The sequence below is a fragment of the Cryptosporangium sp. NPDC051539 genome (assembly GCF_044454545.1).
Lineage (GTDB): Bacteria > Actinomycetota > Actinomycetes > Mycobacteriales > Cryptosporangiaceae > Cryptosporangium.
Map to the genome: position 1 here is coordinate 113,111 of NZ_JBITDV010000011.1, position 44,382 is coordinate 157,492.

At 71.5% G+C, this 44,382-nt stretch carries 37 protein-coding genes; 11 read left to right on the forward strand and 26 right to left on the reverse strand.

Annotated features, from left to right (window positions below; genetic code table 11):
* Window positions 1-133: 133 nt before the first annotated feature.
* The gene (locus tag ACIBZJ_RS30865; protein WP_395935802.1) at window positions 134-1,192 is read left to right on the forward strand and encodes an FG-GAP repeat domain-containing protein; all 1,059 of its coding nucleotides are present in this window, start codon (window positions 134-136) and stop codon (window positions 1,190-1,192) included.
* 60 nt (window positions 1,193-1,252) lie between these two features.
* Here ACIBZJ_RS30865 and ACIBZJ_RS30870 read toward each other — a convergent pair whose 3' ends face one another.
* Both ACIBZJ_RS30870 and ACIBZJ_RS30875 read right to left on the reverse strand, forming a co-directional pair.
* A complete protein-coding gene (locus tag ACIBZJ_RS30870; protein ID WP_395935804.1) occupies window positions 1,253-1,537 on the reverse strand; it encodes a YggT family protein in 285 nt (94 codons plus the stop codon).
* Between the two features lie 142 nt (window positions 1,538-1,679).
* Window positions 1,680-1,985 carry a hypothetical protein gene (locus ACIBZJ_RS30875; protein ID WP_395935806.1) on the reverse strand — a complete coding sequence of 102 codons (306 nt, stop codon included), beginning with the start codon at window positions 1,983-1,985 and terminating at the stop codon, window positions 1,680-1,682.
* Between the two features lie 393 nt (window positions 1,986-2,378).
* On the opposite strand from ACIBZJ_RS30875, the gene ACIBZJ_RS30880 reads away from it, so the two are divergent.
* Window positions 2,379-2,759 (forward strand): response regulator, encoded by a 381-nt coding sequence (locus ACIBZJ_RS30880; RefSeq protein WP_395935808.1) that lies wholly within the window; start codon window positions 2,379-2,381, stop codon window positions 2,757-2,759.
* A gap of 113 nt (window positions 2,760-2,872) precedes the next feature.
* Here the strand turns inward: ACIBZJ_RS30880 and ACIBZJ_RS30885 are convergent, their stop codons facing one another.
* A complete protein-coding gene (locus tag ACIBZJ_RS30885; protein WP_395935810.1) occupies window positions 2,873-3,211 on the reverse strand; it encodes an Lsr2 family protein in 339 nt (112 codons plus the stop codon).
* Window positions 3,212-4,008: 797 nt separating this feature from the next.
* Here ACIBZJ_RS30885 and ACIBZJ_RS30890 point away from each other — a divergent pair.
* On the forward strand, window positions 4,009-4,749 hold the full coding sequence (locus ACIBZJ_RS30890; protein WP_395935812.1) for a hypothetical protein: 741 nt from the start codon (window positions 4,009-4,011) through the stop codon (window positions 4,747-4,749).
* Between the two features lie 94 nt (window positions 4,750-4,843).
* On the opposite strand, the gene ACIBZJ_RS30895 is transcribed toward ACIBZJ_RS30890, so the two are convergent.
* The 6 genes from ACIBZJ_RS30895 to ACIBZJ_RS30920 all read right to left on the reverse strand — a co-directional run bounded on the left by ACIBZJ_RS30895 (window position 4,844) and on the right by ACIBZJ_RS30920 (window position 11,565).
* A complete protein-coding gene (locus tag ACIBZJ_RS30895; protein WP_395935814.1) occupies window positions 4,844-5,842 on the reverse strand; it encodes a DUF389 domain-containing protein in 999 nt (332 codons plus the stop codon).
* A 17-nt stretch (window positions 5,843-5,859) separates the two neighbouring features.
* The gene (locus ACIBZJ_RS30900) at window positions 5,860-8,022 is read right to left on the reverse strand and encodes a HelD family protein (protein WP_395935816.1); all 2,163 of its coding nucleotides are present in this window, start codon (window positions 8,020-8,022) and stop codon (window positions 5,860-5,862) included.
* 124 nt (window positions 8,023-8,146) lie between these two features.
* Complete coding sequence (locus tag ACIBZJ_RS30905; RefSeq protein ID WP_395935818.1) at window positions 8,147-8,308, reverse strand: hypothetical protein; 162 nt, start codon at window positions 8,306-8,308, stop codon at window positions 8,147-8,149.
* A 76-nt stretch (window positions 8,309-8,384) separates the two neighbouring features.
* Window positions 8,385-9,320, reverse strand: a complete 936-nt coding sequence (locus ACIBZJ_RS30910; protein ID WP_395935819.1) for a universal stress protein — start codon at window positions 9,318-9,320, stop codon at window positions 8,385-8,387.
* Window positions 9,321-9,701: 381 nt separating this feature from the next.
* Window positions 9,702-10,850 (reverse strand): ATP-binding protein, encoded by a 1,149-nt coding sequence (locus tag ACIBZJ_RS30915; protein ID WP_395935821.1) that lies wholly within the window; start codon window positions 10,848-10,850, stop codon window positions 9,702-9,704.
* 211 nt (window positions 10,851-11,061) lie between these two features.
* On the reverse strand, window positions 11,062-11,565 hold the full coding sequence (locus ACIBZJ_RS30920; protein ID WP_395932838.1) for a hypothetical protein: 504 nt from the start codon (window positions 11,563-11,565) through the stop codon (window positions 11,062-11,064).
* A 386-nt stretch (window positions 11,566-11,951) separates the two neighbouring features.
* Between ACIBZJ_RS30920 and ACIBZJ_RS30925 the strand changes: the two genes are divergently transcribed.
* Both ACIBZJ_RS30925 and ACIBZJ_RS30930 read left to right on the forward strand, forming a co-directional pair.
* Window positions 11,952-14,048, forward strand: a complete 2,097-nt coding sequence (locus tag ACIBZJ_RS30925) for an FUSC family protein (RefSeq protein WP_395935823.1) — start codon at window positions 11,952-11,954, stop codon at window positions 14,046-14,048.
* A gap of 10 nt (window positions 14,049-14,058) precedes the next feature.
* A complete protein-coding gene (locus ACIBZJ_RS30930; protein WP_395935825.1) occupies window positions 14,059-15,369 on the forward strand; it encodes a PrsW family intramembrane metalloprotease in 1,311 nt (436 codons plus the stop codon).
* Between the two features lie 14 nt (window positions 15,370-15,383).
* Here the strand turns inward: ACIBZJ_RS30930 and ACIBZJ_RS30935 are convergent, their stop codons facing one another.
* On the reverse strand, window positions 15,384-15,722 hold the full coding sequence (locus tag ACIBZJ_RS30935) for a GroES family chaperonin (RefSeq protein WP_395935827.1): 339 nt from the start codon (window positions 15,720-15,722) through the stop codon (window positions 15,384-15,386).
* A gap of 95 nt (window positions 15,723-15,817) precedes the next feature.
* Here ACIBZJ_RS30935 and ACIBZJ_RS30940 point away from each other — a divergent pair, with 95 nt between their 5' ends.
* A complete protein-coding gene (locus ACIBZJ_RS30940) occupies window positions 15,818-17,155 on the forward strand; it encodes an AI-2E family transporter (protein ID WP_395935829.1) in 1,338 nt (445 codons plus the stop codon).
* Between the two features lie 5 nt (window positions 17,156-17,160).
* On the opposite strand, the gene ACIBZJ_RS30945 is transcribed toward ACIBZJ_RS30940, so the two are convergent.
* The 6 genes from ACIBZJ_RS30945 to ACIBZJ_RS30970 form a co-directional block, all read right to left on the reverse strand.
* Window positions 17,161-19,128: an ATP-dependent DNA helicase gene (locus ACIBZJ_RS30945; RefSeq protein WP_395936272.1), complete on the reverse strand. Its 1,968-nt coding sequence runs from the start codon at window positions 19,126-19,128 to the stop codon at window positions 17,161-17,163.
* 115 nt (window positions 19,129-19,243) lie between these two features.
* Window positions 19,244-20,179 (reverse strand): RNA polymerase sigma factor SigJ, encoded by a 936-nt coding sequence (gene sigJ / locus ACIBZJ_RS30950; protein ID WP_395935831.1) that lies wholly within the window; start codon window positions 20,177-20,179, stop codon window positions 19,244-19,246.
* Between the two features lie 68 nt (window positions 20,180-20,247).
* Entirely contained in the window at window positions 20,248-20,700 is a 453-nt protein-coding gene (locus ACIBZJ_RS30955; protein ID WP_395935833.1) for a hypothetical protein, read from the reverse strand.
* Window positions 20,701-20,791: 91 nt separating this feature from the next.
* The gene (locus tag ACIBZJ_RS30960; protein WP_395935834.1) at window positions 20,792-21,421 is read right to left on the reverse strand and encodes an aerial mycelium formation protein; all 630 of its coding nucleotides are present in this window, start codon (window positions 21,419-21,421) and stop codon (window positions 20,792-20,794) included.
* Between the two features lie 252 nt (window positions 21,422-21,673).
* Entirely contained in the window at window positions 21,674-22,678 is a 1,005-nt protein-coding gene (locus ACIBZJ_RS30965; RefSeq protein ID WP_395935836.1) for a YgfZ/GcvT domain-containing protein, read from the reverse strand.
* The gene (locus tag ACIBZJ_RS30970) at window positions 22,675-23,148 is read right to left on the reverse strand and encodes a Fur family transcriptional regulator (protein WP_395935838.1); all 474 of its coding nucleotides are present in this window, start codon (window positions 23,146-23,148) and stop codon (window positions 22,675-22,677) included. Before ACIBZJ_RS30970 ends, ACIBZJ_RS30965 begins: the two co-directional genes overlap by 4 nt.
* A gap of 111 nt (window positions 23,149-23,259) precedes the next feature.
* Between ACIBZJ_RS30970 and ACIBZJ_RS30975 the strand changes: the two genes are divergently transcribed.
* The gene (locus ACIBZJ_RS30975) at window positions 23,260-24,102 is read left to right on the forward strand and encodes an aminotransferase class IV (RefSeq protein ID WP_395935840.1); all 843 of its coding nucleotides are present in this window, start codon (window positions 23,260-23,262) and stop codon (window positions 24,100-24,102) included.
* Between the two features lie 413 nt (window positions 24,103-24,515).
* Here the strand turns inward: ACIBZJ_RS30975 and ACIBZJ_RS30980 are convergent, their stop codons facing one another.
* A complete protein-coding gene (locus tag ACIBZJ_RS30980) occupies window positions 24,516-25,052 on the reverse strand; it encodes an FABP family protein (protein ID WP_395935842.1) in 537 nt (178 codons plus the stop codon).
* A gap of 130 nt (window positions 25,053-25,182) precedes the next feature.
* On the opposite strand from ACIBZJ_RS30980, the gene ACIBZJ_RS30985 reads away from it, so the two are divergent.
* Window positions 25,183-25,545: a DsrE family protein gene (locus tag ACIBZJ_RS30985; protein ID WP_395935844.1), complete on the forward strand. Its 363-nt coding sequence runs from the start codon at window positions 25,183-25,185 to the stop codon at window positions 25,543-25,545.
* Between the two features lie 5 nt (window positions 25,546-25,550).
* On the opposite strand, the gene ACIBZJ_RS30990 is transcribed toward ACIBZJ_RS30985, so the two are convergent.
* The 9 genes from ACIBZJ_RS30990 to ACIBZJ_RS31030 form a co-directional block, all read right to left on the reverse strand.
* The gene (locus ACIBZJ_RS30990) at window positions 25,551-26,744 is read right to left on the reverse strand and encodes a hypothetical protein (protein ID WP_395935846.1); all 1,194 of its coding nucleotides are present in this window, start codon (window positions 26,742-26,744) and stop codon (window positions 25,551-25,553) included.
* 65 nt (window positions 26,745-26,809) lie between these two features.
* A complete protein-coding gene (locus tag ACIBZJ_RS30995; RefSeq protein ID WP_395935848.1) occupies window positions 26,810-27,112 on the reverse strand; it encodes a DUF1416 domain-containing protein in 303 nt (100 codons plus the stop codon).
* A 2-nt stretch (window positions 27,113-27,114) separates the two neighbouring features.
* On the reverse strand, window positions 27,115-27,948 hold the full coding sequence (locus ACIBZJ_RS31000) for a sulfurtransferase (RefSeq protein WP_395935850.1): 834 nt from the start codon (window positions 27,946-27,948) through the stop codon (window positions 27,115-27,117).
* 37 nt (window positions 27,949-27,985) lie between these two features.
* On the reverse strand, window positions 27,986-28,429 hold the full coding sequence (locus tag ACIBZJ_RS31005) for a DUF4395 domain-containing protein (protein WP_395935852.1): 444 nt from the start codon (window positions 28,427-28,429) through the stop codon (window positions 27,986-27,988).
* 91 nt (window positions 28,430-28,520) lie between these two features.
* Entirely contained in the window at window positions 28,521-28,595 is a 75-nt protein-coding gene (locus ACIBZJ_RS31010; protein WP_395936274.1) for an Ms5788A family Cys-rich leader peptide, read from the reverse strand.
* Window positions 28,596-28,690: 95 nt separating this feature from the next.
* The gene (locus tag ACIBZJ_RS31015) at window positions 28,691-29,119 is read right to left on the reverse strand and encodes a TlpA family protein disulfide reductase (RefSeq protein ID WP_395935854.1); all 429 of its coding nucleotides are present in this window, start codon (window positions 29,117-29,119) and stop codon (window positions 28,691-28,693) included.
* Window positions 29,120-29,147: 28 nt separating this feature from the next.
* A complete protein-coding gene (locus ACIBZJ_RS31020) occupies window positions 29,148-29,834 on the reverse strand; it encodes a DUF2993 domain-containing protein (RefSeq protein ID WP_395935856.1) in 687 nt (228 codons plus the stop codon).
* 112 nt (window positions 29,835-29,946) lie between these two features.
* Window positions 29,947-30,852 carry a hypothetical protein gene (locus ACIBZJ_RS31025; RefSeq protein ID WP_395935858.1) on the reverse strand — a complete coding sequence of 302 codons (906 nt, stop codon included), beginning with the start codon at window positions 30,850-30,852 and terminating at the stop codon, window positions 29,947-29,949.
* A 39-nt stretch (window positions 30,853-30,891) separates the two neighbouring features.
* Window positions 30,892-31,566 carry an alpha/beta hydrolase gene (locus tag ACIBZJ_RS31030; protein WP_395935860.1) on the reverse strand — a complete coding sequence of 225 codons (675 nt, stop codon included), beginning with the start codon at window positions 31,564-31,566 and terminating at the stop codon, window positions 30,892-30,894.
* A 196-nt stretch (window positions 31,567-31,762) separates the two neighbouring features.
* Here ACIBZJ_RS31030 and ACIBZJ_RS31035 point away from each other — a divergent pair, with 196 nt between their 5' ends.
* The 3 genes from ACIBZJ_RS31035 to ACIBZJ_RS31045 all read left to right on the forward strand — a co-directional run.
* Window positions 31,763-32,479, forward strand: a complete 717-nt coding sequence (locus ACIBZJ_RS31035) for a winged-helix domain-containing protein (protein ID WP_395935862.1) — start codon at window positions 31,763-31,765, stop codon at window positions 32,477-32,479.
* Window positions 32,480-32,538: 59 nt separating this feature from the next.
* The gene (gene mshD, locus ACIBZJ_RS31040) at window positions 32,539-33,426 is read left to right on the forward strand and encodes a mycothiol synthase (RefSeq protein WP_395935863.1); all 888 of its coding nucleotides are present in this window, start codon (window positions 32,539-32,541) and stop codon (window positions 33,424-33,426) included.
* A 73-nt stretch (window positions 33,427-33,499) separates the two neighbouring features.
* Window positions 33,500-44,382, forward strand: a 10,883-nt coding sequence (locus ACIBZJ_RS31045) for an IPT/TIG domain-containing protein (RefSeq protein ID WP_395935864.1), incomplete at its 3' end; no start/stop codon positions are given.

Below are 44,382 nucleotides of genomic sequence, written 5' to 3' on the forward strand. Positions count from 1 at the left end.
GCTCGACGCGGCGGCGGGAACTGCGAGGGCCACCGGCCGTCGGTCGGCGAGGTGCGCGGGCTCGGCGGGGAACCGGTGCTATTCAGGTGCGGTGAAGGACCGAAATGCGATGAAATGCCTGATCGTAGCTCTAGTGATCGCAACGGCCGCCCTGCCGGCCCGGCCCGGGGCCGCGGCTCGACCACACCTGCCGCCCGAGCCACCGCTGGTGCCGGCACCCGAGGGGTTCGTAGGCGCGGCCGGCGACTACGACGGCAACGGGCAGGACGACGTCGCCTCGTTCACGCGCGGGCGGGCCGGTGACGTCTACGTGGCCCGGTCGACGGGATCGCGGTTCGCCGGCATCGGCGACCTCTGGTCGTCCTCGTTCGCGTTCTGGAGCCAGATCCCGCTCGCCGGCGACTTCGACGGGGACGGAAAGAGCGACGTCGCCGCGTTCGCCCGGGGCGACAAGCCGTCCGTCACGGTCGCGTTGTCCACCGGCCGGTCGTTCGCCCCGGCGCAGGAGTGGCTGACCCCGTTCGCACCCGGCTCGGCGATTCCCGCGGTGGGAGACGTGAACGGCGACGGCCGGGACGACGTCCTCGCGTTCGCCCGGGGACCGGCGCCGACGGTCACGGTCGCGCTCTCCACCGGGGGCTCGTTCTCGCCCCCGACCGTCTGGCACACCTCGTTCGCGGGGGCGGACGCGGTTCCCGCCGTGGCGGACGTCGACGGCGACGGCAAGGACGACGTCGTGTCGTTCAGCCGGGGTCGCAGCGCCCGGGTGGAAGTCGCGCTCTCCACCGGCGCGTCGTTCGGCCCCGCGGCCCGGTGGAGCTGGTTCGCCCCCGGAACCGCGTTGCCGGGCCTGGGTGACGTCGACGGCGACGGGAAAGCGGATCTGGTGGCGTTCGCCCGCGGAACGGGTCACGCGGTCACGGTGGCGCTCTCGACCGGCCGGGCCTTCGGCCGCACGTCCGAGTGGTTGCGGTCGTGGGCCACCGAGGACGCGATCCCCGGGATCGGTGACTTCGACGGCGACGGCCGGGACGACGTCGCCGCGTTCACCCGGGGCGGCACCGCGGACATCTTCGTCGCGCTGTCGACGCGGGCGGCGTTCCGCCCGACGGCGTCGCGCTGGCACACGTACATGGTCGCGTCCACCGAGATACCGCAGCCGGGAATCCTCTGGGAGCGGCCTGAGACATGACGCCCCCCCGGAACGAGGAACGGCCCCGCCGAGGGCGAGGCCGTTCCGACGAACGACGTCTTACAGGTACGACACCAGGTTTCGCAGGATGATCACCGCGAAGAACACCAGGATGAACGCGAGGTCGATCGCGACCCCGCCGATGCGCAGCGGTGGCACGACCCGCCGCACCGGCGCGAGCACCGGCTCGGTGATCCGGGTGACGATGTTGATGGCCTTGGCGCGGAAACCACCCCAGGCAGGCGGACCGGCCAGCACGACCGACCAGTCCAGGATGATCCGGGCGATCAGCGCGAGCCAGAACAGGAAGAGGACGAGCCCGAGCAGGGCCCCGATGGCGCTCATCGGGTGGCCCGGCGGGCACTCGAGACACCAGAACTGATCAAGGTTCCTCCTCAGTGGCTTTCTTCTGCCTTCAACAGTGCGTCGGCGAGCTGAGGGGATGCTGAGGAAAGTATGGACACTCGCTGGGCAGAGGGGTAGCAGCTCAGCCGCGGTGTCTCGGCGGTTTTCGCTCGCGGTAGAACCGTGCGCCGACCGGGGGCGGCGGGGGTGCGGGCGCCGGCTCGACCCGGATCACCGGGAGCTCCTGGGTGATCGCCCGCATCCTCTGCAGCTGGATCGCGGCGGCGGCCTCGGCCGCGCGAGTGGCCTCCTCCGCGGCCCGGGCGGCCACCGTGGTCTCGGCCATGATCTCTTCGGCCCGCTGCGCGGCGATGCACGGGAGCGGGCGGCCGCACCGGCACACGCCGTTCTCGGCGCGGTGGGCTTCGGAGATCAGGTAGGCGTCCATCCACCGGTCGGGGTCGGTGCACCCCGGTGGGGGAGTGCCCGGACCCGGTGGTGCCGCGGGCCGGACGGAATTCGCAGCGGCGAGAAACGCCGGCACTGCCGTGGTGTCTGGGCCAGACCTGGCACCCGCGAGCATTCGGCGACCTCCTCACCGTCTGCTCCGGTTTGCAGGCCGAAGAGGCCGCCCGGAGCATTGAGGTGCGCGCGGTCGGCGCTGACCGGTGCGCTTTGGCGCAGTTTCCTTTCGGGCGGCATAGTCCCAGCTTGTAACGATGAGGGAAACGTTACTCAGCGGTAGTGGGCCGATTGGACGAGAGATTGGGGGCACGCCGCTGCAACCGAGCCGCACCCCGGCCGCACCCGTCTTCGCACCCGGAGGGCGAATCCTGGGGACATGGCCGCAATCGGAGATCTCCCGGTGCGGTCCGACGGGTCGCGACGGGTGCTCATCCTCGAAGACCAGCCGGATCTCGCAGCGCTTTTCACGCTCCAGCTCCAAGCGCTGGGCTGGAGCGTCGATCAGGTCTGTACCGAGGCCGAAGTGCTCGAGGCCGCGAGTAGCCGGCCCCCGGACGCGATCATCATCGACACGCTGGTACCGGCCACGACCGGCCAGCCGTTGGTCGAGCGGATCCGCACGGGTCTCGCCGGGCGTCCGTGTCGTCTGATCATCTCGACGATCTACGAACCGAGCGACTTCGCCGGCGTCGACGTCGACGCGGTGCTGGCTCTTCCGCACCACCGGGCGGCGCTGGAGTACGCACTACTCGCTTGACCCGGCTGTCGCGCTGAGGGTTTCCGGGCGACACGCCGGGCCGCAGGGCCCGTTCGGGGAAAACGGACCGAGCAAATCGGACGCCTTCCCAGTGGGGTTAACGGTGGTGACGCTCAGTGCTCGGAGTTGTACTGATCAATGACTTCCTGCGGGATACGACCGCGATCGCTTACCTGGAGACCCTTGTTCTTGGCCCATTCCCGGATGGCCTGGTTCTGCTCGCGACCGGATCGCTGAGTCGGGGCGGCCGGACGACGATTCGCGCGGGTTCCGCCACGTCCGGCCTTCCGTGCGGCCTGAACGTACTTGCTGATCGTTTCCCGCAGTGCGGCAGCATTGTCGCCCGACAGGTCGATCTCGTAAGAGGTTCCGTCGATCGCGAAGGCAACGGTCTCTTCGGCGTTGCCGCCATCGAGATCGTCCACCAACATGACCTGTACTTTCCGCGCCACAGATGTTCTCCTCGTCGTGCTATCGGTGGCCACACCCTACTAGTCGTGCGGAACGTTTCTTCCATCCACCCTGGTGTGTTCCGGGCGATTCCCGCAGACGGTGGATAACCCGTCCGACAACGAATCGGTGGGCGGCCGAGTTCCGCTGCGGAGCAAATGTGTAGATGTGGCCGGTCGGCCTGCTCGATCAGCTGTTGATTGCACGATATCGGTCTGGCGGTACCCGGTGGGGTCGATATCGAGTCACCTAGTCGAACAGGGTGATACTCGCCACCACTCCAATACTGGCCGTGATCGGACGATCATTCAAGAGTGGTGACGTCACGCTTCTCACCTAACGGCGAGCACATCTGTGAAATTGGAGAACTGACCCGGTCGCCCCGTTGAGGGGTTGCAAATAGTCCGTTCTGGCACCAAAGTTCCCCTCATCGAGCGGTGCTGCCGCAAGCGCTCGACGGTGCCGTGGCAGTAGTGGAGCTACGGGGTTGACACGTACGAGGGTGGGGTCTGCTTCGTGTACTGCCGGACCGGCGCGTTGTGCGCGCCGCGGGGTAGTAGCGAACCGCTCGCTCTGACGACGATCGCCGCGCACCGTTCCCGTGGTCTTTCGTCCGCTCGGCCACAGTCCATTGTGGGGTTGGAAGTCGCTGCCCGAGTTCGTCGGTAACTCACTCCGACGCTCGATTGGGTGTCGTTATCGGCGGTGTTTGGCCGAAGCCACCGCTTCCATCCGTTGCGGACCGGTCCGCTCGTGTCTAACTCAGTTCACACGTACCTCAGGAGAGGTCTCCAATTCGATGAACAAGTGGATTCGTCGTTCGCTGCAGGTCGGTACCGTCTCGGCGGGCATCGTCCTGGCCGGTGCCGCCGCCGCGCAGGCGTCGGAAGCGGGAATCGTCAACCAGGCCGGGCACCCGGCCGGCGTGGTGAAGGACGGCACCGACCCGGGAGTTCCGGTGGGATCGAAGCCGTCCGGCGGTAACGCGGGTGCCGCTCAGGTGCCGACTGCCGACGGAACTCCGGTCGGTTCGAAGAAGTACGGCGCTCAGGCGCCGGCGTCCGAGGAAGCGGCCGCTCCGGCGGCTCAGACGCCCGACGCGACGCCGACCGACACCACCGCCCCGGCCGCACAGCCGGCCCCCGCCGCACAGCCGGCCCCGGCCGCCGTGCCGGCGACGAACGCGGCCCCGGCCGCCGGCGCGCCGACGGGTAACGGTGCTCCGGTCGGTAACGGTGCTCCGATGGGCAACGGTGCTCCGATCGGCAACGGTGCTCCGATCGGAAACCTCGGCCCGAACGGCGCCGTGGTCGGCAGCCCGGGTGTCGGCCCGGTCGGCGGCGGGGCGCTCCTGCGCCCGATCGTCCGCCCGGTCATCGTCGTGGACGACGATGACGATGACGATTTCTTCTTCGGTGGCGGTCCGTTCCTCCGGGACGGCTTCTGGTGGGACGGCGGTCGCCGGTACCACCACCGCTGGGACTGCCCGTCGTTCAAGCACCGCTACCACCACAACAACTGCGACTGGCGCTGCGACTGACCTCTGAGGGTCCGGGCCCTCGGTAGCCCCGTTCCGCCTTTCAGGTACCGCGACGCCCGCCCCGGCCGAAACACCGGGGCGGGCGTCCGCGGGCTCAGCCCCGGTCGCGGTTGCGGGCTTCCCGGCGCGCGCGTGCCGCCACGAGCTGGGCCTGGCGGGTCCGCTTCGGCCGGAGCGCCCGCTGCCGCCAGAACGTGCGCTGGACGAGCAGGGTCAGCACCCCGCCGAGGAGGATCGCGACGAGGTTCACGACCAGCTGGACGGTGGAGCCCCAGGCTTCGTCGTAGACGCCGTAGGCCACCGCGACCGACACGTTCGCCGCCGCCGGAACCGTGGTGACCGAGATCAGCACGCCGACCAGCGCGCCCGACTTGGCCGACGTCAGCGACACGATGCCCGCGATCCCGGCGAGAAAGCCGATCACCCACGACAGCGCGTCCGGACGCCAGATGAAATCGGTCAGCGGACGCTCGGCGAGCAGCATCGACTTCTCGACGAGGCCGACGACGTCCAGCAGCCGCACCGCGCCGAGCGTCAGCAGCGCGGCGAGCGGGAACCCGACGACGAGCGCGACCGCCGCCCGCAGCGCCATCGCCCGCTTCCGCAGCACGACACCGACGCAGACCGCGGCGAGCGGCCCGAAATCCGGCCCGACGACCATCGCACCGACGATCAGGATCGGCTGGTCCAGCAGGACGCCGATCGCCGCGATGATCGTCGCGACGGTCAGGAAGACGAGGTAGGTGGCCGACAGCTCGACCTCGTCGCCGACCCGCTGCTCGATCTCCTCCCAGACCACCGCGTCGGTGCCGAGGCCGGGAGCGTCCCGTTCGGCCTTCTCGCCGGCCGCCGAGAGCACGATGTCCACGTTCTCGACGGCGATCGACCCGTCCTCGGGGATGCCCAGGTCGCGCAACGCGGAGAGCACCGCGCTGGCGCCTTCCCGGGCGACGTCGCAGAGCACGACGTCGCCGGCCGGCTCGCGGGCGGCGCCGCTCAGGACGACCAGGTGCGTCACCGACGCGTCGCCTTCGAGCAGTTCCAGCACCGGTCGGACCCGGTCGGTCGGGACGATCAGCCGCAGGTGTAGCACGCGCCCACCCTAGGCAGTCAGAACAGGGAGAGCGGCTCCCTCATGCGGGGACGGCCGGCCGGTGGCTCGGCCCAGTCGGGGTCGGTGGTGAGCACGACCAGGCGGTGGGTCGCCCGGCTGAGCGACACGTACAGCACCCGGTGCCCGGCGCTGGACTCGGCGATGATGCCGGCCGGCTCGACCACGACCACCCCGTCGTACTCCAGGCCCTTGGCCTCGATGCTGTCGACGACCTGGAGCCGTCCCTCGCCCACGCCGGCCAGCCAGCCGGCCACCTCGTCCTGGCCGCCGGCGGTGGTCACGACGCCTACGGTGCCCTCCACGTCGTCCAGGAGCTCGCGTACGGCGTCCCGGGTGGCGTCGGGCAGTGCGCCCGACGCCACTACCCGCTCGCTCGGCTCGGCACCGGTCCGGCGCACCGCGGTCGGCAGGTCCAGCCCCGGCTCCCAGCGGCGGAGCACCCGCGCGGCCAGCTCGAAGATCTCGGCCGAGTTCCGGTAGTTCGTCGTCAGCAGGTACCGGCGGCGCAGCCGGGTGCCGACCGCGGCGTCCATCGCGCTGGTCGCCTCGGCCGCGTCCTCCCAGGCGCTCTGCGCCGGGTCGCCGACCAGCGTCCAGGACGCGTACTTGCCCCGCCGGCCGAGCATCCGCCACTGCATCGGCGAGAGGTCCTGGGCCTCGTCGACGACGATCAGCGAGAACTCCTCGTCCTCGTCGACCGGCACCGGGGCGCGGGCGGGCTGGTCCGAGGAGAGCCGGATCTCCTGCATCTCCCAGTCTTCCGCCCGCCGACGCCGGGCCGGCGGACGCGGCGGCTTGCCGAGCAGCGCCTTGATCTCGTCCAGCAGCGCGATGTCGGCGACCGACCAGCCGTCCTTCCGGAACGAGGCGGCCAGCGACCTCACCTCGTCCTGGGTGAGGTCGGAGCCGGCGCTGCGGGCCAGCCGGGACCGGTCCGCGGCCCAGCCCAGCACCTGTTCGGCCTCGACGATCGGCCACCAGGCCGCGACGAAGTCCTGGAACTCGGTGCGGTCGCGCATCTCGGCGTCGAACTCCGCCCGCTCCCAGTGCTGGGGCGGCTCGGCCCAGTTACGCGAGACGTTCCACAGCGCGTCGAGCAGCGCCGTCCGGGCCTGGCCCTGGGAGCCGTTCGGCATGCTGCCCCGCCGCCGTGCCGCCTTGCGGGCGGCGGCCAGCCCAGCGGCGTCCAGAACGAGCACTTCACCGCCGTAGACGGCGCGGAACCGCTGCGGCGCCGTCGGCGCCTGCTGCCAGACCAGCCGGGTCAGGACGCGGCGGATCCGCAGCGCGCCCTTGACCGCGGAGAGCGCGGCGTCGTCGCGCCGGGCGGCCTGGACGCCGGTCAGCATCGTGCCCAGGGAGCGGAGGACGACGCCCTCCTCGCCGAGCGAGGGCAGCACCTGGTCGATGTAGCGGACGAACGTCGGGGACGGGCCGACGACCAGCACCCCGTCGCCGGCGTACCGGTTGCGGTCGGAGTAGAGCAGGTAGGCGACCCGGTGCAGAGCCACCGCGGTCTTTCCGGTGCCCGGGCCGCCCTCGATGATCGTGGTACCGGCAGCGGGCGCCCGGATCGCCTCGTCCTGCTCGCGTTGGATCGTCGCGACGATGTCGCGCATCGCCGTGCCGCGGGCGCGGGCCAGCGTCGCCATCAACGCGCCCTCGCCGACGACCGGCATGCCCTCGGGCGCGGACGCCGGGTCGAGCAGGTCGTCGGAGAGCCCGACGACCCGGGTGCCGCTGGAGTGGATGACCCGGCGCCGGACGACGTCGAGCGGGTCTTCGGCGGTGGCGCGGTAGAACGGGGCCGCCGCCGGGGCCCGCCAGTCGACGACCAGCGGTTCGTACCGCGCGTCGAGCACGCCGAGGCGCCCGACGTGCCGGGCCTCCAGATCGTCGGAGCCGGTGCGCAGATCGAGCCGGCCGAAGACCAGGCCGTCGTAGCCGCGGTCGAGTGCGGCCCGGCGCCGGGCCGCGTTGTGCACCAGCACGTCCCGCTCGTAGAGCGCGCCCTCGGTGCCGAGCTGGGCGCGGAGATGCCCTTCGGCTTCGACCGCACTGGTGCCGGAACGCACCTCCTCGAGCCGGGCGTACACCGCGTCGACGTGACGCTGCTCGGCGGCGATCTCGGTGGTCAGGACGGATGGACGGTCGGTCAACGCGGTGCTCCGGCTTCGGGGATGGTTCGGCGCAGAACCTGAAGCCTAAACAGCGGACGGTGTCACTGGGTCGTGCTGGGAGCCGATGTATCGCCGATCGACGCTAGCTAGAATGGAGGCGGGCTCAGCGGCGGTGCCGTTCGGCCCGCTTGAGCAGGGCCCGCAGCGGGGTCGAACGCTGCGTTTCGAGTTCGTGCTGGGTCACCAGATCGTCCACCAGGTCCTCTCGGCCGCTGGCGATCGCCCGGTTGATCTGACTGACGTAGTGCTCGGTGAGACTGTCCATGCTCAGAGCGTGCATGCTCTTCATTTCGGCCGCGTGGCCGCCAGGTTGATCGGTTCAGATAACTCTGAGACGCACGTCACGCGCGGACGGCGGCCACCGTCGTCGGCGGGTCGAGCAACACACCCCGGGCGGTCGAGCCCAGCCGCGAGCGTGCGCCCGCCGGACGTCCGTTGACTCCGACGACCAGCAGGTCGGCGCCGCGGGAGAGGCGGCTGAGCACGGCCAGCGGCCGGCCCCGATGCACCGCGGTGCCCGCGCGGACGCGGTATCGGTCGGCGAACGGGCCGACCTCGTCGTCGAGCAGGGCCGCCGCACCCGGATCGTCGGTGACGGCGGTGTCGAGCAGGCTGTCGTCGAGCCAGTAGTCGGCCGCCGAGCCGGTCGTGACGTGGACCGCGACCAGCGGGCGGCGGTGGCCGGCGGCGTGCGCGAACGCGTATTCGAGCGCGGCCTGCGACGCGGGCGAACCGTCGACGCCGACCACGACGTGCCCGGGGAACGGGCCTTGCAGCGCGGGTCCGACGCTGGCCGGCGGCCGGGCGACCACCGCGGCCGACCGGCCCTCGGTGGCGAGCCGGACCGCGATCGTGCCCACCAGCTGGGTGCCGGAGCCGGCACCGGCGGCGGTGCCGACCACGACCAGACCGGACTGGTCGGCCGCGCTCGCGAGCACCGACAGCGGACGACCGTCGCCCCGCACCGTGCGGACGTGGCCGGACGGAACCGTGCGGCGGGCCAGCGCACCGGCCTCGGCCAGCACCGCGTCGGCCCGTTCGTCGTTGCCGGCGTGGCAGACGACCAGCGGCGCGTGCAGAGCCCTGGCCTCGCGGGCGGCCCAGGTGAGCACGCCGGTCGGATCGTCGCCACGGGAGACGCCGACCACGATTCCGGCCGCCGCGGGTGCCCACCGCGGGCCACCGGTTGGCCGGCGCTGGACCTGCTCCCGGGGGCGCAGGGGCACCGGGCTCGGCGCGGTGGATGCCGTCGGTCTACCAGTGTCAAAAACCGTCACGGCTTCCCCTCCTGCGACGGCCGGCACTCCGTCGTAATACCTGTGGTCGATCGGTCGGGGCTCCCGCGACCCCGCACTCAGCGTGCCTAATCAAACGGCGGCTGGCCAGCGGATCTCTGTAATCGGGACGGATCGAGATCGTGTGCCACCCGGTGGTGTGGGCGGCCCACCTGCTGCGATGACAGGGCGTCGGGATACGTCTACTCGGAGTAGATGAGCGCGTGAGTACCACCAGATGGGATGTGACGGACGCACCACGATGCGGCCCCTCGTCGAGGGGCCGCATCGTGGGTGGGAACCCGCCGGCCATCCCTCCCCAGAGGGGCGGGCAGGCGGGAGTATTCACCCGGCTCCGGTGGGGGTCCGACCGGAACCGGGGAGCTAGAGCGGCAACACCAGCCGCACGGTCGTGCCGACCCCGGGCGTGCTGTCGAGCCGGACGAGGCCGTCGTGAGCGGCCGCGATCGCCTCGGTGACGGTCAGGCCCAGCCCGGCGCCCGGCGTCTCCGCCCGCTGCGCGTGCGCGCCGCGGTAGAACCGCTCGAACACCCGGGACAGCTCCTCGGCCGGGATGCCCACGCCGGTGTCGGTGATCGTCACGAGCGCCGCCTGCGGCGTCTCCGTGGTCACCCGGACGTTGATACGACCGCCCGGCGGCGTGAACAGCAGCGCGTTCGAGAGCAGGTTGTCGACGGCCGTGCGCAGCATCGTGGAGTCGCCGGGCACCGCGATCGGGTGGTCCACCTGCAGGTCGAGTGCGATGCCGGCCTGCTCGGCCTTCGTCCGGTTCGTCCGGACGGCCTCGGTGACCAGGCCGGACAGATCGATCGGCGACCGGGTCACGGTGGCGGCCAGCGCGTCGCCGGCGCGGGCGGTGACGAGCAGGTGGTCGATCAGCCGGACGAGACGGTCGGCGTTGCGACGGATCGCCGACACCATCCGCTCGCGGGAGACGTCCGGGATGTCGCCGAGCTCGTCGAGCAGCTCGAGGTTGCCGGTGATGACCGCGACCGGCGTCCGGACCTCGTGGGTGATCAGCGTGATGAACTCGCTGCCGAAGTTGCCGAGGGCGGCGGCTTCGGCGGCGGAACGCTCGGCGGTGGCTCCGAGCGAGAGGACGGCGGTGGCCTGGTCGGCCAGCAGGCCGAGCAGCCGGGTGCGCTCGGCGCCGAGCGCACCCGGCTTGCGGTCGAGCACGGCCAGGGCGCCCACGACGTTGCCGGTCGGGTCGAGCAGCGGGACCCCGGCGTACGAGCGTGCGCCGGGATCACCCGCGGTGAGCGGGCCGACCGCGAAGCGCGGGTCCTCGAGCAGGTCGGGGATCTCCAGCGGGGCGCGGTCGCCGACGACGCGGGCACAGGGTGCCGCGGCGCGCGGGAACTGGGTGAGGCTGACGTTGTAGCGCGAGACCGCGCGGACCCGCTCGGCCTCGACCAGCGTCAGCATCGCCATCGGCGCGCGTACCGCTTCGGCCGCGATCCGGACGATGTTCGTCAGCACCGGCTCGACCGAGGCGCTGAATCCGCGCATCAGTCGGACTGCGGCGAGCCGTGCAGGCTCGTCGGCCCAGCGGGCCGGAAGCTCGACATCCATGTCAGTCCCCGTGTTCGAAGGCGGCATCCGTGCCGCCTGCTGTGCGATGGCCCCGGAAGGCGTCCGTGCCTTCCGGTTACACCTGGGTCATCGTTGGGGACCGACGTTTCCGCAGCTAAACCAGAGTTGCAGTGCGGGTGCGGAGAGTTCAGCTGGTGCGGGTGGTGGCGGCGGTGTCGGGGACGCCGTCGTAGTTGGTGTCGGCGACGGCGGTGTCGGTGTAGCCGTCTCCGTCGGTGTCGGTGGAGGCGTAGTCGACTTGGCCGTCGTAGTTGGTGTCGGCGATGTAGGTGTCGGCTTTGCCGTCGTAGTTGGTGTCGACGACGGCGTGGTCGATGGTGCCGTCTTGGTTGGTGTCGGTGCCGGTCCAGTCGACGGTGTCGTCGTCGTTGGTGTCGCCGGCGGCGCGGTCGAGGATGCCGTCGCCGGTGGTGTCTTTCCAGTAGGTGTCGGCGTCGCCGTCGTAGTCGTCGTCGTAGGTGGCGTCGTCGACGATGCCGTCGTGGTTGTAGTCGTGGGCGACGAAGTCGATGACGCCGTCGTTGTTTTGGTCGGCGGTGATGGTGACGCTGCCGTCGGCGTTTTCCGAGTAGTTGACGTCGTCGTAGTGTCCGTCGCCGTCGACGTCGACGTTCGTCTCGTAGTCGCTCATCGGTTCGCGTCCTTCCGCTGCTGGTGTTCGCTGTCGAGATCCACGCTAGGGAGGCGGGACCTCGCCGGTATCCCCAGAATGTGCCAGCCGGGCCAGCTTTCGGACGGCGGAATGTCAGTTGCACGACGTGACCGGTGTTCGCGGGGCCATCGGATCGAAGGTCCGCCACCTAACCGGACGGTGAACCCAGGGTTACGCCACGCTTCTGTATTCGAAAGCATGAAAGTCTTGCCTTGGCCCCGGCGTGGGGGTACAAATTCCTGGCGGGCCCCGCCTCTCGACAACGTCGCAGCGCGGCGGAGAGAACAGGGCCCGTCCAAACTTCTCCGGGGACCCCGCGATTTCTCGCGGGGTCCCCGTCGTTCCACCGGCTAGGGTCGCAAGTCGTGGGAACGCTGCGCACCGCCCTCGGTGGGCTCGTCGAGGTCCCACGCTCCAAACTCAGCCCCCGGGTCGCCGCCCGCGGCACGCTCGCGGTGGCGTTTCCCCTGCTCGTCGGCGCCGCGACCGGCCAGGTGCTCCCGGCCGTCGCGGCCACGCTCGGCGCCTACTTCACCGGCTTCGCCGATCTCTCCGGCCCGTACCGCCGCCGGCTGCGCCTCGGATTCGCGCTGGCGGTCTGCGGTGCGGCGTCGGTGCTGCTCGGCGCGCTGGTCGAGCCGATCGCGGTGCTCGCGGTCGTGCTCGTGGCGATCTGGGGGTTCGTGGCCGGGCTGTTGACCGCGCTGGGCCCGAGCGGCACCCGGGTCGGCGTCACCGGCCTCATCGTCCTGATCGTGGTGGGAGAGCAACCGCAGTCGCTCGGCCAGGCACTGTTCTCGGCTGCCGCCGTCTTCCTCGGCGCGGCACTGCAGACGCTGCTGGCGATCGCGCCCTGGCCGGTACGCGGGTACGCGCCCGAGCGAGCCGCGGTCGCGGACGCCTACCGCCAGTTCGCCGACGTCGATCCGTCCGGCGGTGGTCCGGCCTACCCGGCCGTCCTCGAGGCCCACGCCGCGCTCCGCGGCCTCGACCCCCAACGCAACCGCACCGTCGCCGCGCTCCGCATTCTTCTGGACGAAGTGGAGCGCGCCCGCGGCGAGGCGGTAGCGCTGGCGGTGCTGCGTACCCGGCTCGAAGACAAGGGCGAGCAGGACGCGGCGACCGAGGTCGGAGCCGTGCTGGACGCCGCGGCCGCGGTCGGCGCCTCGATCGCCGAACGCCTCGGCCGTCGCCCGGACGAGCTGCACCCGCAGATCCCGACCGCGCTGGACGACGTGCTCGACCGTGCCGTCAAGACCCTGCGCGCCCGAGCCGACACGGAGGGAGCCGCGCCGCTCACCCGCCGAGGTGCCGCCACCAGGGCCGCCGCACTGGCCGGCCAGCTCCGGGCCGCCCGCCGGATCCTGGACTCCACCGACACTGCCAACTCTGCCGCCTACGACGACAGCAACCGGGTCTTCCTGATGCCCGCCGACGAACCGCTCACCGTTCTGCGAGCGAACCTCCGGCCCTCCTCGTCGGCGTTCCGGCACGCGCTGCGGCTGGCGTTCACGCTGGCCGCGGTCGCGACCGCGCTGCTCGTGCTCGGCCTGCCCCGCGGGTACTGGCTGCTGCTCACGGTCGCGGTGGCGATCCGGCCCGACTTCTCGGCGACGGTCAAGCAGGTCGTCGACCGGGTGGCCGGGACGCTGCTCGGCATGCTGGTCGTCTCCGCGCTGCTGCAGTGGGTGGTGTCGGAGACCTGGGAGAAGATGCTGCTGGTCCCGATCTTCTACTTCTTGCTGCGGACGGTGCTCGCCGCGAACTTCGCGCTCGGCGCCGCGGCGATGGCCGGGAACGCGGTACTGCTCGCCGACCTGCTCGGCGCGTCGGCCGGTTCGCTGATCCCGGAGCGTCTCGCGTACACCGTGGCGGCCGGCGTGATCGCGCTCGGCGCCTACCTGGCCTGGCCCACCTGGGAACGGTCGACGGCGCGGGACACGCTCGCCGACAGCATCGAGTCCGCCCGCGGCTACCTCCGCACGGCCGCCGATCCGGACGCCGCCGACACCGACGTGGACGCGGCCCGGACCGTCGCGCGAGTGGCGCTCAGCAACGCGCGGGACTCGGCCAAGCGGCTCGCGGACGAGCCCGGCACCCCGTCCGGGCTGATCGACCTGGCCAATGGTGTCACCGTGCACGCGAGCCGGCTGGTGCAGGGCGGGATGGCTCTGGAAGCGGCCCGGGATCTCCGTCCCGAGGGGCTGGTACGCCCGGAAGCACGTGCGTTCGCGGCCGACGTCGACACCGCGCTGGGGGCGGTGGCCGGTGCGCTGCGCACCGGCAGGCGTCCGAAGGCTCTGCCGGCGCTGCGCAAGGACGTCGATCAGCTGATGTCGGTCGCGCCGGAGGCTCGGCTGGCGACGTTCGCCACAGCGGCCGACCGGATCACGGACGGAATAGGAACTCTGAACCATTTGCTCCGTCAGGACGCCAAGGCGGCCGGGTCCCGTCCCGGTTAGGCTGCTCTCCATGGTCTACCCCCCCGGGCCGCAGCCGGGCGTTCCCCACCCGTCGGAGGGTATGGCGCAGCCGGCCCCGATGGTGCCCTGGCACCGCCGGCGCTGGGTCGGCATCGCGGTCGCGGGCGCCGCCGTCGGCGTCATCGCGCTCGCCGGCCTCGGCATCTACGGCATCCTCGGCTACAACCTCGGCCCGCTGACGCTGATCCTGGCGATCGGTACGGCCGTGCTGCCGGTGCCGATCCTGCTGGCGTTCTTCTGGTGGCTCGACCGGTACGAGCCCGAGCCGCGCCGCTACCTGGCGTTCGCGTTCGGCTGGGGCGCGTGCGTGGCGACGTTCGCCGCGCTGATCATCAACTCGTTCGGCGGCCGGGTGATCACCGGTGCCGGTGGGTCCGAGTCGACGACCGCCGTGCTGGTCGCGCCGCCGACCGAAGAGTTCTTCAAGGCCGTCCCGCTCTTCATCCTGCTGATCCTGGCCGTCACCGGGCGACGGCAGATCAACGGCGTGGTCGACGGCATCGTCTACGCGGGTATGTCGGCGGTGGGGTTCGCGTTCACCGAGAACGTGCTCTACTTCGGCTCGGCGTACCTCGGCGACGAAGACAAGAACATGCCCGGCGGCATCACCGCCCTGGTCGTGACGTTCGTCCTGCGCGGCATCTTCTCGCCGTTCGCCCACCCGCTGTTCACGTCGATGACCGGCCTCGGGGTCGGGCTGGCCGCCCGCAGCAGGCACACCTGGGTGAAGATCGTCGCCCCGATCGGCGGCTACGCCCTCGCGGTGACGCTGCACGGGACGTGGAACCTGCTGGCCTCCAGCCAGAACTTCGGCGTGATCCTGGCCGGTTACACGCTGATCATGCTGCCGATCCTCGCGTTCATGGTCGGGCTGGCGATCTTCTTGCGCGGCCGGGAAGCCAAGGTCGTCGGCCGGGTGCTGCCGATCTACGCCGAGTCCGGCTGGTTCACGACGCAGGAGATCGCGGCGCTGGCCACCATTCAGAACCGCCGGGCCGGACGCCAGTGGGCCAGACAGATCGCCGGCAGCATCGGCGCCAAGGCGATGGCCGACTACCAGTTCGCGGCCACGAAACTCGCGATCGCGCGAGACTCACTGGCCCGAGGTATCACGAACCGCGAGTTCCCGGACGAGGAGCGGCAACTGCTCGCCACCGTGGACGCCCGGCGCCAGTACATCCTGCAGAACGCCCGGCCGGGCTCGACGATGCCGTGGGGCACGCCGCCGCAGGCCCACCAGTACGGCTACTACGGCGGAGGCCACCACCCCGGCTACCAGCCGCACCACCAGCAGTACTAGTCGGGACGGCTCGGCTAGAGGTAGAGCCCGGTTCCTTCGGAGTCGACCCGGGACGCGGCGACCGCGTGCACGTCCCGCTCGCGCATCAGCACGTAGTCGGTGCCCTGCAGCTCGACCTCGGACTTCTCGTCCGGATCGAACAGCACCCGGTCGCCGACCTCGATCGACCGGACGTGCGGGCCGACCGCGACCGCGGTGGCCCAGGCGAGACGCCTGCCCATCGACGCGGTGGCCGGGATGACGATGCCACCGCCGGACTTCCGCTCGCCCGGCTTCCCCTCGAGTTTCACCAGCACCCGGTCGTGCAGCAAGTGGATCGGCAGGCCGTTGACCAGGTCGGGATCGGTGCTCACAAGATCACACGGTAGCGCCGCGGGTGTGGCTCGCGCGGGTGTGGGTAGCAGGCGCCGGTACGGTGCGCATACAACAGGCGTTAAGGGGTGCACGAGTGAGCTGGCTGTTGCGGGTGCGCGAAGAGGCGCGGGGAAGGCTCACCGCTGCGCGGGAGACCGAAACGGTACCGGTGGCGACGGCCGTGGCACCACCGCCGCCGGACGTGGTCGTGTTGCCGGCCGACGAGTCCGCGAACGAGAGCGTGCCGGTGGCGCTCCGGGTCGGCGCGGCTTGGGCCTGGCGACTGGTGATCGTCGCGGTCGTGCTCTACGGGCTGTTCTGGATGATCTCGCTGCTGCGGGTCGTCGTGATCCCGATCGTGGTGGCGCTGCTGCTCGCGGCGCTGCTCGAGCCGGCCGCGGGCTGGCTGCGCAAGCGCGGTGCGCCGCGGGCACTGGCGGCCGCCACGATCCTGGTCTTCGGCCTGCTGCTGGTGGGCGGCACGCTCGCGCTGGTCGTGCAGGCGTTCATCAACGGCCTGGCCGACCTCACCGACCAGGTCAGCCAGGCGCTCAACGAGGGTCGCGACTGGCTGCTGTCCGGTCCGCTGCACGTCTCGCAGGACCAGATCGACCAGTACGTCAACAAGGCCCAGGATTGGCTGTCGTCGAACCAGTCCTCGCTGACGTCCGGCGCGCTGTCGACCGCCACCACGCTGGGTGAGGTCGTCACCGGGTTCTTCCTGGTGCTGTTCTCGACGTTCTTCTTCCTGAAGGACGGCAGCCAGATCTGGCGGTTCCTGACCCGGCTGCTGCCGCGCCCGGCGCGGCCCGCGGTGCGGCAGGCCGGCCACTACTCCTGGCACACGCTGACGTCGTACGTGCGGGCGACGGTGTTCGTGGCCTTCGTGGACGCGCTCGGCATCGGCATCGGTCTGGCGGTTCTGAAAGTGCCGCTGACGCTTCCGCTGGCCGCACTGGTGTTCCTGGGCGCGTTCATCCCGGTCATCGGTGCGACGCTGTCGGGCGCGGTCGCGGTGGCGGTCGCGCTGGTCACGCAGGGTCCGATCTCGGCGCTGATCATCCTCGCGGTCGTGATAGCGGTGCAGCAGCTCGAGGGGCACGTGCTGCAGCCGCTCATCATGGGCCGCGCGGTGGCGCTGCACCCGTTGTCGGTGATCCTGGCGATCGCGATCGGCATCACGGTGGCCGGAATCGTCGGCGGTCTGGTGGCCGTGCCGCTGCTGGCGGTGACGAATACCGCCGTGCGCTACCTGGTGCTGCGTCCGGACGGCGGACCGGCGCCGGCCGGCCCGAACGCCCCGCCCGGCACCGTACCGACGGACGACGACCAGGCCGAGGTGGAAGAGGCCCGCACCGACGCGGTGCAGAGTGGCGTCCCCGCCCAGGCGGTCGCACCGGCCGCGACTCCCGAGCCCCCCGCGAAGGCGTAGACGCGTCAGGTGCCGGCCGGGGCACCGAGGCGGGTCAACGCTCCCCGGACCACGTCGGGGGACGTGGTGTACCAGAACGGGGGCAGCGTCCGGCGGATGAACTCGCCGTACCGGGCGCTGTGCAGGCGGGAGTCGAGGACGGCCACGACCCCGCGGTCTCCGGCCGCGCGGATCAGCCGGCCGGCGCCCTGGGAGAGCCGGATCGCCGCGGCCGGCACCGACACGGCCATGAACCCGGACCCGCCGGCATCGTCCACCGCCTTCGACCGTGCGGCGGTCAGCGGCTCGTCGGGCCGCGGGAACGGCAGCCGGTCGATCACCACGAGCCGGCACGCGTCGCCGGGGACGTCGACGCCCTGCCAGAGCGACGCGACGCCGAGCAGGCACGTCTCGGGCTCTTCGCGAAACCGTTTGACCAGTAGGTGGATCGAGTCGTCGCCCTGCAGCAGTACCGGCAGGTCGGTGGCGGCCCGGAGCGCATCGGCGGCGGCGGTCGCGGCCTTCCGCGACGAGAACAGCCCGAGCGTCCGGCCGCCGGCCGCGCCGACCAGCTCGATGAGCTCGCGCTGGGCACCCTCGGAGAGCCCGGACATGCCCGGCCGCGGCAGCCGTGAGGCGACGTAGAGGATGCCCTGCTTCGGATAGTCGAACGGCGAGCCGACGTCGAGGGCGCGCCAGCGCGGTGGCGGCGGCGCGCGGTCTTCGTCGTCGTCCTCGGCCTCCGGCGGCTCGACCGGGCGGACGTCGCCGGTGTCGGGAGTGCGTCCGAACTCGACATCGAGCCCGAGCGACCGGGCCACGATGTCGAATCGGCCACCGAGCGCCAGCGTCGCGGACGCGGCCACCACCACCCGGTCGCGGAACAGCCCGCTGCCCAGCGCGGCCGAGACCGACAGCGGGGCGACGTACAGAGCGGGCGGCCGACGGTCGTCCTGGGCCAGCCAGGCGACGTCGTGGCTCGCCTGTGCCAGCAGGCGCTGGGTGGTGTCGACGACCGTCGTCAGCACCTGCTTGGCCTGGTTGCGGCGAACCGCGTCGGCCTCGTCGGGCTTGACCTCGCCGCCGAGGGCCTCGAGCGCGTTCCGGGCGTTCTCGTCGATCAGGAAGAGCGCGTCGTAGAGCGGCTCCGGCAAACGTTCCAGCCGGCCGGGCCGCGCCCCGTCCAGCGTCCGCTCGAGCAGGTCGGCGGCGCCCTCGAGATCGTCTCGGAGTTTGTCGTCCACGAACGCCCGCAGCCGGCGGGCCGCCCGGCTGATGACCTCGGCGGTCAGCTCGGCCTGCGCGGCGCTGGTGACCCGGTCGGTGAGCTCGTGCGCCTCGTCGACGACGAGCAGCGCGTGCTCGGGGACGATGTGCCGGCCCGAGAGCAGATCGACGGCGAGCAGGCTGTGGTTCGTGACGACGATGTCGGCCTGGCGGGCCTTCGCCCGGGCGGCCTCGGCGAAGCAGTCGTCGCCGAACGGGCAGCGCGCGGCCCCGACGCACTCCCGCGCAGGCATGCTCACCTGACGCCAGGCGGTGTCGTCGACGCCCGGATCGAGGTCGGCGCGGTCGCCGGTGTCGCTCTCGGACGCCCACTCGCGGACCCGGGTGACCTGCTGGGTGAGCTTGCCCGCGGCGCCGAGCCACTGGGTGTCGGTGTCGAAGAGGCCGTCGTCCTCCTCGGCCGTGCTGCCTTCGAGCCGGGCCAGGCAGGCGTAGTGGTGGCGGCCCTTGAGCAGCGCGTACGTCGGGGTGCGCCCGAGCACCGGGGCCACTGCCTCGACCAGCCGGGGCAGGTCGTGGTTCACGAGCTGGGCCTGCAGCGCGAGCGTGGCGGTCGTGACGACGACCCGCTTGCCGGTGGCCAGCGCCGGGACGAGATAGGCCAGCGACTTGCCGGTTCCGGTGCCCGCCTGGATGAGCAGATGCTCGCCGGACTGCACGGCCTCGGTGACCGCGTGGGCCATCTGGCGCTGACCGGGACGATCCATTCCGTCGGGCACGGCGCCGATGGCGGCGGCCAGGAGCTCGTCGGTGTGCCGGAGATCGGCCTCGGTTCCGGTCGCTTCAGTAACAGGGGCCACGGGCGGCAACGGTACCCGTCGGCTACGACACGTCTCGCCCCCCGTCCACAGGCTCCAGGTGCCGCAGCTTCTCCGGGTTCACGACGTACGAGAACCGCGAAATCTGGCCGTTGGAGTCGATGTCCGGCACCACGACCCCCATCACCGAGCGGCCGCCGGCCCACTGCTCGAACGCCGGATCGCCGATGCCCGCCTCCGGGTTGAACCACATCAGGAGGCCGTACTGGCCGTTGGCCAGCACCGGCTCGACCGTGATCCAGTGCCCGCGGTTGCGCAACACTCCGAGCAGGAACCGGCCGACGTTGTCCGGACCGACGATCGGGCGGATCGCCGCCCGCACCACGCCCCCACCGTCCGAGATGAACTGGACGTCCGGCGCCAGCAGTGCGGTCAGCTCCGACAGGTTGCCACCCCGGCAGGCGGCGAAGAACGCCTCGATCGTCGCCTGCTGCTCCGGCAGCGGCTTCAAGGGCGGGGGAGGGCTGTCGTGCAGCAGCCGCCGGGCCCGGGACGCGAGTTGGCGGGCGGTGTCCACCCGGGTTCCGAGCGTCGTCGCGATCCCGTCGAACGGGATCCCGAACACGTCGTGCAGGACGAACGCGACGCGCTGCTCGGGCGTGAGCCGCTCCAGGAGCGTCAGCAGAGCGATCCGGACCGAGTCGTCGAGTGCGGCCAGCTCGGCCGGATCCGGGCCGGACGGCAACCGCTCGACCAGCGGTTCCGGCAGCCAGGGCCCGACGTAGGCCTCGCGGGTGACCCGGGCAGAGCGCAGCACGTCGAGGCAGATCCGCCCGGTCACCCGGGTCAGCCAGGCCCGCGGCTCGACGATGTCCGAGCGGTCGGCCCGCTGCCAGCGCAACCAGGTCTCCTGTACCGCGTCCTCGGCGTCCGCGACGCTGCCGAGCATGCGGTAGGCGACGCGGACGAGGTGCTCGCGGTGTGGTGTGAAGTCGTCCATCGGTACCTCCCCCGGTACAGACGACCCGGCCCCGCGGAACGTGACCGCGGGGCCGGGATCGGGGAAGGTTACTTGTTTTCGGTGGGCTGGTTGACCGCGTTCTCGCCGCGCTCGACGAGCGTCCGGTAGACGCCCTGGGCCCGGGTCTGCGCGGTTGCCGCACTGCGCTTCACGGTGTCACCGTCCAGGTCGCGGGCCTTGCTCTGCAGGCCGGCCGCGTACGAGGGCAGGTCGGACGCGAACGTGCGGATCTCGCGGGGAAGGCTGCGCAGGTCGTCGGGGAGCGACGCGGCGTTCCGCTGGAACTGCGCCGACAGCTCGGGCGCGTTGTCCACGAGCTTGCGGATCTGCTCGGCGACGACGTCACCGACACCGGCCAGCGCGTAGAGCGCCTCGGGCCACTGCTTGTCGCCGGCCGGGGTACCGGTGCCGGGGCCGATCGCGGCGGGGCCTTCTGCGGCTGCCGGGCTTTCGGGGGCGGCCGGGCCTTCGGGAGTCTCAGGCCCCGTGGGAGTAGACATGTCGGTCCTCTCAGTGACGACGTCCAGTGATCCCACGGTAGGCCGGTCGCGCTAGCACCTGCAAGCGCTCAGCTAGCACTTCAGGGTCAGATCAGGGTTGTACCCTGAGCGCGCTGTCCGGGGCTGGTTCGGGCTCCTCTGCCGGGCGGGCGCCCCTCGGGTCTGCCTGGCGGGCAGTCATCGGCGCGACCCGCCGGCGTCCCAGCTCGCCGCCGCACCGGTCGACCACGGCGCGGACGCGGCCGGAGACATCGGTGACCTGGCGCCGCTCGTGCCGGAACGTGCGCAGCACCCGGGAGAGTTCGTCGTCGGTCCGTCGGCCGACGTCCGCCAGGTCCACGTCGGCGACCAGGCGCTCCACCCGTCTACGCCGGCGGTGGGTGGGTGGGCCGTCGGTGTCGGCCCGGAGCCGGAACACCCGCGCGAGACGCCCGCGCTCTTCGGCCGAGGGGCCGAAGGAAGCCGCCGTGGCGTCTCCGCCGGTGTCGGCCGCGACCGTGTTGTCGAACGCGATCGCCGCCCGCCTGCGCTGTTCCGCCGTGACCATGGCGATCCGCAAGTCCAGCTGGTGCCCCAGCCGGCTCAGTTCGTCGAGTTCCGCGAGGGCCTCGTCACGGCGATGCCGCACGACCGAAGTCCGGAGGTCGGCCAGGCCGTTCAGATAGCCGGGGTCGAGCACCCGGTCGAGTCGCCGTTTCCCTCCTGGTACGACATCCGTCATGCCTCTGCTCCTTCGCACGGCGCGGATTTCGCAGGCCAGTCGGTGTGCGGATCGCCCACCGCGTTGGGGAGCATCCTGGCACGACGACGTGTCATCCGGAGCCGATTGGCACAGCAAATGGCACGGTTGCAATGCCGAAACAGTCACATTCCGGCTACAAACTCCTAAGCGCCGACCGAAGTTTGAGACAATCCCTCACGTTTTCGGGACAGCACACGGAGCCCGCCCCGGGGAGCGGGCTCCGTCGCCGGGTCAGCGAACGTCGATCGCGGCGCGGGTTCCGCCGGTCCAGAGGTCGGCGTCGTCGGGGGTCGAGCGCTTGATCAGGCCCAGGGCGATGTGCCCGAGCTCGAAGTGCCGTACGGCGGTGCCCACGAACCCGATCGCGCGGCCCTCGCGACCGAGCGTGATCGGCGTCCCCTGCGCCGGCAGTTCCTCGCTCACGCCGTCGAGGTGCAGCAACACCATCCGGCGCGGCGGACGTCCGAGGTTGTGGACCCGGGCCACCGTCTCCTGGCCCCGGTAGCAGCCCTTTTCCAGGTGCACGGCGGCCGGGATCCACTCCGGCTCCTGGACGATCGTCCGGTGGTCGGTCTCGAACCCCAGCCGCGGACGCCGATCGGCGACCCGCAGCGCCTCGTACGCCCAGACCCCGGCCAGCGGGGCAGCCAGCCGGTCGACGGTCGACTCCAGCGCCGCCCGGGGCACGAGCAGGTCGGCGCCCCACGGCGTCCGGCGAACCAGCCCACCGTCGGGCAGCGCAGCCACCCGGTGCGTTTCGGCCGGCAGTTCGGCACCGAGCCGATCGACCGCGCCAGGGGTATTCGGGCCGACCACCGACAGCACCGCCCAGTCGGCGGACACGTCGGCCGGCTCGACCCGCATCATGAAGACCATTTTCTGCAGGTACGTGGTCAGGTCGTCGGCGGTGCCGGGCTCGACGTCCAGCCAGGTCGTCCCGCCGTCGTCGGCCACCTGCAGATGGTGCTCGACGTGACCGTGCGGGGAGAGCACCAGCGTCTCGGTGCCGGAGAACGGCGGCAGCGCGGTCAGGTGCTGCGAGGTGAGGCTGTGCAGCCAGCTCAGCCGGTCGGTACCAGGGACGGCGATCACCCCGCGGTGGCTCCGGTCGACGACGCCGACGTCTTCGGTCAGCTGCCGTTGCTCGCGGAACGGATCGCCGTAGTGCGCCGCCACTCCGGCGTCGGGCCCCTCGGCCGATACGGCACCGGGACGGACGCTCAGCGGGCTGGTCACGACGACACCTCCGGGGTTTTCAGGCCACTTCTCAGGCCATCAGGTGCAGCAGCGTCGACACCGCAGCAATTCCCGCAGATCCCGAACAGAGCGACGTGGCCGACGTCCATGTGGAAGCCGCGTTCGTCGGTGAGCCGGGTGGCCAGGTCGGTCAGCAGGGCGGTCGGCGCCTCGGAGACCGTCCGGCAGTTCCGGCAGACGAGGTGAATGTGCTGGTCGGCCGCCAGGTGGTAGGTCGTCGCGGTGTCCATCAGGTGCGTGTGCCGGACCAGCCCGATCTCTTCCAGCAGTTCCAGCGTCCGGTAGACCGTCGTCAGGTTCAGCCCGGTGGCGGTCTTCGTCACCTCGGCGTGGACCTGCTCGGACGTGGCGTGGCCGAGCTTCTCCACGGCCTCCATGACGAGTTGCCGCTGGACGGTCATCCGGAGGCCACGGGACCGCAGCGCATCGGTCAAGGACGGGGGCGCCATACGGCCATGGTATTCACTGAAGTTTTGGCGAGCGGCCTGCCGGGTCGCACCGATCGGTGACGGCGAGCAACAGGGCGCTCGGCCGCGCACGAATTTCACTACGGTCTGGGCATGGCTAACCGTGCGCTCGCTGTCCTCGGCCGCGGGATTCTCCCGGTCGAAACTCCCATTGCTCGTGCTGACGACGCCGGACTGACCCGCGGCGACGGCGTGTTCGAAACCATTCACGTCCGGTACGGCAAACCCTGGCAGCTCGACGAGCATCTGGCCCGGATGGCCGGCTCCGGCCGCATCCTCGGCATCGACCTGCCGCCGGCCGCCGAACTGGCCGCCCTGGTCGACGAGGTCCTGGTGGACGCCGCGGCCGACGAAGAGGTCGCGGTCAAGATCGTCTGCACCCGCGGGCCGGAGGGCCAGGACCGCCCGACCGTGTTCGCGACGATGTTCGACGTCGCCCCGGCACAGCGACAAGGCCGCCGCGACGGCATCGCGGTCGTCTCGGTGACGCTCGGCGTGCCCGCCGACGTCCGGTCCGGGGCGCCCTGGCTGCTCGGCGGCGCGAAGACGCTCTCGTACGCGGTGAACATGGCTGCGCTGCGTTACGCCGCGACCGCCGGTGCGGACGACGCGCTGCTGGTCTCCGTGGAAGGCACCGTGCTCGAGGCGCCGACGGCCAACGTCGTCTGGGCCGCGGACGGCGCGCTGCGGACGATCCCGGTCGACACCGGGATCCTGGCCGGCACCACCGTCAATTACCTGCTCGACCGGGCGGGCGAGCTCGGGCTGCGGGCCGAACGCGCCCGGATCAGCCTGGACGACCTCTACGCCGCGGACGAGGCCTGGCTCTGCTCGAGCGTCCGGGGGGCCGCCCGGATCACGTCGCTGGACGGGAAGCCGATCGGCGAAAAGGGGCTCACCGAGGGCGTGCAGAGGCTTCTCGGGTTCCCGGTTTAAATAGCGTTGCCGACCGCCGGGACTCGACGTAAGTTTGGGTTACACAAGAGGGGAGGTGGTCCAGCGTTGAATAGCTATCGGACTCGTGAGGTGGCTACTTCCTAGCCGCCGTCTCGGACTTCGGTCCGACCGTCGCCTTGTGCACGTGAGACGGCGGTGCGGCAATCCAAGGTAACCACCGACCCCTCGGGCCGTCGGACTCGTCCGACCGACCCGGTGCTCTAGCACCGGAGCCATGGCCCGAGGGGCTTTTTATGTTGCACGGCCCGTCCAGAACGACGCTGACAGCCGCGCCACCCGACTTGAGTATGAATGATACGCGGCGTCGAGTGGCGCGGATGTCAGCGTCGTTCTGGACGGGCTCCAGGTCAGAGCAACGGCGCTGACGCGCGTTCAGCGGCGCTTGGGCGTGTTCAGCCTGCGATGCGTTTTAGTCTGGCGCTCAGGTGGGGGGTCAGGTCGTGGCCGGTGGCGGCCATGTCCACGGCGTAGAGCAGATCGCCCTCGACGATTCCGTAGAGACGGTGGTTCGCCGAGACTTCCTTGGCCGTCGCGGTGCGCACCACTGCGTCCGTGCTCAGTTCGACCTTCAGACCGTCGATCTCTCCCACGTACACCTCGACGAACCCCGTCGGGTGGGTGAGCAGCACCTCGACCGTGTCTTCCGTGGGCTGCCGCCACCACCCGACCTCGCGCGCCCCCGGGCGGATCGGCCTGCCCTCGGCGTCGATGATCCAGGACCGCGCCTCGTACGCGAGGAACGGACGGCCGTCGTGGCTGAACCGCACCTCCTGCGCGTAGTCGAAATCGTCGATGTCGGGGTACCCGCCCTTGCCGGTGCCGCGCCACACCCCGATGTACGGGAGCAGCCCGAGGAGCGACTCGTGCAGGTTCGGCCCGGTACGGAGGTCGTGCGTCTCCTCGTACGGGTAGCCGGCCGGATCGCTCATCGTCAGCGCTGACCCTGGTAGAGGCGGTACACGACGTAGCCACCGAACCATGCGATGAACAGGAACGCCGCGATCAGCAGCACCAGGAAAAAGGTCTCGAGCACGGTCGGAGTCTAGCTAAGGTCTGGTCATGAGCCGCTCGCTGGTGGTCAAGGTGACAGCAGGGGCAGACGCTCCCGAACGCTGCGCGCAGGCGTTCACGGTGGCCGCGACCGCGCTGGCGTCCGGCGCCGAGGTCTCGCTCTGGCTCACCGGTGAGTCGTCGTGGTTCGCGCTGCCCGGTCGGGCCGCCGAGTTCGACCTGCCGCACTCCGCCCCGCTGGCCGACCTGCTCGACGGACTTCTGACGACCGGCCGGGTGACCCTCTGCACCCAGTGCGCGGCCCGCCGGTCGATCGAGGAGGCCGACGTGCTGCCCGGAGTGCGGATCGCCGGCGCGGCCGTCTTCGTCGAGGAGATCCTCGCCGACCAGGTGCAGGCTCTGGTCTATTAGGACGCTCACCCGCACTTTCTGGTGACGAAGCGGACGATCGCCAGCACGGCATTCGCGTCCAGCGTGACCGTCGGTTTGATCGATTCGCCGCTCGACTCGAGCTGGATCGTCGCGCTGATCGCGACCTCGGCGTAGTTCAAGTGTCTGGCCAGCGAGCAGTCGGCGACCGACCAGCGCACGGTGATCCGCGGGGTCACGTCTTCGACGAAGCCGGCCGGCAACGGCGCCGCCACCACCGAGAGACCGGGCGTCGCGGTGCGGATCTCGCGGACCGCGAGGCCGTTGTTGGGCGCCTGGCGGATGCGCAGCGGGATCACGATCTCGTCGGTCAGTTCGGCCGGGGTGCCGGCCAGTTCGGCGTTCGTCCAGAACTCGTTCTCCGGGCCCTGGCACTTCTGGCGTGCGGTGTCCACGAACAGCGTGCCGTCGTCGGCGAGGCGGACCGGGACGTTCTGCTGCGGGCGCCCGTTGAGCGTCACGGCCAGCACGACCTGGCGCGGTGCGTTCACCGGGCCGCCGGTCGAGCACGAGTGCATGACGTCCATCGAGATCCAGGTCTCCTGCCCGGAGCGGACCTTCACGCCCTGGCTGACCGACCGCAGCTGCGACCGGTACCGCTTGTCGTCCAGGTGGGCGGCCTGGATCCGGACCTCGGACGGCCCGAGGTTCGTGACGACGATGCGGAGCGTCCAGGGCTGGCGGGCGCCGGTCCAGTTCGCGCTGCTGGCCGCGTCCTGGGCCACCCGGGCGCCGAGGATCACGGTGTCCCGGCGGGCGGCGGCAGCCCGCTCGGCGTCCCAACTGTGTATGGCGGCACCGCCGAGGAGCAGGCCGACGACGAACGCCGAGATCCACAGCAGGCGCGCCGATCGGGCCCGGGCCCAGTTTTCGACCCTGGCCACCGCTGCGGGCCGCGGCCGCTCGGGCCGCACCGGGCCGCCGGCTTCGGCCACCGCTGTCGAAACCGCGTCCGATTCGGGGGCGGAGCCGGTGTCGCCGACCGGCTCGGGAGCCTCGTCCGGCTCCGGTGCCGACGCCGTCCGGCGGCGCCGCGGAGCGGTATCCCAGACGCTCGTGCCCAGCACATCGGCGCCCGAGACGGAAGCGGCGCCGGACCCGTCCTCGTCGTCCCAGTACGCGGGCGCTCGGCTGTGGTGGCGGTCTTCCTCCCGGGGCGCGTCGTCGCGCCCAGCGGTCATACGTTCAGGGTAAAGACGAAGGCCCGTCCGGTACACCGACCGGACGGGCCTTCGGGAGAATCAGCTCAGGCCAGTACGAGGCTGGCCTGGTTGACGCCCTTGTCGGCGGCGACGTCCGTCTGGCCGTTGCCGCTGGCGTGCAGTGCCCGCACCGTCCACTGGCCCGGCGCCGCGAAGAAGCGGAACTGCCCGGTCGCGGACGACACCACCTCGGCGGTGAACTCGCCGGTCGAGTCGAGGAGCCGGACGAACGCGCTCGGCACCGGCGAACCGTCGCCGGCGGTCACGACGCCCTGGATCACGGTCTCCTTCGTGGTGTCGATGCCCTCGGTGCTCAGATCCGTGCCCTGCTCAGGTGCTCCGCACATACTCAGACATCCTTCTCGATCGGGACGCCGATCAGCGAACCGTATTCGGTCCACGAACCGTCGTAGTTCTTGACGTTCTGGTGGCCGAGCAGCTCCTGCAGCACGAACCAGGTGTGGCTCGACCGCTCGCCGATGCGGCAGTACGCGATCGTGTCCTTGCTGTCGTCCAGCCCGGCCTCGGCGTAGATCTTGCGAAGTTCGTCGTCGGACCGGAAAGTCCCGTCTTCGTTCGCGGCCTTGCTCCACGGCACGTTCACCGCGGTCGGGATGTGGCCGCCCCGCTGCGACTGCTCCTGCGGCAGGTGCGCCGGTGCCAGCAGCTTGCCGGAGAACTCGTCGGGCGAGCGCACGTCGACCAGGTTCTGGACGCCGATCGAAGCCACGACCTCGTCGCGGAACGCCCGGATCGAGCTGTCCTGCTCCTTGGCGGTGTAGCTGGCGGCCGCGCGCGAGGGCACGTCCTTGACGAGCTCGCGCCCGTCGAGTTCCCACTTCTTGCGGCCACCGTCGATCAGCTTCACGGCCTCGTGGCCGTAGAGCTTGAAGTACCAGTACGCGTAGGCGGCGAACCAGTTGTTGTTGCCGCCGTAGAGCACCACGGTGTCGTCGTTGCCGATGCCCCGGCTGGAGAGCAGCGCCTCGAACTGCTCCTTGTTGACGAAGTCCCGGCGTACCGGGTCCTGGAGGTCGGTCTTCCAGTCGAGCTTGATCGCACCGGGGATGTGCCCGTTGTCGTACGCCGTGGTGTCCTCGTCGACCTCGACGAAGACGGTGTTCTCGGCGTTCAGGTTCTTCTCGGCCCAGTCGGTCGAGACGAGCGCGGAATCGCGGCTCATTCAGACACTCCTTCGTGTGTGGCGAGAGGTGGGTGGGTCAGGACGTGAAGCGGTGGATCAACAGTCGACCGCGAAGGTACGCGAGACAACCGAGGCAGAGCCCGAACGCGGCGTTGAGAAACGCCGCGAGGAGAGCCGCTGCGGTGGCCACGACGCCGACGAGTGGGTCGCCGAGGAGGTAGCCGAGTGAGCCGGCCAGCGCGAACGCGAAGCCGACGCCCTGGGCGAACTGCACCGGGGTCGAGTCTTCACGCTCGGTGGGCGGCGCCAGCCTGGGCGCGACCAGCGTCCGGTAGAGCACCGCGTACGGGGCGGCGCCCAGCCCGACGAAGGCACCGAGCGCGAACACCAGCGTTTGTGCGGCCAGCAGCCAGCCGTTGCCGGTCAACAGGACGACCGCGAGCACGACGGTCGTGATCCAGGCCGCGAACCGGGGGCCGCGCGGATCGACCGAAGCCGGTCGGAGGGGAGGTGGGGACATGGCACTCCTGACATCAAAAAGACCTGACGTCCACGTGAAACGGGGGGTCAGGGCGATGTCACTCGAAGAGCGCAGAGAGCATCGCCCGGCGTCAGGCCGGGCGACACAGGCAGCTACCGACGCGGCACAGGTCCACCGCGCGGCGCTTGGTGAGCAGGGAGCTCATGCTGGTCAGCGTAGCAAACCCCGTCGGCTCGCCGTCCCGAAATGCGGGATGATGCTCCTGATGTGCGGGACAACTCGTGCGGTGGCGTGCAATTCCTACTCGTTCGGCAGGAATGGACCTATTGCCGCGAGAACCTCGTCACGACGCGGCTGACCCACGGCCCGGCCCGCGATGCGTCCGTTCCGGTCCACCAGCAGGGTGGTCGGGGTGCTCTGCACGTCCAGTGCGCGTACGGCGTCCAAGTGGGATTCGGCGTCGATCTCGACGTGGTGCACGTCCGGCAGGCGCCCGGCGACGTCGGTCAGGATCCGCCGGGTGGCGCGGCAGGGCGCGCAGAACGCGGAGGAGAACTGGACCAGCGTGACGGCGGCGGTCTCCGGCTGAATGCCCAGTTCGTCCCACACCTGCGGTTCCCCCTCGTCGCGCTGACGGACCCGGCCGGATCGGACGCGCCAGATCAGGCCACCGGCGGTCGCGACCACCAGCACCGCCAGCAGGATGAGGATCCGCACCCAGAGGTCCATGACGACCCAACACCGGCCGGCGCCCGCGCTATTTCACCAGGGCGACGTTTCTCGCGGTGCCGGTCACCATGAGGTTGCCGTTGCTGGCCGCGACCCGCTCGAGTTTCACCGCGAACGGCAGCGCGAGCTCGACCGGCTTCGCGAACTGCGCGGACAGCTCCCGGACCACCGAGTTCGGCACGCTCACGCCGGCCGCGCTCACGTTCGCGACGTCGAACGTGAGCTGGTTGCCGCTGAGTTTGGGCGTGACGTCGGCGCTCACGTCGATCGTCCCGACGACCGGCACCTCGACCGGGAGCGTGGCCCGGACCGCGGAGCCCGAGCTCTGCAGCTTCAGCCCGCTCAGGTTGAAGCGGTCGGCGATCTGGGCGACGGACAGCTGTCCGGTGCCGGTGACCGTCTTCGCCGTGATGTCGTGCGGCTGGGCGCCGCGCAGCACGTCCCGCGGGATCGCCACGTCCCGCAGCTTCACGTCGACCTTGTCGATCGCTCCCTCGGGGGTCTTGACGCCGGTCAGGTGAACATCGGCGCCGTCGAAGTCGCCGGAGATCAGCTGGGTCACGAACGGGAAGCCGACGACCTGCACGTCCGTGGTCGCGGCCGGGGTGCCGTTCTGCCGCAGGTTGTCGGCGACCGCGGTGTTGAGCCGCCGCTCGACGACGTTGGCCAGCGCATGGTCGGCGAACCAGCCCACCCCGCAGACGATGATGGCCAAGACCAGCAGGATCGCCAGACATCCGGTTGCCCGCCGTCGCCTGTCGGCCACCTGTTTACCTCCGAGGTCGCAGTGCCAGTAGGTACGACGTATTACCCCGTCGGAGCAAATTTCAGAGCGAGAGGCCGACGAGATATCCGATCGGTGCGGCCACGCTGAAGGCGACCAGCGGGCCGAGCGCGGCTCCGGCGGTGCCGCCGGTCGCCCGGGTACCCGCCGCCAGCCGGCCGGCCCGGGCGAAGTCGACGGCCAGGTCGGCCAGCACCGCGGCGGTGCCGACCAGCCAGCCGACCAGCGTCGCCGTCCCGACCGACAGGTCCAGCCAGTCGGCCGCCGCGAGCGCGGATCCGCCGGCCGCCAGCGCGCTGCCCAGCGCGAGGCCGGTCAGCCCCCGCGGTACGTCGGGGCGCGCGGCCGGCCGCGGCAGCACCAGGTCGGTCACCCGGGCGACGACCATGCCGAGTGCGGCGGAAAGAAAAATCAGGGCGACCAGGTCCGGGCCGTCTGTGCCTTCGGTGCGCCGCAGCGTCACGGTGGTGGCCAGCGCGATCGCGGCGACGGCCACGGTCAGCGTCCCGCCGAACGATTCGGTGACGTTGCGCCGCGCGGCACCGCGGGCGAGCTGGGTGAACGTGGTCGCGCCGAACGCGCACGCGAGCACCGCGACCAGCGAGCCGGCGCCGCGTTCGCCGGTCGTCAGCGCGACGACGTCGGCGGCGATCGCGGTCAGGATCCCGACCGCGACCGTGCCTGCGAGCCCCGGCGGACGCGTGACCACGCACCAGATACCCACCAGCGCGAGCTGCTCGACCAGGATCGCGACCGCGTACGGCACCGGACCGGCGAACGCGGCCCCGGCGAGGACCGCCCCGGCGATCAGCGCGGTCAGCCCGGCGACCGCGGCCGCACTCGGGCCGCGGGAGGCCCGGCCCGCGGCCGGGGGCTGCTCCGCATCCGGGTGGTCTTCCACGTCAGGCCGTTCCGAGTCGAGCGGTTCCGAGTTGGGGCGCGGCTGCACGAAGACGATCGTGCCAGACCCGGTTCGCACTCCTGGTGATCACCGGGCCATTGGAACGTCCGCCTCCGTCAGCCACCACCCGAGGCGGTCGGCGAGCGCGACCGGCAGGCGGTTCTCCGCGTGGGCGAACCCGTCTTCGAGCCAGACGGTGGCGTTGTCCCCGGCCGCGGCGGCCAGCGCCAGCGGGTGCTCGATCGGGAAGTAGTGGTCGGCCCGGCCGTGCACGAGCAGGATCGGGGTGGGAGCGATCCGGTGCACCAGTTCCAGCGGCTGCGGTGGGATGTCAGACGTCAGTGGTGCCAGCCGCACCTTGAACACGGTGCGGGCCACGATCCGTCCGGGCACGCTCTCGACCAGCACGTGCACCGCCCGCATCGGCGGGGTGTCACGGACGAACGACCGCGACGGCGTGCTCACTGCCGCGACCGCGTCCACTCGTTCGCCGGGGGCCTGGCGCAGCGCCGCGTGGCAGAGCACGACGGCCGCGCCGAACGAGAACCCGAGCGTGACGACCCGGTCGTATCCCCGTGCCCGGCCCCACTCGACGGCCGCGGCCACGTCCAGAACTTCGTTCGTGCCCATCGTCGAGCGACCCTCGCTGCGCCCGTGCCCACGCAGTTCGACGACCAGGATGTCGGCCCGGCGTCGGAGCCGGACGACGAGACGACGCACGGCGGCAATGCGCGCGTGCCCGGTGAAACCCGGGACCAACACGATCAAAGTTGTCGAATCGCCCGCCGATGTGGTTGCCCACCACGAACCGAACAGGTGAACTTTATCCTCTGTGAGGAGGAGCACCGGTTCTCCGCTGTTCACTGTTGTTATCCTCCTCGTAACGCTCCGGGCCGCTCATCTCGGGGTTTGAACTGGGCAGCGCCGCCCGACCGGATCAATCACCCGGAGGTGGCCCATGGAAATCCTCCTTATGACGGCCGGCGTCGAAGCCGAGGCCGCGACCGTTCTTCCTGCCCTGGATCTTCTGGGACACACGGTCCGCACCGCACCTCGAGACCTCAAGGCGCTGCTCGGGGGTCCGACCCCCGACGCGGTCATGGTGGATGCGCGCGGCGACCTCGCCGGTGCCCGCTCCACCTGCCGCCTGCTGCGCACGACCGGGCTGACCGTTCCGCTGTTCGCCGTGCTCACCGAGGGCGGTCTGGTCGCGCTCAACGCCGAGTGGGGCGTCGACGACATCGTGCTCACCTCCGCCGGTCCGGCCGAGGTCGAGGCTCGCCTCCGTCTCGCGACCGGCAAGAACGGCAACGACGCGGCCGACGACGAGCCGGGCGTCGTCCGCGCCGGTGAGCTGGTGATCGACCCGCAGACCTACTCGGCCCGCATCAAGGGCCGCCCGCTCGACCTCACGTACAAGGAGTTCGAGCTGCTCCGCTTCCTGGCCCAGCACCCGGGCCGGGTGTTCACCCGAGACCAGTTGCTGCGCGAGGTGTGGGGCTACGACTACTTCGGCGGCACCCGCACCGTCGACGTACACGTACGACGTCTGCGCGCGAAGCTCGGCAGCGAGCACGAGGCGCTGATCGGCACCGTGCGTCAGGTCGGCTACAAGTTCGTGACGCCGCCGCCGCGCACCCTCCCCGATCACGAGCCGGTACTCACCGTCGTCTGAGCGGTACCGCACATCGAAGGGCGCCCGTCGGGCGCCCTTCGTGTGTTTAGGGTTGAGTCGTGGACCACACCCCGGAAGACATCGAAGCGGTACTCGCGCTCGCTGACGCCGCCGCGGCGACCGACGGGGTCGGGCCGCTTTCCGAGCAGACGCTATTGGCATTGCGCAATCCGGCCGACTACCCGGACGTCGTACATCTCTTCGTGCGCTCGGACACCGGAATCGTCGGCTACGCGCAGATCACTCCGGAACCCACGAATGCGTCGGCGGAAGTGGTAATACATCCCGCGTTCCGCGGAAAAGGCCTCGGACGACAACTCCTCGACGCCGTTCTCGACGCGGTCGGCACTCCGCTGGCGATCTGGGCGCACGGCGACAACCCGGCGGCGAAATCGCTGGCGCACACGCTGGGGCTCGAACGCTCCCGGGTCCTGTTCAAGATGTGCCGCCCGTTGACCGGATCGCTGCCCCCGGTTGCTCTGCCGGATGGCGTCCGCCTCAGGTCTTTTGTCGTGGGGACGGACGACGCGGCCTGGCTGCGCGTGAACGCACGAGCCTTCGCCACCCACCCTGAGCAGGGAAAATGGACGCACCACGACCTCGAGCTGCGGCAGCGCGAACCGTGGTTCGACGCGGAGGGATTCCTGCTGGCGGTACCGTCCGACGACCCGCAGCGGCTGCTCGGGTTCCACTGGACCAAGCGCGAGCCCGCTGCGGACGGGACGCCGGGGCCGGAGGGCGAGGTCTACGTGGTCGGCGTCGACCCGGATGCGCAGGGCCTGAAGCTCGGTAAGGCGCTGACGATCGCCGGGCTGGAATACCTGGCCCGCACCGGCGCGACCGAGGGCACGCTTTATGTCGACGAATCAAATCCGCGGGCCGTAAATTTGTATGACAACCTCGGTTTCGAAGTGTGCGCCACCGATGTGATGTACGCGCGAAACTGACGCTATTTCTGCACCTGAATTGCACCCGTTTACTCACTTACCGGGATATCGCCCTTTTACGTAAGTTGCGACTATGCAACTGGGGAGTTCGGCCCGTCGGTGGGGACGGGACTCGAAGACCGCTGCGTCCGGCAATGCGGCACCGAAGCAGGTCCTCCGCTGGTTCGGCCTTGCCGTCGTTGCGCTTCTGATCGGCGGTGTCCTCGGACAGGTACCGGGCACGCGCGCCGAGGCCGCAGCGGGCGACGCGGCGGCCCGCGGCATCGTCGTCGGTCTCGGCGCCAAGGTCGCCGGCCTCCAGTTGCTGACGCTCAACACCGTGCTCGGCAAGGCGGACGCGCCGGCCGCCGGTGGCACCGCCACCGACACCACCGTGAACCTGGGCACGGACGCGGGCTCGGCGGTGACGGTCGGGGCCAAGGTCGACTCGATCACCGCGACCCGGTCGACCGTGAGCTCGTCGGCCAAGTCGCAGATCAGCGGCATCAGCATCGCGGGGCTGGGAAACACCTCGATCCTCGACACCGGCCCCAACGGTGTGATCTCCGCTGAGGCTGTCTGCCCGGCCAGCGGCCCCCAGACCGTCAAGACCTCGCTGGCCGGGGTGAACGTGCTCGGTAAGGCCGTCAACGTCTCGGTCGGCGCGCCGCAGGTGATCCCGGGGCTGAGCGTCTCGGTGCCCGGGCTGCTCAACGCCAAGCTCGCGGCGACCGTCTCCCGGGTCGAGAACACGACCGCCGGTTCCGCGAACGCCACCGCGCTGTCGATCTCGCTCAAGTTGACCGCCGACCTCGGCATCGACGTGAGCCTCGGCTCGATCGCGCTCGCGACCGCCACCTGCCAGAAGCCCGCGGTGCCGGCCACGGTCACCACCAGCCTCGACCCTCCGTCGGGCAAGCAGTCGGGCGGCACCTCGGTCACGGTCAAGGGCTCCGGCTTCGTGCCCGGCGCCACCTCGGTGACCGTCGGCGGCCTCCCGGCCACCGTCACGAACGTCTCCGGCGACGGCACCCAGGTCACGTTCACCACCCCGCAGATGACCGTCGGGCCGCAGGACGTCGTCGTCACCTCCGCCGGCGGCGGAAGTTCACCGCCGTTGACGTTCACCGCGCTGGCCGACGGGTCGGACGCGACCGTGAGCGCGCCGTCTCCGCCGTCCGGTTACACGTCCGGCAGCACGAAACTCACGCTGACGGGGTCCAAGCTCAGCACCGCCACCGGCCTGAAGATCGGCGACACCACCGCGACCGACGTGGTCGTGAGCCCGGACGGCACCCGGATCACCGGAACGATCCCCCGCTCCGAGAAGGCCGGGGCGACGCCGGTGACCGTGGTGTTCCCGGCCGGCACCGTCAACGCGGGCAACTACACCTACCTCGCGCCGAGCGTCGACGCCGTCGTGCCGTCGCAGGGCCCGGAGACCGCGGGCACCGCGGTGACGATCAACGGCAAAGGCCTGACCGGTGCCGACGGCGTCACGTTCGGTGGCACCCCGGCGACGAACGTCACGGTCAGCGCCGACGGGACGTCGATCACCGCGACTGCGCCCGCCCACGCGCCGGGCGTCGTCGACGTCGTCGTCTCGCTGCCCGGCCTGGACGCGACGCTGAGCAGCGGCTACTCGTACCAGGCACCGAGCTCGCCGTCGCCGTCGCAGGTGTCGCCGACGAGCGGGTCGACGGTCGGCGGAACCGACCTGGTGCTCACCGGCACGAACTTCACCAACGTCGACGCGGCCACGATCGGTGGCTCGGCGGCGACGATCGTCAGCGGCCCGACCGACACGTCGATCACCGTGCGGACGCCGGTCTCCGAGAAGACCGGGCCGGTCGACATCGCGCTGACCACGTCGGACCACTTGTCCGGGGCGCTCCCGCAGGGCTTCACGTACGTCGGCCCGACGCTGACGGCCATCAGCCCGTCGTCGGGGCCGCAGTCCGGTAGCCCGAACGTGGAACTCGTCGGCACCGGTCTGGCCACGGCCACCGGAGTCAAGGTCGGTGACACCGACGGCACGATCCTCAGCCGCACGGACACCCACCTCGTTTTCAACGTCCCGGTCGGCACGCCGGGCGACGCCCCGGTCACGGTTCAGGTCGCCGGCGCGGATCCGGCGCCGCTCACGTACACGTACCTGTACGACGGCTCGACCGCGAGGGTCAGCGGAGTCGACCCGAGCACGATCGCGACGTCCGGCAAGAAGGTGACGATCTCCGGCACGAACCTGACCGGCGCGTCCGACGTGCTGTTCCACGGCTTCGCCGGCACCGGCATGACCGTCAACCCGGCCGGCACCCTGATCACGGTCACCGCGCCGACCCGCGAGACCGGCGGTGACGTCCCGGTCGTCGTCGAGTACCCGTTCGGCACCGCGCAGGCGGGAAACATCACCTACCAGCTCCCGACGATCACCGGCGTGAACCCGGTCAGCGGCCCCGCGGCCGGCACCACCGTCGTCTCGATCGCCGGCACGAACTTCACCGGGGCCACCGACGTCACGTTCGGCGGCAAGCCGGCGACCGAATTCAGCGTCAACACGGCCGGCACCGGGATCCAGGCGACGGTCCCGGCCCACGCACCCGGCCCGGTCGACGTCGTCGTCGTGCTACCGGGTGCGGACGCGACGGCGACCAGCGGCTACACCTACCAGAACGACGGTTCGGGCGCGTCGATCACCGACGTCGCCCCGGACACGCTGCCGACCAGCGGCGGACCGGTGACGATCACCGGCACCGGGCTGGGTGACGTCACCGGCATCACGGTGAACGGCACGCCGATCACCACGTACTCGGCCGACGACACGACGATCACGTTCACCGCGCCGCCGACCGCCACGCCCGGTGACGCCCCCGTCGTCCTCTCGTTCCCGGCCGGCAAGGTGACGGCCGATCCGATCACGTACACCGCTCCGAAGATCGCTTCGATCAAGCCCGGACAGGGGCCGACCGCAGGCGGTGACACGGTGACGATCACCGGCACCGGGCTGAACGCCGCGACCCGCGTGACGTTCGACGGGATCGAGGCGACGATTCTCGAGGTCACCGCGACCGGCCTGAAGGTGACCTCGCCCGCGCACGGCAGCGGTGTCGTCGACGTCGTGGTCGAGCTACCCGGCGCCGACGCGACCTCGACCGGCGGGTACGGGTACGTCGAGCCGCTGGCTCCGCGGGTGAGCGCCGTGATCCCCGGCACCGGTTCGTCCGGCGGTGGCGAGACGATCACGCTGACCGGCGCGAACTTCACCGGCGTGACCGCGGTGACGTTCGACGGCACGCCCGCGCCGAACTACACCGTCAACTCGGACACGAACCTGACCGTGACGACCCCGCCGTCCGAGCAGACCGGCCCGGTCGACATCGCGGTCACGTCGGCCGCGGGCACCGGCGTCCTGCCGAACGGATACACGTACGAGGGCCCGAAGCTGACGTCGGTCAGCCCGGACAACGGCGTGGTCGCCGGCGGCACCAGCGTGACGCTCACGGGCACGCTGCTGGGCACCGCCACCTCGGTGGAAGTCGGCGGCACGCCGGTGACGTTCCAGAAGGTCGACGACACGACGCTGACGTTCACGACGCCGGCCGGTAGGGCGGGCCCGGCGAAGGTCGAGGTCGCCGTCGCCGGTTCCGACCCGGACCCGCTCACGTACACGTACGTCGCCGACGGCTCGAACGCGACCGTCACGAACATCGCGCCGTCGGTGGCCACGTCCGGTGGCCAGGTGACGGTCACCGGCACGAACCTGACCGGGGCCACCGGGATCACGTTCGGCGGCACCCCCGGGACGAACGTCTCGGTCAACGCCGAGGGCACCTCGCTGACCGCGACCGCGCCGGCCCGCGAGTCGGCCGGCCCGGCGCCGGTCGTCACCCAGTTCCCGAAGGGCACCCACCCCGGCGGCACCGCGGTGTACGTCGGACCGACGATCACCCAGGTGGCGCCGGACCGCGGCTACGTGGACGGCGGCACCCAGATCCGGATCTCCGGCAAGAGCCTCGGCGCCGCGACCGCGGTCACCATCGACGGGCAGCCGACCACGGACTTCGCCGTGGACCAGAACGGCACGGTGACCGCGACCGTGCCGAGGCACGCCGCCGGCACGGTGGACGTCGTCGTGGTGCTGCCGGGCCTGGACGCCACTTACGTCGGCGGGTTCACGTACTCGCCGCTCCCGCCGCCGACCGTCACCGGGATGTCGCCGGCGTCCAGCCCGACGGCCGGTGGCGAGGTGATCACGATCACCGGGAGCAACCTCGACGGTGCCACTTCGGTGACCATCGGCGGCAAGCCCGCGACGATCGAGGGCACGCCGACCGCGACCCAGGTCCGCGCGAACGTCCCGGCGTCCGAGGTGGACGGACTGGTCGACGTCGCGGTCGTGACACCGAACGGTTCCGCGGTCTCGGCCGCGCAGCTGCAGTACGTCGCACCGGTGATCCGCGCGCTGAGCCCGGCGTCCGGCTCGGTGTCGGGCGCGAACACGGTGGTCGTCCTCGGTAGCGGCCTGGCCGACGCCGCCGCGGTCACACTCGGCGGCCAGGCCGCGACGATCACCGACGCCGACCCGGCGGGCTCCGCGGTCCGGGTGACCGCACCGGCCCACGCCGCCGGTCCGGTCGACGTCACGGTGACGCTGCCGGGCCTGGACGCCGTCCGCAAGGACGCGTACCGGTACGTCCCGGACGGCAGCAACACCACGGTCACCAGCCTCAGCCCGGGGCGCATCCCGACGGCGGGCGGCACCGTGACCCTGCAGGGCACGAACTTCGACGGCGCGACCGCGGTGACGTTCGGCGTCGGATCGAAGCCGGTCTCCGGGCCCGAGGTCGGGCCGGGCGAGGGCGCCGACCTTGTCGTCTCCCCGAACGGAACTCAGATCACGGTCACCGCGCCGCCGATGGAGGACTCCGGCCAGGTGCCGGTGACGATCTGGTTCCCGGGTGGAACAGCCGCGGGCGGCACGATCGTCTACTACGCGCCCGCGATCTACGGCGTGTTCCCCCAGCAGGGCCCGCTGGCCGGCAACACGCTGATCACGATCACCGGGATCGGCTTCACCGGTACCGAGAAAGTGCTGGTCGGCGGCCAGGAGGCCACCGCTGTCGCGGTCAGCGACTCCGGTAACACGCTGAGCGCGCGGACGCCCGCCGTCAACAACGCCGCGGTCGTCGGCATCACGGTCCAGCTGCCCGGCCGCGACGCCACGCTGGCGGCCAGTTACGCCTACCGCGCGGCGGACGCGCCGGTCGTCGACACGATCCTGCCGGCGTTCGGCCCGGTCGGCGGCGGCACGGCCGTCGTCATCACCGGCTCCAACCTCGGTGACGTCACCTCGGTGACGTTCCGCGGGCAGCCCGCGACGATTCTGGCCGGCGGTACCGCGTCCGTGCTCACGGTGCTCAGCCCGGACGTCACGGCGACCGGCTCCGGGCCGGCCGACGTCGTCCTCACGGCCGGCCTGGTGTCGAGCACGGTGCCGCGCGGCTTCTACTACAGCGGCCCGACGATCACGAGCATGTCGCCGTCCAGCGGCCCGGCCGCCGGTGGCACCGAGATCACGATCGACGGGTTCGCGCTCGGCGGGGTGCAGAACGTCCTCGTCGGTGGCAAGGAAGTGACGCCGGTGATCAACCCGGCCGGCACCCGGATGACGTTCACGACCCCGCCGGGAACGCCGGGCGACGCGGACGTCGTCCTGCGCTACGCCGCTGAGTCGCCTCCGAAGGAGACGTTCACCTACCTCGCCGACGGCACCGGTGCGGAGGTGACCGGGCTCGATCCGACGTCGGTCCCGGCGTCCGGTGGGACCGTGACGCTGACCGGCGCCGGTCTCGACGACGCCACCCAGGTGACGTTCGACGGTGTTCCGGGGACGATCACGTCCGCGTCCCCGGACGGGAAGACGCTCGTCGTCACCGCGCCGCCGTCGAGTGACGGCACGGCCGACGTCGTCGTGCTGTTCCCGCGGGGCAGCATCTCGGCGCCGGCGCTGAAGTACGACACCCCGGTGGTCACCTCGGTGTCGCCGCAGACCGGCGTCGAGTCCGGCGGCACGCCGGTCGTGCTGACCGGTACCGGTCTCGGTGCGGCGACCAGCGTGAAGGTCAACGGTCAGCCGGTGCAGTTCACGGCGAGCGGGGACGGCATCCGGATCGCGTTCCTGACGCCGCCGGGGACGGTCGGCGACGCCGTGATCACGGTCGAGGAGCCCGGTCAGTCGCCGGCTCCGGCGAAGTTCACCTACCTCGCCGACGGCAGTTCGACCACGGCGACGGTCTCCGCCGAAACGTCGGCCACCTCCGGTGGCGCGACGCTGGAGATCTTCGGCACCGGCCTCAACTACGTGTCCCGCGTCCTGGTCGGAAGGGCCGCCGCGACCAACGTCCAGGTCAACAGCGCGGGAAGGTCGCTGACCGCGAGCGTTCCGGCCACTGAGGACGCCGGAGACGTGGACGTCACGCTGGAGTTCCCGGCCGGGAACAAGAAGGTCGGCACGGTCACGTACGTGGCCCCGACGATCACCGCGATCAACCCGAACTCCGGGACGGTCAACGGCGGCTCGATCGTCACCGTGACCGGCACCGGGCTCGGGATGGCCGCCGCGGTGCGGTTCGACGGCATCGCGGGCCTGAACATCAACGTGGCGAACGACGGCACGTCGGTCACCGTGACGACGCCGAGCCACTCGGCCGGCGCGGTGGACGTCGTCGTGACGCTGCCGGGCCGGGACGCGAAATCGGCCGGCGGCTACACGTACGTCGCGGCGACTGTTCCCCCGGCGTCCGACGCGGCGACGCCGGCCTCGCTCAGCCCGGCGCAGATCCCGACGTACGGCGGGTCGCGGGTGACGATCACCGGGTCCGGTCTGGCCGGCGTCACCGGCGTGGTGTTCGACAACCTGGCCGGGTCCGACGTCTCGGCGACCGCGACCAGGGTGACGGTCACGTCCCCGCCGCACGAGCAGGGCACGAAGGACGTCCTGCTGGTCTTCTCCGACCGGAGCACCAAGAAGGCCGGAACGATCCAGTACACGCCGCCAGCGATCACCTCGGTCGTGCCGCCGTACGCGAACATCACCGGCGGCACGCTGGTGACGATCAACGGCGTCAACCTGCAGGGCGCGGTCGGCGTCACGTTCAACGGCCAGGCCGGCACGCTGGTCTCGGCCAAGGCGATGACGAGTTCGTCGTCGGTGCGGGCTGCGGGTTTGGTTCGGGCCGCAGGCCTGACCGGGGCTGCGGGTCCGACGCGGGCCGCGGGTCTGACCAAGGCCGCGGGCCTGACCGGGGCTGCGGGTCTGACGCGGGCCGCGGGTCTGGTCCGGGCCGCGGGCCCGGTTCGGGCTGCTGCGGGGACGCCGAACTCGCAGGTCGTCGCGAAGGCGCCGCCCAACCCGGCCGGTACCGTCGCGGACCTCCAGGTGATCCTGCCCGGTCAGGACGCGGCGTCCACGAACGACGTCACCTACGCGTCCGGGCCATCGGCGACCGGAATGACGCCGACGACCGGTCCGACGACCGGCGGGACGACCGTCACGATCACCGGTACCGGCTTCGACCCCACCACGACGGTGACGTTCGACGGCGTCGCGGCGACGAACGTGAAGGTCACGAGCGCGCAGACGCTGACCGCGGACGCACCGGCGCACGCCGTCGGTGACGTCTTCGTGGTCGTCGCGACCGGGGGCGTGCCGGCGCAGCCGCTGACGTACACGTACTACACGACGAACACCGGCGGGGGGAACACCGGCGGCGGGAGCACCGGCGGCGGGAAACCGGGTGGTGGCGACACCGTCGACGGGGACGACGGCGGCGAGCCGACCCCCGAGCCGCCGGTCGACACCGGGGTCAGGCCGGCCAAGGTTCCGCCCGGCGGGAAGGTCACGGTCATCGGGCAGAACTTCGTTCCGGGCCAGACCACCGTGGTGATCTGTGGTCACACGGTCCCGGCGTCCGAGGTGACCGTGTCCGCGGACGGAACGACGGCGTCGTTCGTCGCACCGGCCTGCCCGGCGGGCAAGCAGGTCGCGACGCTGACCACACCGGACGGCAGCACCGACGCGGACGTGATGTTCGCGGCCGCGGCCGCGGAGCCGGACACCGGCGGCGGCGATTCCGGGGAGAAGCCGTCGGGCGGGGGCGCCGGGCCGTACCACCACCGGGCCGACAACGGTGGGTCGAACTGGCTGCCGACGACCGGGACGGACGTCACCGGGTTCGGTATCGATGGCTTGGCGCTGGGGGGCGTTGTCCTGCTGGTGCTGGGTGCCGGGTGTGTCTGGGGTGCGCGGGGGCTGACGTTCCCGCTGTTCCGGGCGGGCAGGAGCTACCCGAGAGGGGCGAGGATGCGTCGCACGCGCCATCCGCGGGGGCGGCACGCGCCGCCGCGGGCGAGGATGAGCAGTGGGCTGACCGCGGGGTTGAAAGCGGTGCTGATCGCCGTGCCCTGTGCGATGGCGCTGGTACTGGCGGTCGCGGAGCGGCCGGCGAGTGCGAGCACGGTCACCGGGACGCCGCTGGTGTCGAGCGCGCTCGCGCACCCGGCCGTGCACGCGGCGGGCGACGCGACGGCTCGGGTACTGGCGGTGGACTTCCGTGCGGCGGAGATCCGGGCCGGGACACCGGATTCGGCGAAGGCACCTGGGTCGGCGGCCCCGGCGGCTGACGCCGGTGCGGTGGATACGGCGGCGGCCGCGGTGGACGGGATCGACGTGGTGGACGGGATCCACGCGGTGGGTACGAACGCGGGGCACGCGGCGGGTGCGTCGACGGCGGCGGCGAGCCGCTCGGCTGGGCCTGGCTCGCGGGCGTCCTCCGTGGACGCCGGGAAGCCGGCCGGTTCCCGATCGGGCCGCACGACCTCGCGGTCGGAGGCGCCCGAGGTGTCGCGGTCGGACGCACTGGTGCCGCCGACGGTGGGGGCAGGAACCGCCCGGTCGCGGACCGAATCGACCCAGGCCGCCGACCGCCACGCCTCGAAAGGCACCACGTCGGCACGCACGAAGCGCGGGACCGGAGGCGGCGGAAGCGACTCGTCGGACAGCGGGCGTACGAACAGCACGCGGCCGGTCCGGTTCGCGGCGCTGTCCCGCAGCGGCGTGACGGCGGAGGCGCCGGGACGCCCGGGGGAGCGCAGCCGCGGCGGAGTGGCGGTCAGCGCGAACTCCGGCACGCTGTCGGCGCACGGCACTGCGACGACCGTCAAGGCGGTCCGGGGCGCCACCGAGTCGCGGGCGACCGCGGTGCTCGGGAGCCTCGAGGTCGCCGCGCTCGACACCGCGATCCTCGCGCTGGACCAGGTCCGCGCCGAGGTCATCTGCCCGCGGAGCGGTGGATCCCGCCCACTCGCGGACGTCACGGTAACGGGTCTGCGCGTCGGCGGCTCGCCGGTTGATGTCGGCGCCGTCCCGGCGTCGGTCCCCGTCGAGGGCGGTGCGACCGTCGCGGTCTCGGTTTCGAAGCACGAACAGGCGGACGCCAGAGGCGCGCGCGCCGTGGTCGAGGCCACCCTGTCGGCGACGGGTGCCGACGAGGACGCCGTGGACCTCGGCACCATCCGCCTGGCCGAAGCCTCTTGCGCGCCTGCCGCTGCCGCTGCTGCTGCCCCGGCCAAGGCCTCGCGTGTGGCGGACTCGCCCGCAGCGGGAAGCCCAGCAGCCGGAACGCCGACAGCTTCTACGGCCCGGACGAGCGAGCGTGCCCCAAGGGCCGGCGCCCCGATGGAGGGCGCGCCAACGGCGGGCGCCCCGGCCGCGAGTGTCCCTGCAGGCGGTGCGCCGGTGGCGGGTGTTCCGGCGGGGGGTGCGCCGGTGGCGGGTGTTCCGGTGGCGGGTGTGCCGACGACGGGCGGCCCGATGGTGGGTGTTCCGGTGGTGGGCGGCCCGACAGTGGTGACTTCCGCCGCGAGAGCTCCAGTAACGGCTACAGCGACAGGTGTTCCGCAGGCGGGTGCCTCGAAGGCGGTCGTCCCTGCGGCGACCGGCTGGACGCTGGGCGGTCCGATGGCGAATGCCTCGAAGGCGGTCGTCCCTGCGGTGACCGGCTCGACGCTGGGTGACTCGACGCTGGGTGGCTCGAGGGCGGGTGGCTCGATGGCGGGTGGCCCCGTGGCGGGTCGCCCCGTAGTGGGTAGCCCCGTGGTGGGCAGCCCGGTGGCGGGTGTCCCCGTGCTGGGCAGCCCGGTGGTGGGTAGCCCCGTGGCTGGTGGTCCGGTGGCGGTGTCTTTCGCAACGCGGGCTCCGGTCGCGGCGACCGCGAAGGGTGCTCCGCAGGCGGGCGCGCCGATGGCGGTCGGCCGGGTGGTCGGTGGCTCGTGGGCGGGCGTCCCGATGACGGTTGGCTCGCTCGACAGTTTCCTGTTCGGACCGGCGGCTCCGCCTGAGCCGGGCGGATCGGTGCTGGGCATGCCGGCCACCGACGGTCAGCCGGTGGCGACCGACGGTCCGGCCAAGTCGGCGGGCAGCCCGATCTCGACTCCGGCCACGAACACCACCACCACCCAGCCGATGACCGCCGGCCCCCAGCCTGCCGGCCCCCAGCCTGCCGGCCCCCAGCCTGCCGGCCCCCAGCCTGCCGGCCCCCAGCCTGCCGGCCCCCAGCCCGCAAGCCCCCAGCCCGCAAGCCCCCAGTTCACGGGGCCCGTGTTCGTTGGCCCGCAGCCTGTCGGCCCGCGGTCCGCCGGCTCGCAGCCCGCCAACCCTCAGCTCACCAATCCTCGGCCCACCGGGCCCGTGTTCGTTGGCCCCCAGCCCGCCAACCCCCAGTTCACGGAGCCCCTGTTCGTTGGCCCTCAGCCCGCCGGGCCTCAGCCCGCTGGTCCGCAGCTCACCGGGCCTCAGCCTGCCGGGCCGGAGCCCACTGAGCCTCAGCCCGTGTACGACCCCGTGGCGCCGGTGTCGACGATCCTGGCTCAATCAGGCGCACCGAGCGCCGGCGTAGCCCAGTCCGGCACCCCAGCCGG

Excerpts from the sequence above, each read along its gene's own strand:
- ACIBZJ_RS30870 (WP_395935804.1), bottom strand. The coding sequence starts at position 1,537 with ATGAGCGCCATCGGGGCCCTGCTCGGGCTCGTCCTCTTCCTGTTCTGG.
- ACIBZJ_RS30875 (WP_395935806.1), bottom strand. The coding sequence starts at position 1,985 with ATGGACGCCTACCTGATCTCCGAAGCCCACCGCGCCGAGAACGGCGTG.
- ACIBZJ_RS30880 (WP_395935808.1), top strand. The coding sequence starts at position 2,379 with ATGGCCGCAATCGGAGATCTCCCGGTGCGGTCCGACGGGTCGCGACGG.
- ACIBZJ_RS30890 (WP_395935812.1), top strand. The coding sequence starts at position 4,009 with ATGAACAAGTGGATTCGTCGTTCGCTGCAGGTCGGTACCGTCTCGGCG.
- ACIBZJ_RS30905 (WP_395935818.1), bottom strand. The coding sequence starts at position 8,308 with ATGGACAGTCTCACCGAGCACTACGTCAGTCAGATCAACCGGGCGATC.
- ACIBZJ_RS30915 (WP_395935821.1), bottom strand. The coding sequence starts at position 10,850 with ATGCGCGGATTCAGCGCCTCGGTCGAGCCGGTGCTGACGAACATCGTC.
- ACIBZJ_RS30920 (WP_395932838.1), bottom strand. The coding sequence starts at position 11,565 with ATGAGCGACTACGAGACGAACGTCGACGTCGACGGCGACGGACACTAC.
- ACIBZJ_RS30930 (WP_395935825.1), top strand. The coding sequence starts at position 14,059 with ATGGTCTACCCCCCCGGGCCGCAGCCGGGCGTTCCCCACCCGTCGGAG.
- ACIBZJ_RS30945 (WP_395936272.1), bottom strand. The coding sequence starts at position 19,128 with ATGGATCGTCCCGGTCAGCGCCAGATGGCCCACGCGGTCACCGAGGCC.
- sigJ (WP_395935831.1), bottom strand. The coding sequence starts at position 20,179 with ATGGACGACTTCACACCACACCGCGAGCACCTCGTCCGCGTCGCCTAC.
- ACIBZJ_RS30955 (WP_395935833.1), bottom strand. The coding sequence starts at position 20,700 with ATGTCTACTCCCACGGGGCCTGAGACTCCCGAAGGCCCGGCCGCCCCC.
- ACIBZJ_RS30960 (WP_395935834.1), bottom strand. The coding sequence starts at position 21,421 with ATGACGGATGTCGTACCAGGAGGGAAACGGCGACTCGACCGGGTGCTC.
- ACIBZJ_RS30970 (WP_395935838.1), bottom strand. The coding sequence starts at position 23,148 with ATGGCGCCCCCGTCCTTGACCGATGCGCTGCGGTCCCGTGGCCTCCGG.
- ACIBZJ_RS30975 (WP_395935840.1), top strand. The coding sequence starts at position 23,260 with ATGGCTAACCGTGCGCTCGCTGTCCTCGGCCGCGGGATTCTCCCGGTC.
- ACIBZJ_RS30980 (WP_395935842.1), bottom strand. The coding sequence starts at position 25,052 with ATGAGCGATCCGGCCGGCTACCCGTACGAGGAGACGCACGACCTCCGT.
- ACIBZJ_RS30985 (WP_395935844.1), top strand. The coding sequence starts at position 25,183 with ATGAGCCGCTCGCTGGTGGTCAAGGTGACAGCAGGGGCAGACGCTCCC.
- ACIBZJ_RS30990 (WP_395935846.1), bottom strand. The coding sequence starts at position 26,744 with ATGACCGCTGGGCGCGACGACGCGCCCCGGGAGGAAGACCGCCACCAC.
- ACIBZJ_RS30995 (WP_395935848.1), bottom strand. The coding sequence starts at position 27,112 with ATGTGCGGAGCACCTGAGCAGGGCACGGATCTGAGCACCGAGGGCATC.
- ACIBZJ_RS31000 (WP_395935850.1), bottom strand. The coding sequence starts at position 27,948 with ATGAGCCGCGATTCCGCGCTCGTCTCGACCGACTGGGCCGAGAAGAAC.
- ACIBZJ_RS31005 (WP_395935852.1), bottom strand. The coding sequence starts at position 28,429 with ATGTCCCCACCTCCCCTCCGACCGGCTTCGGTCGATCCGCGCGGCCCC.
- ACIBZJ_RS31015 (WP_395935854.1), bottom strand. The coding sequence starts at position 29,119 with ATGGACCTCTGGGTGCGGATCCTCATCCTGCTGGCGGTGCTGGTGGTC.
- ACIBZJ_RS31035 (WP_395935862.1), top strand. The coding sequence starts at position 31,763 with ATGGAAATCCTCCTTATGACGGCCGGCGTCGAAGCCGAGGCCGCGACC.